A 55,924-nucleotide genomic window follows, 5' to 3' on the forward strand; every position below is an offset into this window, starting at 1 on the left:
GGGGTGGCGGGGTGGTCGTTGATCACCAGATCGGTCTGCGGGGTGCTCATGAACGCGGCGACGACGAGCGCGGGCTGGTCCTCGGGGACGGCGCGCAGCACGACCTCCAGGCCGGGCAGCACCCCGGAACCGGCGAACTGCCAGGCGGGCAGCCGCCAGCCCTGGTCCTTCCAGCCGGTGAGCCTGCCCTCCTTGAGGCGGTGCCGGATCCGGCTGTCGTCCACGCCCAGCGCCTTCGCCGCTTCCAGCACGCTCAGCGCGGAATCGGCGAGGACGGCGTGCGCCGCGACCGTGCGGGCGCGGAAGTCCGGCTCGTCCTCGCCCCGGGGGGAGAGGTCCAGGCCGACGTCGGTGAGCGCGGCACGCTGGTCCGCCGAGAAATAATGCGACGGATCGGGGTTCGGTGGGGTCAGCCTCCGCGCCGCGTCCTCGACGAGGTTCAGGAACTCGTTGGCGTCGACCTTCAGGCCCGCCTTGGCGAGAACGTTCTCGAGCGCTATCGACATAGCGCCTAGGGTAACGCGTCTGTGCGGGTTCGTGCGGTCTCATCTCGGTTTCGTGGGGGAATTCACCAGAGATGAACACAGAGTGCACGGAATCAAACACGCGCAGTAGGCAATGTCGCCACAGTCTGCCCGGATCGGGCGAGCTTGTCCAGGAGTTCGGCTTGACACGTGGTAAACAGGAACTTACCTTCCGAAAGGTAAACGATTTCTTCCCACCGCTTCGGAGAACCCGGCTGGTGTGGGGCCGGCTTGGGGGAACAAGGGGGTGGGGCGTTCCTGGGCGGCCGGTGCGAACCGGTCGCCCAGGCACGTCGTTCAGCGGGATCTCCGGGTGTCAGTCGCGCCGTGAACTCCGGCGGACGATCAGCTTCGCCTGAAGCGTGGTCGTCGTGGCCTTGCGCGTGCTGTCGCCGATCCGGGCGAGCAGCAGCTCCGCGGCGACCCTGCCCACCTCGTTCGCGGGCTGGGCGACCACCGTCAGCGGCGGGTCGATCAGCGTCGTCCACGGCGCGTCGTCGAACGACACGATCCCCACGTCCTGTCCCGATCGCAGACCGCGTGCGGCCAGTGCCTCCAGGACGCCGATCGTCATCGTGCTGTTGCCGACCAGCAGCGCGTCCGGCGGCTCGGGCTCGTCGAGCAGGCTGAGCGCGGCGAGCCTGCCGCCCTCGGCGCGGAATTCGGCCCGCCGGGTGAGCGCGTTCTCCTCCCCGACAGCGTCCGTGTAGCCGGCCAGCCGGTCTTCGGCCGTGCGCACCCCGGGCGGTCCGCTGACGCAGGCGACCCGCCGGTATCCGCCGTCGAGAAGATGCCGGGTGGCATCGCGGGCGGCGAGCCGGGTGTCGACCAGCACCTGGTCGCCGGTGTTCTTCAGCAGCGGCCGGTCGACGGCGACCACGGGGGTGCCGCGTTCGGTCAGCCGGTCGACGTTGGTGGCCCGGCCGGTGGGGGAGAGCACCACGCCGGCGACCCGTTCCTGGAGCGCGACGTCTATGTAGCGCCGTTCCTTCTCCTCGTTGTCGTCGGCGTTGCACAGCACCACCGAATAGCCGGCGGTCTGCGCGATGTCCTCCACACCGCGGGCGATCGCGGTGAAGAACGGGTTCTCGACGTCGGAGATGATGAGCGCGAGTACCGCGGTCTCCTGACGGCGCAGATTTCTCGCCAGCCCGTTCGGGTGATATCCCAATTCGGCCGCGGCGGCCTGCACCCGCGCCGCGAGCACCGGGTCCACAGTGGACTTCCCGTTGAGCGTTCTCGACACGGTCGCCGTCGAAACCCCGGCCTTCGCCGCCACGTCGTTGATGGTGGCCACCGTGACCTCCCCTTCCGCAGGTGTGTTGACACCCTCGCACGGGAAGAATAGCTTGACCGACAATCGTTACCATCCGCTGATCGCGCTACCCGCGCGCAAGAGTTCGGAGGTGTCGTGGGCGGACCGGGCCTGGTGCTCGGCATCGACATCGGCACCTCGAGTTCCAAAGGTGTCCTCGTCGATTCCCGGGGCACCGTGGTGGCACGGGAATCCCGGCCGCACGACACTTCCCGCCCGCGTCCCGGCTGGTTCGAACACGACGCGGAAACCGTGTGGTGGCAGGACTTCGTGGCACTGGCAAGGGAACTTTCGGCGGGTGCCGGGGATCATCCCATCATCGGAGTGTCGGTCAGCGGGATCGGGCCGGTGCTGTTGCCCGCCGACGCTTCCGGGAGACCCTTGCGCCCGGCGATCCTTTACGGCGTCGACACCCGTGCTTATGACGAAATCCGGGAATTGAATCGGGAATTCGGCGAAGAATCCATTGTGGAACGCGGCGGGAGCGCGCTCGGCTCACAGGCCGTCGGGCCGAAATGGCGCTGGCTGGCCAAGAACGAGCCGGACGTATTCGAGCGGGCGAAGCTCTTCCTGATGGCGAGTTCGTTCCTCGTGCTGCGACTGACCGGTGAATACGTCCTCGACCATCATTCGGCGAGCCAATGCGATCCGATGTACGACCTGCGCGAGGCCCGCTGGGCGCCGGACCGCGTCGCCGCGATCGCCCCCGGCGTCGAACTGCCGAGGCTCGCGTGGCCGACCGAGGTGGTCGGCTCCGTCACCGCCGAAGCGGCCGCGGAAACCGGCCTGCCGCAAGGGATTCCGGTCACGGCGGGGACGGTGGACGCCTGGGCCGAGGCGACCAGCGTCGGGGTCGTCGCGCCCGGCGACACCATGCTCATGTACGGCACCACGATGTTCCTGATCCAGATGCTCGCCGATCCCCGCCCCGGGCAGGGGCTGTGGACGACCCGCGGTGCCTTCCCCGACAGCTATTCGCTGGCCGCGGGGATGGCCACCTCCGGCGCGATCACCGAGTGGCTGAGGGATCTCGTCGGCGGCGAGTTCGGGGAACTGGCCGCGGCGGCGGCCGAGGTCCCGGCGGGCAGCCGCGGTCTGCTGATGCTGCCGTACTTCGCGGGAGAACGGACACCGGTGCCGGACCCGGACGCGAGGGGGATCGTCGCCGGGCTCACCACTTCCCATGATCGTGTCGATCTGTACCGCGCGGCGCTGGAAGGCACGGCGTACGGCGTGCGGCACAACCTCGAAGCCATGCGGGAGGCCGGTGGCGGCACCGGCCGGATCGTCGCCGTCGGAGGCGGGACACAGGGCGGGGTGTGGACGCGGATCGTCAGCGACGTCGCGCGGATCGACCAGGAGATCCCCGCGGAAACCATCGGTGCCGCGTTCGGAGACGCGGTTCTCGCCTCGGTCGCCCTGGGGAGCGAACCGGATATCGAAGCCTGGAACCCCGTCGCCGAGATCGTCCGCCCCGGCGCGGACGCCGATGTCTACGACGAGTTCTACCCGCATTACCGTGAGCTTTACCGGTCCACTGTGGACATCGCTCACTTCCTGGCGCGGAAGAACTCGCTCGCTTTCAGGCCGGAGAGCTCCCGGCAATCCCGGCTCAGGTGAGCCTGATCGGCGTAACCCGCCGATATCGCCAGCGAGGCGAGATCCGGCGCCGTTCCCGCGAGGCCGACGGCGCGCTGGAACCGGGTGATCCGAAGGTACGTCGCCGGGCCGTAGCCGACCGCGAGGGTGAACCGCCTCCGCAACTGCCGCTCGCCGGTGGTGAACCGCTTCAGCGCGGCGGAAACCCGGGGCGCCCCGCCGTCCAGCCTGGCGATGAGCTCCGAAACCTCCCGGTCGGCCCGTCCGGCTCCGCGCCGCTCGACGACGTCGGCCAGCGAAGCGGCACCTGAGAGCACGCGTTCGGCCAGCAGTTCGCCCTCCCGGCCCCACAGGTCGCCGAGCGGGACACGCTGATCGCGCAACTCGTCGGCGCCCAGGCCCAGGACGTCACCCGCTCTACCAGGGGCGAACCGCACGCCTTGTGCCCGTTCGCCGGTCTCCCAGGTCCAGGGCGCGGTGTCCGGCCCGGCGACGAAGACCTCGCCGCCGCTCTGCACCAGGTCCACGCAGCCGTCGGGCACGATCCGCTTCGGCGCCGTGCCCGTGTCCTCCCACAGGCAGCGCACCACGCCGGCCAGGCCGCCGGGCGCCTTCGTCTCCCGATACACGCTTGCCATGATGCCCCCGGCCTACGACAGAATCGGGCCGTGTCCGAAGCAGAGATCGATTCACTGGCCTGGATCCACGTCCGCGACCGCCGCCTGCTGTCGGTGCGGACCGAGGGAAAGGCCAAGTTCTACCTTCCCGGGGGCAAACGTGAGCCGGGAGAGGGCGACGTCGGCGGGCTGTGCCGGGAGATCGAAGAGGAGCTCGGCGTCGAGCTCGACCCGCGGAGCTTCCGGTTCTTCGCGGTGCTGAACGAGCAGGCCGACGGTTACGCGGACGGCCGCCGCGTCCGCATGACCTGCTACACCGCCGACCATCGCGGGGAGCCCGCGCCCGGCCGCGAGATCGCGGAGTCCGCCTGGCTGTCGTCGGCCGACGCGCACCTCTGCCCGCCGGCGGGACGGCGGGTGCTCGGGCTGCTCGCCGACGCGGGGCTCGTCGACTAGGCGGGCCACTCAAAGTGAGCTGTTCGGCTCACTGTGCTTACGCCGATCGCCCTATGACTAGGCACTCCCCGCTCACTGGGACACCCAAAAGGGTGAATATCGGGTTTCTTCCCGATAACGGCTAACGCGGAGTCACCTTCGTGCGAGAAGTAGACGACGCGCTCGACGGAAGCGCGCTCGGACGAGAGAAGACCTCTCCATGGGTGTTCCGACCGCGACCCCTCCGGCATCGGCGCCGGGGCAGGGTGCCCCCGGCAGGCTGAAGCCGCTGGGGACCGTCGTGGTCGTGCTGGGGGTGATGGCCGTCGCCGTCACCCTGACCAGTTACGTGCTGCCGAAGGCCTCGTCGCCGCCGGTGCAGAGCCCGCCCGTGCCGCAGGTCGAACAGGCCGTGGCCGCCGTGCGCACCGTGATCCACTCCGTCGTCTACGAACTGTCCGGCGCGAAGGGCGCCCAGAACGTCACCTACGTCGCGCAGGGTTCCGAACTCATGCAGAAGACCGAGGTGACGGCGCCGTGGAGCACCACCTTCGAACGCGAGAGCCAGGAAGGCCGCGACGAGTTCTACAGCCTTTCCGCGCAGGGGTCGGGCAGCGGCGCGCTGCGGTGCCGGATCCTCGTCGACGGTGAGGTCGTCAGCGACCGCACCGCCCCCGCCGCGGGCGCGCCGGTGACCTGCACGGCGTAGGCGCTACGGCAGGATCATCCGGGTGACGGATGGTGCGATCGCGTTCGGCCCGGTGCTCGCCGTGGTCTTGGCCGTGCTGGCGATCTTCGGCGCGGCGGTGGTGCAGTTCGGGCGGCTGGGGCAGGGCAAGGCGGTGCTGTTCGCGGCCGGGCGCGCCGTCGGGCAACTCGCCGCCGTGTCGCTGGTGATCGTCGGGATCCTGAAATCCGGCTGGCTGACCGGCGGTTTCGTGCTGCTGATGTTCACGATCGCGGCGGTCACCTCCGCGCGCCGGATCGGGGTGACGAAGGATCTGGCGTGGGTCGCGCTCGCCATCGCGTCCGGTGTGGTCCCGGTGCTGACGCTCGTGCTCGCGACCGGGGTGGTCCCGTGGCGGCCGATCGCGATCGTGCCGATCGCCGGGATCGTCATCGGCGGCGCGATGTCCGCGACCTCGCAGGCGGCGAGGCGGGCGCTGGACGAACTCGTGTCCCGGCACGGCGAATACGAAGCCGCGCTGGCACTGGGTTTCCTGCGTCGCCCGGCCGCGCTGGAGATCTGCCGTCCCTCGGCGGGGCACGCGCTGATCCCCGCCCTCGACCAGACCCGGACGGTCGGCCTGGTGACCTTGCCCGGCGCCTACGTCGGTGTCCTCCTCGGTGGCGCCGGGCCGGTGCAGGCCGGGGTGACCCAGGTGCTCGTGCTCATCGGGTTGCTGGCCGCCGAGGCGGTCGCGGTCCTGGTCGTCGTGCACCTGGTCGCGGCGGGCCGGATCAGCCGAGCGGCGACTGAAGATGCGCCGTGTCGTTGAACCGCCGCACCATCCAGTCTTCGCCCGACACCACCAGATGCGAGATCGACCCGTTGTCCGCGCCGAGGAACGCGAACCGGTTCTTCGCGGCGCTGGCCTGCGCGAAGACCTCGCCGATGACACCACCGTGGGTGAACACGGCGATCCTCCGGTCCGGGTTGGCCGCCGCGAGCCTGCCGATGGCCGCCCTGATCCGGCCGCCGAACGACTCCATCGTCTCCGCGCCGGGGATGACGTCCCAGCGCTGCTCGCGCCACAGCTGTTCGACGATCGGGTGGCCTTCGTGGGTGTAGCGCCGGAAAAGCCCGTTCTCCCAGTCGCCGAGGTGGATCTCCCTCAGGTCCGGCTCGACCTCCGGCGTGAGCCCGAGCTTCGCCGCCAACGGTGCCGCGGTCTGCGGCGTACGGCGCAGTGTCGTCACGTACAGCGCGGAGATCCGCTCGTCCGCGAGGCGGCGCCCCACCCGCTCGGCGTGGTCCCTGCCCTCCGGCGCGAGATCCGGATCGGCCTGCCCGTCGACGAGGTCGAACGGCGCGCTGCCCTTCGCCGGGGCTGATTCACCATGGCGGACAAGGAAGATCTCGGTCGCGCCGGGTGGGGGAGAGAACCGGTGCTGGCGGTATTCGACTTCCTGCTCAGGGGTACTCATGCTTCGGACCCTACCGAGCTAGCCCAGCTGTTTGTCCACGAAGCACCAGCGCCAGGTCTCGCCGGGTTCGTGGCTGCGCATCACCGGGTGCAGGGTGTCGTGGAAGTGCTCCGTCGCGTGCTTGCCCGGTGAGGAGTCGCAGCAGGCGACGTTCCCGCATTTGACGCATTCGCGCAGGTGTACCCAGGTCATCCCGTTCTCGACGCAGACTGCGCACTCGTCCGGGGAACTGGGTTCGACCGCGGGCCATTCCTTGGTCAGGTGTTTGCAGGATCCCGCCGTCGCGGCGGGGGTGCGCAGTTCCCGATCGGAGTCCGGCACGGTCTCCTCCTCCCTGTCCAGCATGGATTCCTCGATGTCGAGGCGTTCGAGGATCCGGCGCAGGACATCATCATCGGCCATCCCGGAGTCACGCGCCTCCAGGAACTTCTCCCGTTCGACTTCGAGCAGTCGCAGTCGCAGCCGCCGATACGCGTCACTCGGGGTTTCGCTCAGCGCGCTCTGCCTGCCGAGTTCCTCCCAAGCCGAGTCCGAGCGATGCTGGAGCCGGCTGCGCAGGCGTTCGACGATGTCGTCGGGGTCGTCGGGCGTCCGGATCTTCTCCAGCTCTTCGAGGGCGGCCCTGGTCATGTCGTGGAGCACGGCGGCTTCCTGCAGCGCGTCCTCGGCCGGGTCGGGTGGCGGCAGTTTCAGGCGGCGCACCAGCACCGGCAACGTGGTCCCGTGCAGCAGCAGCGTCCCCGCCACCACGACGAACGCGACCAGCACCAGCACGGCCCGCTGCGGGGTGTCCGCGGGCAGCACGAACGCCGCCGCGAGCGTGACGACGCCGCGCATCCCCGCCCACGCGATCACGGCCGAGTACCGCCACGGCCACGCGTGACGGCGGAACACCCGGCGCGCCAGCCCGATGCCCGCCATCCAGACGATCCGGGTGACGATGGTCGCGGCCAGCGTGGCGGCGCAGATCAGGACCAGTTCCAGCGCGGTCAGCCCGCTGTCGCCGACCTCGGTCATGATCCGGCGGACCTGCAGCCCGATCAGCAGGAAGACGATGTTCTCCAGCAGGAACTGGATGGTCTGCCAGTTCAGCCTGCTGGCCAGCCGGGATCGGCCCGAAAGCATGCTCGGCGCCTTGTGCCCGAGGATCAGCCCCGCGACGACCACGGAGATCACGCCGGAACCGTGGATCGCCTCGGCGGCGAGGTAGGCGACGAACGGGACCACCAGTGAAAGCGCGGTGTCGGTGACCGGATCCTCGAGCCGGGTCCGGATCAGCGCGGCGAGCGCGCCGACGGCGAACCCGATCACCAGTCCGCCGCCCGCGGCCAGCAGGAAATCCCCGCCGACCTGCAGCAGGCTCACCGAACCGGCGATGGCCGCGATGGCGGTCCGCAGCGCGACCAGCGCGGCCGCGTCGTTGAACAGGCTCTCGCCCTCCAGGAGCCGGGTCAGCTTGCGCGGCATCCCGACCTTGCGGGCGACGGCGGTGGCCGCGACCGCGTCCGGCGGCGCGACCACCGCGCCGATCGCGAGCCCGGCGGCCAGCGGCAGACCGGGGATCACCAGCCACGCCACGACCCCGACCACGGCCGTGGTGAAGATGACGAGCCCCACCGACAGCAGGAGGATCGGCCCGCGGTTGCGGCGGAAGTCGATGAGCGACGTGCGGATCGCGGTGGCGTACAACAGCGGGGGCAGCAGCCCCAGCAGCACGACCTCCGGATCCAGTTCGTATTCCGGGACGCCCGGCACGTACGAGGCGACGACCCCGACCGCGATCAGGCACAGGGGCGCCGACCAGTCGAGTTTCCGCGCCGCGGCGGTGACCAGGAGGACGGCCACCACCAGTGCCACCAGTTCTACCGCGATCTCCACGCCGCTCATCATCACCCGGGAGCCTCGGTGCGCGCGCACCGAGGCCGGGCTAGCGCTCCTCGAACCGCACCAGGTTGCCCGCCGGATCGCGGAAAGAGCAGTCGAAGGCGCCGTAGGACTGCTTCATCGGTTCCTGGACGACGTCCGCGCCCGCCGCCTGGATCCGGTCGAAGGTGCCGATCAGGTCCGGGGTGGAGAGCACGATGATCCCGTGGACGCCCTTGGCCATCAGTTCGGCGATCGTGGCGCGTTCCTCGTCGGTGATCTCCGGGCCGTCGGCCGGGGGATGGAGCACGAGCGACGTCCCCGGCTGCCCCGGCGGGCCGACCGTGGCCTGAAGCGGGCCTTGGTCTCGCACCTCGAAGCCCAGGATGTCGCGATAGAAGGAAAGCGAGGCCTCGAGATTGTCGGCAGGGAGGTACGACGCGTGAATCGAGAGGGTCATACGACTCAAGCTAGGTCGGCGCGTGGCGGTGTCGCTTCTCGATTCCTGATCGGTCGCATGACCTGTTTGACGACGCAGCCGGGCATGCCCCGGCCGTCTTCCGCCGCCTGTTTGCGGTACGCGCTCGGCGAGATGCCGACCAGTTCGGAGAAGCGCGTGCTGAACGTGCCCAGCGACGAGAAACCGACGTCGAAGCACACTTCGGTGACCGACATGTCCCCGCGCCGCAGCAGCATCATGGCCCGCTCGATCCGGCGGGTCATGAGGTAGCTGTACGGCGATTCGCCGTACGCGGCGCGGAACTCGCGGCTGAGGTGCCCGGCGGAGACGTGCACGCCACGCGCCAGCGCCTCGACGTCCAAGGGCTGCGCGTAGTCGCGATCGATCCGGTCGCGGACACGGCGCAGCATCGCGAGGTCCCGCAGGCGCGGGTCGGGTTTGCCGGTCACCCGGAAAGCGTAACCCACGCCCGGACGAGAGAGGCCCCCTTCGCCGGGTGGCGAAGGGGGCCTCGGGCGACTCCCGGTCTACAGGGTGATCTTGTCGATGTTGGGGCCGCCGTTCGCCGTGGTGGCGACCGCCTTGATCTTGTTCACTCCCGCCGCCAGTGTCACCTTGACGGTTCTGGTCGTCCAGTTCGGCCAGGCCCCGGTGCCGCCGAAGCCGACACCGGAAGCGCTGATCGAGCCGTTGACCGAGAAGTCGAGCGGCCTGCTCGCCGTCGTGCCGTTGGCGTACCGGACGACGACGTCGTAGGTGCCCGCGGCCGGCACGTTGACCGTCCATTCGACCGAGCTGCCCGCGACGTTGTCGTAGTTGACGAACCCGGTGCCGGTGAACCCGGCGTGGTTCGACTCCACCGCGCCCTGGACGATCGTGGCGTCCTCCGCCTGGTAGTCGACCGGGTTGGTCGGTCCGGATCCGTCGGCCGGAACGGTCTGCGTGCCGGTGTTCCAGCCCGAGACTCGCACCGAAGGCTTGGAGCCCTTGAGATCGACGGTGCGGTACTTCGCGGTCAGCGTGGTCGTTTCACCCGGCCACAGGCTCACCGCGTTGTCGTTCCACTCCACCGGGAGCACCGGCTTGCCCGCGGCGTCCACGACCTTCGAGTCGACGTAGAACGCCGGGAGCTTGCCGCTCGAGGTGTTCTTCAGCGTCACGGTGGTCGTGGTGGTGCCGTCGCCACCGGCGACCGACTTCGCCGTCGCGCTGACCGCGGACTGCCCGAGGTTCTTGAGCCCGGACAGATCGGCGTAACCCGACTGGGGCGTGTAGTACCAGTCGCTGCCGGCCCAGTTCAGCGTGTCGGCCTTGGTGGAGAGCCAGTACACGTTCCGGCTGACCTCCTTGCCGGACGAGTCGGTGAGCACCAGCTTCGCCAGGTAGGTCGTCGACAGCCCGCTCACCGCCGGGACGGTGACCGCGGTGGCCTTGGCGCCCAGCGCGCCGACGGACAGCCCGGTCTTGGTGTTGCTGTACTTCTCGGTGCCGTCGAGGTTGTACAGCTTCGTGGTCGCCGTCAGCCCGCTCGCCGCGTTCGGCGTCTGGTTGATCACCACGACCGACCGATTGTCGTGCGAGTACTGGATGTGCAGCGGCTCGTTGGCCTTCTTCGCCCCGTAGTAGGCGCCGTTCTGGTCCATGTAGGCGTCGAACAGCTGCCAATGCAGCGAAGTCCACGGGCTGTTGAGCATCCAGTAGATCAACCCGGTCGACGGATTGGTCGAATCGGTGTAGTTGCGCGAGTGCGACTCGAACTCCGCGCGGACGTTCTCGTACTGCGCGAGCTGCGCCTTCCGGACGAAGTCGGTCAGGTCGGCGGGCGCACCGTAGCGCTTGGTGAGCGCGTTGGCGAACAGCTTCAGGTTCGCGAACGTCGTCGACGAAGAACGGTGGTACTGGGGCGCCGACGGGTCCTTCCACATCGTTTCCAGTTCACCGTCCGACATCATCCGCTTCAACGTGTCCATCGTCGGGATGTCGACGCCCGCGCTGGTCTCGGAGTTGAAGCTCCACGCGCCGCCACGGTCCTTCTGCGACTTGTCGTACCAGTAGACGGGCGGGACGTAGTCGTACGGGCCGTTCATCTTCATGCCGGAAGCGCCCGTGATCGGGGACGGCCTCTTCGACGCCGAAGGGATCACCGGGAGGGTGAAGTCGGCGGCCTTCATCGCGTCGAGGTAGCCCTGCTCGATCCGCCGGTCCGGCGCGAAGTCGCTGCCGATGTGGAAGGAGATGACGCTCGGGTGGTCACGCAGGCGCTCGGCCTCGGAGAACATCGAAGCCTTGGCGATCGGGTAGTCCGACTCGACCCACGGCTCGCCCTTCTCCTCGCCGTTGACGTGTCCTTCCCATTTGTCGCAGCATTCCCAGCCGGGCATGGTGAGCACGCCGAGGTCGTCGGCGATGTCGAAGAACTCGTCCGGCTCGATGTGGCCTTCCAGCCGGACCGTGTTGAGCCCGAGGTTCAGCACGTACTTGAGCTTGTCGGCCGCCGCGGTCTCGTTCCAGCGCAGGAACAGGTCCGGCGTGTAGCCGCCACCCCTGATCAGCAGCGGTTTGCCGTTGACGCTGTACTGCCGCCCGCCGCTGGAGTTCAGCGGCGCCTTGACGTCGCGGACACCGAACTTCGACTTCGAGGCGTCCGACGGCGTGCCGCCGACGCTCGCGGTCAGGTCGAGTTCGTATCGGTGCTGGCCGCCCATTCCGGCGGGCCACCAGAGGTTCGGCTTGTCGAGGCCGACCACGCCGAAGGTGACCGTCTTGCGTTCCTTGGCGGCCAGGGAGACCGTCTGGGTGATCGGCTTGCCCGCGACCGTGCCGGCGACGGTGGCCTGCACCGCGTTCGCCGAGTCGTTGCGGACGTCGGCCTTCACCGTCAGGTCGGCGTGGTCCAGCGAGGAGTTCAGCTTCTGGACCACGTGGGCGCTGCGCAGCGCGACCGGGCCGCCGCGGCGGACGAGGACGTCCCGCACGATGCCCATGTTCTGGTCCGGCGGGGTCTGCGCCCAGTCGATCCAGCCCATCGAGAGGTCGTTGTCGGGGTCGTTGGGGTAGACCTTGAACGCGACGCTGTTGACGCCCTGGCGCACATGCGCGGTGATGTCCAGATCGTGGCGGGTGTAGGCGCCGTTGACCTGGTCCTTCGTCGCGATCCTGGTGCCGTTGACCCAGACGTCGGCCTTGGAGAGCACGCCGCTGAAGTCGAGGTACGTGCGCTTCGAGGTGTCGTCGACGTTCAGATCCGTGCGGTACCACCACGGCACCGAGAACTGCGCGGCCGGGACGTTCTTCATGTTCGTCGAGTAGAACGGGTCGGCGTACTTGCCGTTCTGCAGCAATCCGGCGTAGACCGTCGAACGCGACGACACCGGGTACCAGCCGGTGGTGGGGAAGCCCGGCTTCGACACCGCCGAATCGTCGCTGACCTGTGCCGAGGACTGGATCACGTAGCCGGGGATCGGGGTGGCGTTGCCCGCGGCGGCGCCGACGGACAGCGGCGCGGCCACTTCCGCGCCGGTGGCGGCGGGAGCGGTGGTCACCCCGCAGACTGCGGCGGCCAGCGCGGTGACGGTCATGGCCAGTAACGGGATCCGGGTTCTCTTCTGCCGAAAACTCACGAGCGCGCCTCCTTGGGCACACGGCGGCGGACCTTGGCGAAATCGTTAAGAAAGTTCCCTAACAATATTGGGGGAGATAGTAGCCGCCACTACCCGCGGAGAACAGACCCTTGCACCGGGTTCGTCAGCTGACGGGCGCCACGTAGCTCCACTGCCCGTCGACGCGGACGAAACGGCTGTGCTCGTGCATGCTGCCGGGCCGGCGATCCTGCCGGTAGTGGGCCCGGAACTCCACGGTGCCCTCGTTCTCCAGCAGTCCGCCGCCGATCTTGCCGAGGATCTCCAGGAACGTCCAGCGTTGCCCGGGATCGAGCTCGAGATCGGCGGGCCTGGTCTTCGGATGCCAGGTCTTCGTGAGGTACTCGGTGTCGCCGGCGGCGAACGCGCTGAATCGCGACCGCATCAGGAGTTCCGCGGTCGGCGCGGCCGCGGCTCCCCGGTGGAAGCGGCCGCAGCACGCGCCGTAGGGCTCGCCAAGGCCGCAGGGGCAACGGGACTCGTCGGTGATCACGCCGCCGATTGTGTCATCGCGCCGCCGCGGTGATTTCGAGGTCTCGTGCCTGCTTGAGCCAGCCGGTGAACAGGGCGGCGTCGATGTCCTCGACCGAGCGCAGCTTGACATGCGCCATCTCCCGCGCGCTCGCCTCCAGCCTGCCGGACTCGTCGTCGACGAGCTGTCCCTTCCACAGGGCGAAGGTGACGTACGACGAGTAGGCCTTCATCAGGCAGACGAGGTTCTTCCCGACGGCTTCGCCGGCGCTCCAGGTCGGGGAGGCGTGGTACATCGCCTCGATGGAGCCAGGCAGGGCGGCGTTGACGATCGGGCGCAACGCGGTGGCGACTTCGCGCAGGTTCTCGGGCAGGGCGGCGATGTAGTCGTCGACGTTCGCGAACTTGGCCATGACTCGTACTCCTTCGGTCGGTGTGGTGTACAGCCAACCGTCCGAAGGGTGAAATTGTCAAGACAAAAAAATTAGTCGGTGCGTTTGAATGTCTGACCTCGTGTTTCCAGCGCTTCGCGGATGATGCGGAGCGCTTTGGGGCCGACGCCGTGCAGGCTCGCTAGTTCGGCTTCGGTGGCGTGGGTGAAGTGCTCCAGCCGGGTGTAACCGGCAGCGGTGAAGGCCCGCGTCGCCGGGTTGCCGATGCCGGGCGGCAGGTCGGTCTGATCGTTCATGGGTCCTCTTCGGTCGTGTCCGGCTTGGTCGCCTCCATTGTGGACCGCTGGCGCGGGGTCAAGGTGCGGGGAACTCGGCGGCGACGTCGACGGCGGTCTCCAGCGTCGCGTCGCTCGGTCGTCCTGAGGCCGGGGCGGATTCGGCGATCACGACCAGCTTCTTGGCCAGCCGGGAGTCGTAGTTCTTGCCGGTGAAGCGGCTTCCCGGCGGTGCCTCGCCGAAGAGCACGACGTTGCCGGTGCCGTCCTTGTCGACAAGCCGTTTCAGGTCACTAGCTTCGCCCGCTCTCGGCATCTTCACCCACGCGACGGACACGGCGATGGTGTTCCCGGCGCCGTCGTCGACGGTGACCAGCATGCGGTCGAGATCCACGCAAGGATGCCGCAGGAAGAAGCGCTGGACTTCGCCGAAGGAATGCGGTCCGCAGTTGAGTTCCCGCTTGGCGGTCTTCTTCAGCTGCCGCCAGCCCAGGCGTTGCCAGGTTTCGGAATGGCGGCCCTTCTGCGCGGATTTCTTGCTGGAGCTTTTGCCTTTGAGGGCTTGGCTCGCGGCGGAATCCAGCGAGACGGCACTGCCTCCGCCAGCACTGACGCTTACGCCGCCGACCGCGACGACGCTCGCGGTGGCGGCTGCTGCGAGACCGCCACGACTCGTAAAGCGTCCCCTCGAGTCGCGCGGTGGCAAATCACTCATGCGATTCCGTCCCCTCCCAAGTCCGGAACGGCGATCTTGCTCCGGGTTTTGCGGGGGAATCGAGAACTCTTGCGCTAATACGCCCGAACGGCGCAATCGGTCTTCGGGTTTCCGCCGGTACCGAACAGTTTCAGGGGCGATAAAGGGTTCGTCGCGACCAGGTACGTGAAGGCCCCCTTCATGTACCTAGGCGCAAGGAAGGGGGCCTTCACGTACTTCAGATCCCATGGCGAGGGGCCCGTCGCCGGTGGGGCTGGCGGGCTCCTCGGGGTTCAGACGTGGTGGAGGGTGTTACGGCGAGGTTTTCGGAGCGGATCTCGGTATTGGGGTGGGATGAACTCCGGTAACCCATCGGCGGCCATGCGTACTTCCCAGTCGCCGTGGTGGATCAGGCGGTGGTGAAAACCGCACAGCAGCACGAGATTCCAGAGGTCGGTGGGTCCGCCGTCTGCCCAGTGATGAATGTGGTGGGCGTGGCAGTTCTTGGGTTTGCGGTGGCAGCCGGGGAAGGCGCAGCCCCCGTCGCGGATGTTCAACGCGCGTCGTTGGCCGGGGGTGACGAACCGCCGCAGTCGCCCCACGTCCAAGGGTTCACCCGCGGCGCTCATCACGACGGGCAGCATGAGGCAGTCGCAGGCGGCGAGGCGTGCTTCGCGGGCGGTCATCGTGCCGACGAAGTCCAGGCACGCGGTGCCGAGACCGGACTTGAGTTCGTCTAGGCCGATGGTGACGTTCACCAAGGTCCGGTAGCCGCTGGTGCCGGGCTGGTCCGGGCAGGCGATCGCCAGATCGAGGATGTCGACCCAGGCATCCCCCAGGCGTTCGCATTTCATCCGCAGATCGGCTTGGCCGAATTCATCGACCGGTCGCGGCTGGGCGTAGGCCTCCAGGGCGGCGGCGGTGCGGGCACCGGTCTCGTCATCGAGGAGCCCGGTGAGTTTCCAGAAGCCGTCTTTGCGGCGCTCCAGGGTGATTTCCCGGCGCGGCTCCTTGGGTTCCGGGTCTTTCGGTTCGTTCCCATCCGGGTCGAGCAAGGCGAGAAGGTTCGCTTCAGCGTCCGCGAGTTGCCGGGGACCGGCACTCGGGGCGAGATCGGCGAGGATCTTCTCGGCGTTGACGCGGTCTTCGGCGGGGAGCTTCTTCAAGATCTCCAGGATCTGGTCGATCCGCTCGTCCCCGACCAAGCCTTCGGCGGCGACCGCGGCAGTAGCCGGTGCGACAGCAGGAACTTCGGTGCCGTCCAAAGCACGCGTCGGGTTCAACGCGATCGCCCGGTTCACCACCGCACGCGCCTCACCGACCGACAACCCCGCGATATCGGCGAACCACTTATCCGTACGGCCATACCCGTACAAGTCCTTGACACCCCGAGACTCGATCTCCGCCAAAAACCGCCCCAAACCGGCAGTCGCCATCCGAATCACCTGCAAGGACTGCTGCACGCCATGCGCAAGCTCCAGCTTGCCAGCGCACCACAACTCCTGCGGCAACTCAGGAAGGAAAGTCTCGGACACCCCTCAAGAATACCGCAAATACCCGAACTCGTGTTCGTAATTTTAAGCAACAAACGAACCGCACAAACAACACTGAAGGGTGACTTCGCCTCATGCTGTGACCACGTAAAGAAAGGGGTTGCAATTAGTCGACTAAATGCGGCCCGCCACAAGGCGAGTAGTCGAGCCCTCGCGAAAGGTGATCGTTTAGCATCGGCACCATGACGACAGTGGAACTGACCCGCTTCAAGGTCCCGGCCGGCCGCGCGGACGAACTGCTCCAGGCCCGGCCCGCGATGCTCGCCGACTTCCGCGCCGACCGGGAAGGGTTCCTCGACGCCCAGCTGATCCGGGTCGACGACGAGACTTGGCTCGACGTCGTGTGGTGGCGTTCCTCGGAGGACTTCGCCGCGTCGCGGGAGAAGGGGGCGAACCTGCCGGGGATCAAGGCGTTCTTCGCGCCCATCACCGAGTTGGTTTCCGCCGAGGAGGGCACCACCGAGGACTACCGGGCATAGCCCACATTCCGGGACTGGAAATATCCTCGCTGCCGGCCCGTTGACCTGGGGGAACGAGCAAGGTCACGGAAGGGATCGGCGATGAGCACAAGCCTGGACACGTTCACGCGGGACTGGCAGGGCTGGAAGACCCAGCGCGAGCGCGATCTCGCCGATCCGCTCGGCTGGCTCGCCCTGGTCTCGCTCGATTGGCTCGAAGACAAGCCGCGCGCGTATGAGGGGCTGCCCGGCCTCTGGTGGCAGGACGCCGACGCGGCGTACCTCGATCCTCAGGGCGCGGAGCTCTCGCACGACGGCGAGCGGATCACCAGTGTCCGCCGCTTCGAGCTCGTCAACAGCGGTGCGACCACCCGGGTCGTCGCAGGCGACATCGAGATCGAGGTGGCGCGACGCGGCGGGTACCTGATCCGGACGCACGACCCCAAGGCGCCGGTGCTGAACGCTTTCCGCGGCGTCCCGGCGTACGAGCCCGACGCGGCCTGGGTGCTGTCCGGGACTTTCGAGCCCTTCGGCGAGCCACGGCCGACCACGGTCGGAGCGGTCGTCGAAGGGCTCAGCCACGTCTACGTCTCGCCGGGCATCGTGCGGTTCGAGTACGACGGCGTGGAGCACACGCTCACCGCGTTCAACGGCAAGAAGGACGGCCTGCTCATTCTCTTCACCGATGCCACGAGCGGCGTCACCACCTATGCGGCGAACCGGTCGCTCGCGGTGCCACCGCCCGCGGAGGACGGGTCGGTCGTCCTCGATTTCACCCGCGCGACGAACCTGCCCTGCGCGTTCACCGATTTCGCGACGTGCCCGTTGCCGCCGGCGGGCAACGACCTGCCGTTCGCGGTGGAAGCGGGGGAGAAGCTGCCCTACGAGCGGCAGGGCTGAACAGCCGCGAGCGCCGTCATCGCCTCCTGTTCGCGCCGGGCCAGCTCGGACAGGAGGGCGGACGCGTCGTTCAGCGTCCCGGCGTCGCCGGTTTCCCCTGCCTGTGCGAACAATTCCGCGACTTCTGTCCATAGTGGAGTGATTTCGCGGTACTTCTCATATGCGGTGTGGAGACCGGCGTCGTCGACGACTGCTGTGCTTTCTTCGAGGAAGTCACGGTAGATCCGGCGGAAGAGCGCCCCTCCGGTCCCCGCCCGCTCCATCAGGACGGCGGCCTGCGGAAGGTCGCGCGCCGGATCACTGCTGCGCTCCAGCCATTTCCGCACCTGTGCGGCGGCTTTGCCGATCCCGCGATATCCGAGGTTCGCGATGGGCGGGTTGAGGAACTCCGCCGCGTTCGCCCGGACGGCCGTGCGGATGGCGTCGGCGAGCGGAACGAGAGGCGTGTCCACGCCGATGGTGAACGAGCGGTTCTTCGCGGTCATCGGGCCCTTCTCCCCACGGGCGCGCTCCAGGCTCTCCAGCGAAGTCGATACGGCCCCACCCTGCTGTGCCGTATCGATGAGGAAGGCACTCTCGTCGTCGTAGCCGTACAAGGCGGCGAAGTGCCCTCCGAAGTGGACTTTCGAGGTGAAGTACTCCAGGTGGTACGAGTCGAGTTGCAGGCCGACCGGCACACCGGCGTCGATCTCCCCGGCCACGTTCCGCCACGCCGTGCGTGCCGACGCCGTTTCCTTGACCCGCAACGATAATCCGAGCCGGTCGGTCAGCTTCCGGGTGATCTCGACGGGCTTGCTGCGGCCTCCGAGGAACGGGAACGGCAGGTGCTTCCCGTCCCAGTAGATGAAGCCCAGGCCTTCGCCGAGCCCGAACAGCATCGGCTCGGACAGCTCGATCCCGGCATGCCGCAGGAGGACCTGGAGCGTGCTGGTCTCGCAGTGTTCGCCGCCCGCGGACGCGATTCCCTCGATGATCACGAGGTCACCGGCCAGGCGATTTCGGTGCGGTAGGCCTCGGGCGCGACTCCCGGCCCGGGCGCCACCAGATACAGCTCCTCTGCAGGGCCCGCCGGGAGGCGGTCGCGTTCGGCGATCCAGCGGCCGAGTGATCGGTACGCGGTCTCGACGTCTTCGTAGCCGCCTTCGTGGATCGTCGCCACGAGCAGCTCACCGGGAAGCTCGGCGGCGCTGATCTCGCCGTCTTCCCTTACCGGCCCGTCGACCGGGACGAACAGTTCGACGGTCAGCTCGTCGGGATCGCCGGTGAGGTAACGGGCCCCGGGCGGTCCTGACGGCGTGACGCCTTGCGCGCCGAGCGACGCGAACAGCCGGGCGTACGCGGGGCCGATCAGCTCGGCCAGCCCGCTCAGCGGGGTCCGGATAGACAGACGGGCGATCGGCTGCGGCGCGCGCACGCGTTCGTAGACATGCAGCCACCGCGTCGGTTCGGCGAGCACGGAGTCGAGTCCGTCGGTGATCGCCGCGAGTTCCGCGGCGCGCGCCGCCACCCGGTCGTGATGTCGTTTGATCGCGGCCTTCACCTCGTCCGGGTCGCCCGCGTCCAGGATCGCCGCGATCTCCGCGAGCGGAACCTCCAGCTCACGCAGCCGCCGGATCAGGCTCGCGCGGGCGAACTGTTCGAGCGAATACCGGCGGTACCCGGTGCCGGGGTCGACACTGGCGGGTACCAGCAGCCCGATCCGGTCGTAGTTCCGCAACGCGCGGACCGACAGCCTCGTGGCGTGCGCGAACACGCCGATCGGCATCAGGGTCGTCATGGGACCAGCCTGAACCCTCTCCCGGGGAGAGGGTCAAGCCGGTACCTCACTCCAGTGACAGCCGATCGAGATCCGGGGCGGACGCGTGGTCGTTGTGCAGTTCGATCGTGTTCGCCCCCGCCTTCAGCTCGACCGGCAACGACGTCGTGAGCCGGGTGTTGTTGCCGGCGCCGTCGACCTTCACCTCGATCGGCGTGCCGTCGTTGACCGTGACGAAGTACGAGCGAGGCCCGTTGACGGTGAAGTCGATGTGGAGGGTGTAGCGCCTGGTCTCGGGCACGGTGACGTCATCGAACCGCACGAACGAGCCCGGATCGCCGCCGATGTTGCGGACCTTCTGCCCGCCCGAGCACACCCCGCAGTTCGTGACGCCCGCGTCGCCGACGTCGTTCGCCGAGTCTTCGGCCTCCCGCATGAAGACGCGGTCCGCCGGTCGTGGGCTCACACGCACCGGTTCGCTCACCGTTTTCGCGCGGCCGAGCAGGTCGAACGACGCGGTGACCGGGATGTCGGCCGCGGTGACACCTTCGGGGGAGACCAGGGTCCAGGACGCTTCGAGCTCGTTCCCGACCCGCATCGACGCTGTGCTCGCCGGAGCGCCTTGCAAGGTCCAGCCCGCCGGGACTACGGGTGCGAGGCTGACCTGCTTGATCGTGTCGTCGGCGTCGAGCCGCAGCTTCGCGGTCACCTGAAGGGCATGCCGTCCCGGCGCGAGCCATTGGACGCCGCCCGGTTCGACGGTCAGCGTCGTTTTCGGCGTGTAGGACGCCGGTGGCAGGGGAGCGAGCGCGATCCGGTCGAGGCCTGGCCCCGAGGAGGCGTTGCTGAACACCTTGACGGTGTTGGCGCCGGCGTTCAGTTCGACGGGGATCGCCGTCGAGGTCACGACTCCCGGCGTTCCGGCGTCGATCGCGGTCTCGACAGGAGCGCCGCCGTTGACACTCACCGCCACCGACGTCGCGGGACCGCCCATGGTGTCGAGCTGGAGCCGGTGACTACCGGCTTCGGCGGCCGTCACGTTCGGATAGGTGACCGAGTTGCGCGGGCCACCACCGAGCCCGGTGATCTGGAACGATCCGGAGCAGGGCGAGCAAGGGCTGAGCCGGGCACGCCCGTCGTGGTCGTTCTGGAAGGACTCCGCCTCCAGCGGGACCTGAGCGCCCCGCGCCGAACTCGGGTAGCCGTACGCCACCTTGATCTCGTCGATCGCCAACTGCTTGTAGAAGGGTTTCGCCTGCGGTCCGGACCAGGTGTTCAGCACCTCGAGTTTGACGAACCGGGTCTGCCGTACGCCGAAATCGATGAACTGCACACCGCGGGCGCTCGGCATCGCGCCGGTGCGGACCGGTTTGCCCCAGTTGCGCCCGTCGTCGCTGACGTAGACGCGATAGTCCTTGATCCGCGACGAGTCCTCCGGCCTGCCGAACGACTCGCGCGCGTGTGTCGGCGACATCTCGCGCTGGTTCACCGCGAGGTAGGTGGCGGTCCGTCGCTTGCCGAGGTCCAAGGTCAGCGAGACCGGCTGCCTGCCATCGGCGTCCCAGTAGTTCTCGAAGTTCCCGTCGACCAGGTTCGACGCCGGATGCCCGGCGCGCGAGGACGAAGCGGTCGCCTTGATGGTGCGGGAGTCGAGAAAGTGCTGTTGTCCGGTCGTTTCCACCTTGAACACCGTGTCGTAGGTGTCCCAGTCCTTGATGTCCACAATGGTCAGATAGCCGCCGGATTGACTGAAGCGCAGCGGCTTGCCGGTGCGGAGATCGGAAACCGCGGTCACCTTGTATCCGTTGTCGCGCAAGCGGAGCAAGTCGGTGCGCGGCCGCGTGACCACGTGCAGATACTGCGTTCGGGCGCCTGGCTCGACAGTGATGACGCCGTGCGCGCCGTCGTTCCAGAACCCGGGCTGCATGCCGCCGTACAGGTACCCGCCGCCCTCCTTGCGCTGCAGGGCGGACTTGATCGGCGGCACCCAGCTCGCCATGAAGTTGTTGTACGCCTCCTGCCGCGGCGGGAACTTCCCGTTCACCATCGGGGTTTCGGCCATCAGCGACTTCATCGACGAACCCGCGTTGGCGATGTAGCGCCCGGTGGACAGCCGGAAGTCGACGGCCTGATCGGTGCCGTCGTACCACCAGCCGCCGTTGGTCGGCAGTTTGTAGTCGGCCTCGGTGAGCCTCGGCATCGGGGTGAAGGCGGCCTGCGGATAGTCGTACGGCGGTGTGATGCCGGTCTTCTGCTCGTTGCTGACGGTGTCCATGATCGGGGTGTCCTCGTTGTTGTTGCTCAGCAACCAGGACGGTCGTTTCTCGCGGATCTGTTCGTAGAGCCGGTTCTTCTCCCAGTAGTCGTTGTCGTTGTCGATCCAGAAGCCGGCGAGGTCCGCGTAGCGGTCCATGACCTCGTGGAAGAGGTCGTAGCTGTACTCACCGAAGCCGGGACGGGTGGTCAAGTCGACCTGCTTGCCCTTGTAGGCGGAGTACGCGGCGGAATCCAGTGACTCGACTCCGGTCTCCTTGTGCCACTGGGGATCGTCGGTCATGTAGAGGATCGTCCGGACGCCCTTCGCGTTGCCCGCCTTGACGAGCTCGCCGAGGAGGTCGCGGCGCGTGGAGCAACTACCCGGGATCGCCGACGGCCACGGGCGCGCGTAACCCAGCCTGCTGTGGAAGGTGGCGAGCACGATGTAGGAGGCGCCCAGCTTGCGGGCCTCGTCCACCCAGTAGTCCGCGCTCCAGCCGCCGTCGGTGACGGCGCGTTCCCAAGCGGCGCAATCGGTGTGGCGCGGTGCGGTGAACATGCCCCAATGGAGGAACAGGCCGGCGGTGGCTTCGCGCAGCCACTTCTGCCGGGGATGGTGTACCTCCGCGCTCGCCGTCGTCGTCGTGAGGAGGCCTGCCAGCAGGGCGAGAACTACGGCGAGCCAGGCGGTGCGATGCGCTCGAACTCTCATGACCATCCGCTCTCATCCCAGGCGTGGTTACCGAGAGATCCGATGATTGCGGCAGAAATGTCGGCGGTCAAGCCCCGATGACCGGGACATCGGTTAAGTCATCGGAGGTATTCGTGACCAGGCCCTCTCGTCTGCAGTACGAGAGGGCCAGGCGGTCGTGACTCAGATGGTGAAGCCCGGATGGGTCGCGAAGGCGTTGTCGATCACGAGGTTCCCGCGCTGGCGGGCTCGTTCGCGCAACGCCGACGTCGTGCGGGCGCCCTGGGCGTAGAACCACCACAGGTAGAGCGCGCCGTACATCCAGGCGCCCTCGTAGCCCCAGGTGGAGTCGGCGCCGCTCTTGCCGGCCCCGAACACCGAACCGGCCGGGAAGTTCGCGTTGTGCGGCTTCCCGCCCTGGTGGCGCGATTCGTGGATCAGCGTCTCGGCGCGGCCGGGAACGTCCTTGGAGTACCAGAAACCGAGGTACACCTCGATCCGGTCGTCGACGAACGCCCCGCTGAACGAGCGTGCGATGGCGCTGCCGTCACCGCAGAGCGAGCGGAGGTCGTCGCAGTTGTCGCGAACGTACCGGCGCGCCCAGTTCAGCATCGCCCCGGAATAGGCGTCGTTCTGGTAGTCCTGCGCCGAATAGGTCAGCAGGTAGCACGCGTTGAACGTCCGGGCCAGCGGTTTGTCGGTGTTGCACGCGTCTTCCCAGCCGAAGCCGTCGTCCCAGTAGTCCTTGTTGCCCGCGAAACCGTAGGTGTTCCAGAAATAGTCGATGTAGGTCTGGTTGCAGATCGAGGCGCCGTAGAAATTGTCCCCGGTCACGTTCTTGTCCGGCACGGTGTAGCTGCAAGTGGCCATCGGAGATCACCTGTCTGTAGAAGGAATGGGTTCGGTTCAGGAGCGCGGGGGCTCCGGCGGCGGCACGTCGTCGGTCCGTGAGTCCTTCACGTGCCGGCCGCCGACGGCCTGGGGGACACCCCGGACGTCGACCCGCCGGATGTTCAGCAGGCGCTCGTCCTCGGTGCCGCTGAGCTCATCGCGCACCCGCGCGGTGAGGTCGGTGTCCCCGGTCTCGGCGATGGCCTGGACGGCCGCTCGCCGTACCGTGAACACCTCGTGCCGGACCTGCCGCAGCAGCAACTCCTTAGCCGCACTGTCTCCGGCGGATGCCAAGCGCGCCAACGCTTCCACGGCGGTGGTGCGGATGATCACCTCTTCGCCGACGGTGCTGATCCCGTGCGCGGGGTCGTCGGAACGTTCCGGCGGGATCGGTTGGCGCAGCACATTTTCCAGTACGGAGACGGTGGCGGTGTGCCTCAGATCGGTGAGGAGCTGGACCAGGCCCCAACGCTCCAGATACTGCTCCTCGGACAAGGCGTCGTACTGCTCTCCGAGCGCCGGGACGACGTCGTCCGCGCGCTCGCGAAGCCGGTCGAGGCTCCGCTGGTAGTTTCGCTCGGCGTCCTCGCCGGACGCGGCCATGGTTTCGGCGGCCTGGGTGACCAGTTCGCCGATTTCGCCGTTCGAGAAGCTTCCGAGGCCCGAACTGCCCGGGCCCGCTTCGAGATTGTCGCCACCCGGGCCCAAGGACGGGGTGTCGGGATTGCGTGGCATGAGGTTCTCCTTCGCAGCTGCGGTGATGCTGACGGAAGGAAGGAACGCGGGCCGACGCGGCAGATACCGGATTTTCCGAAAATTCGCCCCTTGGGGCAAAACGTGATTTTCACCGCGGGAATCCGAAAAGGATTTTGCTCACCGAAAGCCCGGTGGCCGTCGAAAAGCCTTCACGGATTCCCGCTCGTGATCAATGGCGGACGTCGATGACGACGCGGTTCGGCGAAGTCAGGGTGAACACGGTGACCGGTGTCCTCGACCGGACACCGAGGCCGATGGACAAGGTTCCTTCGTAGTCGCCGGTGACCGCGACCGCCATGACGTTGCGCAGATTCCGGGTCCGGAATTTCTGCGGTCCGGGATAGGTCGGGTTCCCGGTGTCGTCGTGCGCGGCGGCCGGGCTCGCGGTGACCGCGATGAAGAATTCCCCGGTCAGCCAGACGATTTCGCCCGAACCATCGGCGATCAACTCGTCGACGAGGTCGTACCGGACGGCGGGAGCCTGGCCGGCGGTCAGGTCGAGCACGACCCGGTCGAAGCCGGGGTTCTGGCCGGTGCGGACCCCGGTCATGGCGGGGATCTGTGGCACCGCGGCGGAAACGGGTGTGACCGCGGCGACGGCCCCGGTCAAGATCAGGACGGTGGCGGCGAGCGCGCGTCGTAGGGTGATGGTCATGGCGATGACCTCCTGCCGGAGAGTTGTTTCCGGAAAGACGCCCCAGGTTCGGATCGGTTGTATTCTTCGCGCTATCGTTACTGATCGCCGAATTCGCGTCGAACGATCTCGAAGTCGGCGGGGAAATGGTTTTTAACGCGCTCCGTGAGCCAGGCCATGTACCGGAGATCGCTTTTCGCGGAAGCGATGAGATGGGTGAACCTCCGGTCGTCCTCTCGGTAGCAGTCGTGCTGCGAACCGAAAACGCACTGCACGTCCGTGGTGCCACCGCCCCAGCAGAGTGCGCCGAGAAGGTATTGCTCGACCACGAGGTTGTAATCCTCGAGCGGCGCGAGCCGTTGCCAGGCCGTCTCGTTCTCCGCCGACTCGACCATACGGATGGCGAGATCGGCGTAGCGGCGGAGGAAGGGAACCGCCGTGCCGCCGACGACCCCGGTGCACAGCGCGGCGTCCCCGGTGTAATCGCCGAATTCCTTCGGCAGGAAACCGCCGGTGCTCCGGATCGCCGCGGCGACGGCCGCCGGCCGGTAGTAGCCGGCATCGGAAGCCGGTGCGTGCTCCGGATTCTGCGCGACGACCTCGCCGTCGAGCCCTTCCGCCGGGAAGCCGGGCCAGAGGAACACGTCGTTGTCGATGTGCAGGAAGGGTTCGCGTTGCTCGCGGTACGCGTGCAACTTCCCGAGCGCCCACCAGGACGGATCTTGCCCGGCTAGTCCGTTCAGTGTCAGGGAGATGTCGTCGAAGGGCAGTCGCAGCCGGGCGACGAGCAGATCGTGTCCCCAGTCGTCGGTCACCAACGCCGTCGTGGGAAAGAGGCGGGACGCGAGCCGGAACGACAGGACCCAGGACAGTGCGTGGAAGAAGTCGCTGGGCCAGTGTCTTCCGTGCCCGCGCCGGTACGGGACGCTCCAGAACGACCAGACCGCCCGGCGGATCGGTCGCGCGACCCGGTCACCCGGACGGACCACGCGGACCGGCGGAGGACGCCAACCTGGCTCGCCGATCTCGCCGTATCCGCTGCGCCGGGGGATTCCGGGCGCGAGCAGCCGGCCGCCGATGGCGACCGCGGTGCAGGGGTCGTCTCCGTAGTACGACATCGCGCTGTGGTTCGGGTCGTGGTGGTGGAACGTTACGACGGCCATTTCTCGAACCCGCCGGATGTGGTGTACTAGTACACCTTGAGCGCGACGGCCGGCGAAAGCCTTCGCCGGTTCTGATCTTTCACGGTCAGGAGGAGTTTCTTGTCGTCAAGCGTGGGGGCGCCGAGCCGGCTCTCGGAGCATCGGGCGTTCGTCTGTCAGCCGGTGTTCCTGGAACGCCTGCTCGTGAACGTGGAAATGCGGCGTGGAAGGGCCTATCGCCGGTTGGCGGTGCGAACCGTCGTCGCCTGCGAGAACGACGTCGACGGCTACACGGCGGGGGTTCCCGTCAAAGCGATCTTGGGATGCCGCGTCGCGACCTCGGCGGACGCTGTGGATCTGCGCTTTCCGAAACCGCTGCGCAAAGGCGAGCGGCACGAGTTCGTCTCCCTCGTGTGCGATGACGATCTGGACGGCGAGAGACGGTGGATCAACATCGACGTCGACCATCACGGGATCGCGCCAGGTGTCGTCGACAACGAAGGCAAGGTCAAGGCGGGACTCAACGTCAGCGTCACGTTCGACGACCACGTTCCCGAAGCCTGCTGGTGGTACGCGGAACAAACCGAGTGCGAGCGCGTGATCCGGCCGCCGGACGGCGATCGGCGTCTGCTCGAAATCCGGCGTGGCGTCGTGGAGCACACGTTCGCGGGGCCTTGCCGGCCGCGTGAGCAGTACGGCATCGCTTTTCATTGAGGGGCCAGGGGAGTGAACATGGCCGATGACGTGGGCTTGGAGTCGCTGCTCGGCTACGCGCGAGAGGACCGGGTCGGGCTCTCGGTCGTGGTCGCCGTGGCGGGAGCGACGGTGGGCGAAGGCGCGACCTTCGCGGAGAGAACCGCGGCGCTGCTATCCGTGATGGGCGCCTTGATGGACCGAGGCGCGGTGCCCGGCGATCTGGTGGGCTCGGATCGCGAGTTCGTGGCGTGGCCGGGGTCGAAAGCCGAGGTTCTCTCGCGGCTGGCCTGCGAGGTCAAGGCGCTGGGGGAGCTTCCAGCACCAGGGGAGCTTTGCTGGATCCATGCTCCGGCCGCCACTGGGTGACGTTGCCCTGGCCCAGATGTAGCCTGACGTGCTACACGGCGCTACACTCATAGTCATGAAGGTGATCACGCAGCGCGAGTTTCGCAACAACTCCGCCGCCGTCATGGATGCGGTCGAGGCGGGGGAGACGTATCACGTCACCCGCAACGGCGTTGAGGTGGCAGAACTGCGGCCTCTTTCTCGTAGGCGCCGTCTGAGCGCGGAGGAACTGGTTCAGAGGCATCGGGGGCTGCCTCGGGTCGAGGCAGCCCAAATGCGACAGGAAGCCGACGAGTTCTTCGGCTCTGAGGACCGGGTGGATACCGACGATGTGTGGGAGCGGCGCCGTGGTTGAGCGACCTGAGGCGGGCGTGCTGGACACCTGTGCGTACATCGACCTCGGCCTGCTCGACCCCTCGGCGTTGCCTCGCGTGCCGGAGCTCACCGCGATCACGATGGCTGAATTGCATCAGGGCGTGGCGATGGCCAAAGATCCGGCCGCACGTGCGGCACGTACCGAGAAACTCGGCGCCGCGATCGTGGATTTCGCCCCTTTGCCGTTCGACGGCGACGCGGCCGCCCGATACGGGACGCTGGTGGCGCTGGTTCTCGCGGCGAATCGCGATCCGCGGCCTCGGCGGATGGACCTGATGATCGCCGCCATCGCGTCTTCACGGGACTTGCCGCTCTACACCCGCAATGAAGATGACTTCAAAGGGTTGGACAGTATGGTCGAGATCGTCGCCATCTGAATGTCGCCAGGGTTCTTCATGGAAGCCTCGGAAATGCGCCGAGTTTCGCTACTTCGGCAGATTCTCAGGTTATCCAGATTGTTCGCAGTGGTGGAGTCCGCACTTGACCGCAGCGTGCCTGCGCCGCACGCGCAGGCCCATTTGTGGACGTCGGCTCGTCGCCATGCAGTATAGGTGTAGAACGTGTTTCCGCTGTTCATGAGGACGTAGACATCATGAACCGTGTGGTGTTTGCTCGCGGAGTTTTCGTCCGATCCTCGGTGCACACAATTCGATAAGCTGTCATGAGTCGCACTTGGTTAGGCGCGAGTGGTGGGGTTGACCTCGCCGAAATGCCGAACGGGGCCACCTGCTGTGCAGGCAGCCCCGTTCGGGAACGTCGTCAGCTCACCAGCCGCGTTCGCGCCACTCCGCCAGGTGCGCCCGCTGCTCACCAAGAGTCGAGTCGTCCCCGTGTCCCGGATAGAACCATGTCTCATCCGGCAGTTCGTCAAAGATGCGGGACTCGACATCGTCCAACAACGACTTGAAGTCCTCCGGCGAACCGGTCTTGCCGACGCCGCCGGGGAACAGCGAGTCGCCGGTGAACAGGTGCGGGTGCCCGTTCGGGTCGCGGTACAGCAGTGCGATGGAGCCGGGGGTGTGGCCGCGCAGGTGGATCACGTCGAGGGTGACCTGTCCGACCTTGATCGTGTCGCCGTGTTCGACGAGGAAGTCCGGCGGGATCGGCAGCGGTTCGGCGTCCAGCGGGTGGGCGGCGGTGTTCGCGCCGTTCGCGCCGGCGACGGCGCCGAGGGCCTGCCAGTGATCTTGGTGCTGGTGGGTCGTCACGACGGTCTTCAGCGCGGGCCGGTCGGGGCCGTGGCCGATGAGGTCGGAGATCCGCTCGGGGTCGTTCGCGGCGTCGATCAGCAGCGCCTCGTTCTCGGCGCGGCAGACGAGGAGATACGCGTTGTTGTCCATCGGGCCGACCGACAGCTTCGTGATGGTGAGCGCGTCCAGGGTGCGACGGGCGGCGTCGCCGCCGGGGTCGACATGCCCGGTGTAGGTCTCGACGATGTTCACACCGCACACGGTAGTCGTTCGCCTGCAATCGGTTCCACCCGCACAGGCGGCGCACAGGTGCACGACGTAGGCTCGCGTCGCCCCGCCAGCCGAACCACAGGACGCTCGTGCCCGACGCTTCGCCGCGCGCCTCGCGCAAGATCAGCTGGGACGTCCTTCGCGTTGTCGCCGTCTTCGCGGTCATGCTCGGGCATGTCACCCATCAGGGGGCGCTTCTGCATCCCGAACTGGTGGGGTACCCCTTTCGGGTAACCGCTCAGTTCGGCGCGGCCATCCTTCTGGTGATTTCGGCCTTCTTCGTGTGCGCGAGCCTGCGTAAAGGACAGCCTGGGCGGTGGCTGTGGAACCGGGTCGCGCGGCTGGTGCCCGCGTACCTGGTGGCGGTGGCCGTCACCTATGTCGTCGCCCGGTACGCGACGATCCGGTTCAGCGGCCTGCCGTTCCCGCCCGGTCTGTCCGGATTCCTGTTCGGTGTCCCGCAGGGCCCGCCGTCCGATCCGTCGCCCTGGTACGTCCCCACCGGCGCCGATCTGCTCGCCAACCTGGGCATGGTCCAGGAATGGGGCTGGCGGTACGAGCTCTTCTACTACCTCGACGGCGCCTACTGGACGCTGCCGGTCCAGCTCGCCGCCTTCACCGCCGCCGCCCTGCTGTGGCCACGCCGGTGGCGCACCCACCGGCTCACCGTCGGGCTGCTCTGGGCGCTGATCCTGGTGCCGCTTTTCCTCCGGTTCGTCGTGTTCGACCCGGTTTCCACGCCGAAGCTCGTGGAGACCTTCTACTACGGCCTCGGCCTGCATCGCGTGCACGTCTTCGCCATCGGGATCGCGATCTGGCTGTGGTCGAAACGACGTCTAGCGCACTGGCGCGTCGCGTTGTTCCTGCTCGCCGCCTGCGCCGCGCAGGACCTGCAGGTCTTCCCGTTCCACCAGGCCCTGCCGAACGATCCCGAGCGCTGGCCGTCGGCCATCGGGTTCGCGATCATGCTGCTGCTGGTGTGCCTGGCCGCGCGCGGACCGGACTGGCGGTTGCCCGGTCTCGCCAGGGTCGCCCCGGCTGTCACCTGGCTCGCGGGCATCTCGTATGGTCTTTATCTGGTGCACCAGGAACTCGGTTACATCCTGGCCCGTGCCCTGCTGAACGCCGGTGTCCCCGGCTGGCTGCGGCTCCCCCTCGTGCTGGCCGCGGCCGTGTTCGGGGGCTGGGCGATCACAGCCGGCGTGGAACGGCCGGTCCACCGGTGGCTCACCGCTCGCCGGGATCGACGCGAAAAGCCGGGAAAACCGCAGGTCAAAGACTCGGAACCAGTTTCTGTCGGTGGTGCCTCGTAGCATGGAAGCGGCCGCCCGTGCAGCTATCGACCGGGACGGCGACCGCAGCTGAGAATGAAACCTGAAGGGACCCTGGCGTGGCTGATCGCCTCGTTGTTCGCGGCGCCCGCGAGCACAACCTCCGCGGTGTGGATCTCGACCTGCCCCGCGACAGCCTGATCGTGTTCACCGGTCTGTCCGGGTCCGGGAAGTCGAGCCTCGCCTTCGACACCATCTTCGCCGAAGGGCAGCGCCGCTACGTCGAGTCGCTGTCGGCGTACGCGCGCCAGTTCCTCGGCCAGATGGACAAGCCGGACGTCGACTTCATCGAGGGCCTTTCGCCCGCGGTGTCGATCGACCAGAAGTCCACCTCGCGCAACCCGCGTTCGACCGTCGGCACCATCACCGAGGTCTACGACTACCTGCGCCTGCTCTACGCCCGCGCCGGCAAGGCGCACTGCCCGCAGTGCGGCGAGGCGATCAGCAAGCAGACCCCGCAGCAGATCGTCGACCAGGTGCTGGCGATGGAGGAGGGCACCCGCTTCCAGGTGCTCGCGCCCGTCGTCCGCGGCCGCAAGGGCGAGTACCTCGACCTCTTCGAGAACCTGCAGCAGCAGGGCTACGCGCGGGTCGTGGTCGACGGGACGATCCACCCGCTCACCGACCCGCCGAAGCTGAAGAAGCAGGAAAAGCACCAGATCGCCGTCATCATCGACAGGCTTTCGGTGAAGACGAGCTCGCGGCAGCGGCTCACCGACTCCGTCGAGACGGCGCTCCGGCTGGCCGACGGCCTGATCGAGCTGGAGTTCGTCGACCTGCCGGAGAACGACCCGCATCGCGTGCGCGGTTTCTCCGAGAACCTGGCCTGCCCGAACGGTCACCCGCTCGCGATCGAGGACCTCGAGCCGCGGTCGTTCTCCTTCAACGCCCCGTACGGTGCCTGCCCGGACTGCACCGGTATCGGCGTCCGCAAGGAGGTCGACCCGGAGCTCGTGGTCCCGGACGACGAGCTGTCCCTCGGCGAGGGTGCCATCGCGCCGTGGGCGGGCGGCCAGAGCGCGGACTACTTCATCCGCCTGCTCGAGTCGCTTTCGGAGACCATCGGCTTCCGGATGGACACGCCGTGGCGCAAGCTGCCGGCGAAGGTGCAGAAGGCCGTTCTGCACGGCGTCGACGAGCAGGTCCACGTCCGCTACAAGAACCGCTACGGCCGCCAGCGTTCGTACTACGCGAGCTTCGAGGGCGTCATCCCGTTCCTCGAGCGGCGCCAGGAGCAGACCGAGTCCGAGTACATGCGCGAGCGGTACGAGGGCTACATGCGCGAGGTGCCGTGCCCGGCCTGTCAGGGCACGCGGCTCAAGCCGGAGATCCTCGCCGTCACCCTCGAGCACAAGACGCAGGGTGACCGGTCGATCGCCGAGGTCTGCGCCCTCTCGATCGCGGAGGCGTCGCAGTTCCTCGACGAGCTGGAGCTCGGCAAGCGCGAGCAGGTGATCGCCGGAGCGGTGCTCAAGGAGATCCAGGCGCGGCTGCGCTTCCTCCTCGACGTCGGCCTCAACTACCTCTCGCTCGACCGCGCTTCCGGGACGCTGTCCGGTGGCGAGGCGCAGCGCATCCGGCTCGCCACGCAGATCGGCTCCGGTCTGGTCGGCGTGCTGTACGTGCTGGACGAGCCGTCGATCGGGCTGCACCAGCGCGACAACCACCGCTTGATCGAGACGCTGGTCCGCCTGCGGGATCTCGGCAACACGCTGATCGTCGTAGAGCACGACGAGGACACCATCCGCTCCAGCGACTGGGTGGTCGACATCGGCCCCGGCGCCGGTGAGCACGGTGGCCACATCGTCCACAGTGGACCGTACAAGAAGATCCTGCGGAACAAGGAATCGATCACCGGCGCGTACCTGTCGGGCCGCACCAAGATCGAGGTCCCGGCGATCCGGCGCCCGATCGACAAGAAGCGTCAGCTGACCGTCGTCGGCGCGCGCGAGCACAACCTGCGCGGTCTCGACGTGTCGTTCCCGCTCGGCTGTCTCGTGTCGGTCACCGGTGTCTCGGGTTCCGGGAAGTCCACGCTGGTCAACGACATCCTCGCGACCGTGCTGGCGAACAAGCTCAACGGCGCCCGCCAGGTCCCGGGCCGCCACACCCGGGTGAACGGGCTGGCCAACGTGGACAAGCTGGTCCGCGTCGACCAGTCGCCGATCGGCCGCACCCCGCGGTCCAACCCGGCGACGTACACCGGCGTGTGGGACCACGTGCGCAAGCTGTTCGCCGCGACCACCGAGGCGAAGGTGCGGGGCTACCAGCAGGGCCGGTTCTCGTTCAACGTCAAGGGCGGCCGGTGCGAGGCCTGCGCCGGTGACGGCACGATCAAGATCGAGATGAACTTCCTGCCGGACGTCTACGTCCCGTGCGAGGTCTGCAAGGGCGACCGGTACAACCGCGAGACCCTCGAGGTGCACTACAAGGGCAAGACCGTCTCCGACGTGCTGAACATGCCGATCGAGGAGGCGGCCGAGTTCTTCGAGCCGATCAAGGCGATCCACCGGCACCTCGCGACCCTCGTCGACGTCGGCCTCGGCTACGTCCGGCTCGGGCAGCCCGCGCCGACGCTGTCGGGCGGTGAGGCGCAGCGCGTCAAGCTCGCCAGCGAACTGCAGAAGCGGTCCACCGGCAAGACGGTCTACATCCTCGACGAGCCGACCACGGGTCTGCACTTCGAGGACATCAGCAAGCTGATCGGCGTGATCAACGGGCTGGTGGACAAGGGAAACACGGTGATCGTCATCGAGCACAACCTCGACGTCATCAAGACCTCGGACTGGATCATCGACATGGGACCCGAGGGTGGTTCCGGCGGTGGCACCGTGATCGCGGAGGGCACGCCGGAGCACGTCGCTTCGGTGGAGGAGAGCTACACCGGACAGTTCTTGAAGACCGTTCTCGCGTGAGGTCTCGTGAGTGGTGAGGACGGTTCTAACCGTCTTTACCACTCACGAGGTCCAGCACCGGAGAAGCGGGCCCGTAGTAGAAGGCGCGCAGCCGGTACGAGGCGCCTTCTTCACCCGGCATCGTGGCGAGCCCGGCTGACGTCGTCCCCGGATCGGACACCTCGATCGGCACGAATTCGGCGGCGCCGGGTTTCTTGATCTCCACCAGGAAACCGTCTTCGTCGCTGGAGCGATCGGTCCAGCTGAACCGCACCATCTCCTCCGGCGCGGGTTCGGCCCGGAACGAGGCCGGAGCGGCCGAGCGATCGCCCGTTCGCAGGGACACAGCGGGCCCGGCCGCGGCCGGCGTGGCAGACCCGGAAACCGTGACGGCGTCCGAAACAGTGCCGTAGAAGGGCCGGATCCGGTAGTAGAACCGGGTTTCCGGCATCAGATCCGGGTGCCGGTAGGTCGTCTGCCGCGGCGGCAAGAACTGCAGGATCGTGTATTCGCCGTGCGGATCGGTGGTGTACTCGACGATCCGTCCCGCCGCGGCCGGATCGTCGTCGGGCCAGCGCAGGTCGACGTTCACCGGATCCGTCAGCGTCGCGGTGAAACCGGGTTCCTCACCGCAACCCGACACGAAGGCGACCGCCAGCAGAACGGCCACGAGTTTCCTTGGCACGCCGAGACCCTCCCGGGGATCAGGCGGCGGCGGAATCCGGAGGCGTCAGCATACGAGCGCGTCCGGTGATCGACAAGACCCCGGTTGAACCGCGTCCCCGTGCCGTCCGTGTGGGAGGCAAGAGGAGGCGGCCATGGAGAACCGAGGAGAGGCCGGTGCCGATGCACAGTTCGATCGCGGCGCGCGCCGAACGATCCACTCTGCCCCTGCGGGTTGCAGTACTGTCCTCGCCGACCCAGAAGACCGTCGGGAGGACGCGAGTGGCGATCGGAGGCTGGCGGCCCAAAAAGGCCAAAGGCGAGGACTTGGTCCGGCACTTGTACGCCGAACACGGGCGAAGCCTGCTGGCGTACGCGACGAGGCTGACCGGGGACCGCGCGGCCGCGGAGGACGTCGTGCAGGAGACCCTGGTCCGGGCCTGGAAGCACGCCGAAGACCTGGAGAACGACGCGAAGGGATCGGTGCGGGGCTGGCTGCTCACGGTGGCTCGCAACATCATCACCGACCGCGCGCGGGCCAGGGCGGCGAGGCCGCCGGAAGTGGCCGAGCCGGAGGAAGGCGTGCCCACCCCGGCGGTGGAGCGGGACCACGCGCAGAGCGTCGTGGACTCGATGGCCGTGCTCGGGGCGATGGACGGCCTCTCCACGGAACATCGTGAGGTGCTGGTGGAGATCTACTACCGGGGCCGGACGGTGGCCGAAGCGGCGAGATCCCTTGGCGTCGCCCCGGGTACCGTTAAGTCGAGATCTTATTACGCGTTAAGGGCGCTCAGAGCCGTGATGGCGGGACCAGGGAAGGAGGTGGCGCGATGAGCGCGGTCGGACATGACCAGGGCCAGCTCGCCGCCTACGTCCTCGGTGGGCTCACCCCGGCGGAAGCGGCCACGTTCGAGACGCATCTGGCGAACTGCCCCACCTGCCGTCGTGAGGTGCGCGAGCTGTCGGAGCTGCGGTATCACCTCGACGAGGTGCCGCCGGAGGCGTTCCTCGAAGGACCTCCCGACGGGGGAGATCTGCTGCTGCAGCGCACGCTGCGTCAGGTTCGCGAAGAAGAAGGCACCCAGGAGCGCAAGCCGCGGCGGCTCCTGGCCGTGGCCGGGGCGGCCGTGCTGGTCGTCGTGGCGCTGGGCGCGGGCGTGCTGGTCGGACGGCAGACGTCTCCCGAACCGTCGACGGTGGCGCTGCCGGTGCCGGCGGTGGCGGCCCCGGTGCCCGGCACCCGCGATCTCGCGGCCACCGACCGGGAAACGGGCACCCAGCTGGCGGTCCGGGTCGTCCCGGCGGCGGGCTGGGTCCGGCTCCACGCCAAGGCGACCGGTGTCCGCGAAGGCGAGAAGTGCACGCTCGTCGTGGTGACCAAGAGCGGAGAGCGGGTCAACGCGGGCAGCTGGCTCGTTTCGGAGAAGGGCCAGCGCGAGGGCACCGGGATCGACGGTTCGGCACTGGTGGCCCCGGACGACGTGGCTTCGGTCGACGTCGTGACCATGGACGGCCGGAACCTGGTGTCGGCGCGGGTATGACGGATTCGCTCGCGGGTCGCGGAGGCGGTTGGTACCGCTTCCGCGACACGTGGCTGCTTCCGGCCTCGCCCAAGGCGGTTTTCGACGCCGTCGTCGACCTGGCCGCGTATCCGCTGTGGTGGCGCGACGTCCGATCGGTCAGCCAGATCGACGAGGACACCGCCGAACTCGTCTGCCGGTCCAGGCTGCCGTACGCGCTGACCGTGCGGATGCACCGGGACCGGCAGGACGAGCGCGAGGGCCGGGTTCGGGTCCTGCTCAGCGGCGATCTCGAAGGGACACTGGCCGGCGCGCTGATGGCGGTGGGCGAGGGCACCAGACTGGAGATCACGCAGGAGGTCGAGGCGCGGAAACCGTTGCTGCGCAAGCTCGATCGGATCGCGCGGCCGGTGTTCCGGATCAACCACGCGCTCATGATGCGGCGGGGGCAAAACGGATTGCGGGGCTATCTGGGGGCGGCCGCGGGTTAGGCTGCCGCCATGCGTGTCGCCACCGTGCAACCGGTCACCGTCCCCGCGGATCTGTCCGCGAACATCGCCGAACACGCGAGGCTCCTCCGGATCGCGGAGGCCGATCTCTGTGTCTTCCCCGAACTTTCCTTGACCGGCTTGGAGTTCGAGGCGTTCGCCGCCGATCCGGCACTCTGGCTGTCCCCGGCCGATCCTCGCCTCGAACCGCTCCGGGAGGCGTGCCGGGCCAGTGGTGTCCATGCCGTCATCGGCCTTCCTCTCGTGGAGGACGGACGGCGGTTCATCGGCTCGCTCGTCCTCGGTCCGGCTGGGGAAACCGTTGCCACCTATGCGAAACGCAATCTTCACAACAGCGAGGAAGAGCTGTTCGAGCCGGGCACGAGGCAGGTGATCATCGAGGTCGGTGGCAGGCGTCTCGGCCTCGCGATCTGCCTCGACGCGGCGAATCCGGACCACGCGCGGGAGCTTGCCGAGGCGGGCGCCGAGGTTTATGTCCTCAGCGCGCTCTTCAGCGAGGGCCAGGAACAGCGGCTGCTCGACCAGGTCGGCGTCGCGGCCGGGTATGGGATGTGGGTCGTGCTTTCCCAGTATTCCGGCAAGACCGGCGGGATGGCCGCGTTCGGTGGCAGCGGGGTCTGGAAACCCGGAGGCGCCGCCGAGGTACGCCTCGGCGGCGAGGTCTCCGAATGGGGTTACGCGACGATCGATTCCTGAGCCTTCTGGTCACGCAGGGCCACGGCCGCGACGAAGACGGCGAGAGCGAGCAGCCCGGCGCTCAGCGCGTATGCCGTCCGGTAGCCGCTGGTGAGCGCCTCGGGCATCGCGGTGCCCTCGGCCAGGAGCGAGCCGGTGCGGGACGCGGCGGCGGTCGCGAGCACGGCGGTCCCGATGGCCGCACCGATCTGCTGCGTGGTGTTGATCAGTCCCGAAGCGACCCCGGTGTCGGCGGAGGTGACGCCGGACATCGCCTGTCCCATCAGCGCCGGCATCGCCGCGCCGAACCCGATGCCCATCAGGACGAGCGAGGGCAGGACGTCCGTCGCGTAGCTCCCGTCCGCCTCGACGGTGGCGAGGAAGCCGAGCGCCAGCGCGACCAGGGAAAGCCCGGTGACGAGCACCGTTCGCGCCCCGAAGCGGTGGTTCAGCCGCTCGGCGAAGACCAGCGACATCACCGCGATCGAGAGCGGGGCGGGCAGGAACGCGAACCCGGTGCTCAGCGCGTCGAGCTGGAGCACGCGTTGCAGGTAGAGCGCGGTGATGAACTGGAAGCCGAACAGCCCGGCGACCATCAGGACCATCACCGTGTTCGCCCCGGACACCGCGCGGAGGCGGAAGATCCGCAGCGGCAGCAGCGGTTGACGGGCTTTCGCCTGCCGGAGCACGAATCCGGTGAGGAGAAGCAGTGACACCGCGAGCAGCCCGAGCGTGCGGGCGTCGGCCCAGGTGTACTCCTCGGCCTTGACGATCGTGTAGACCAGGAGCATCAGCCCGCCGGTGACCAGTCCGGCGCCGGTGACGTCGGTGCCGCCGCGCAGCCCGGAGCCGCGGTCGTCGGCGAGCAGGCGAACGGCCAGCACCAGCGCGATCGCGCCGATCGGCAGGTTCACGAAGAACGTCCAGTGCCAGTCGAGCAGCTGGGTGAGCGTTCCGCCCGCGATCAGCCCGATCGACGACCCGGCGGCCTGGGTGAAGCTGTAGACACCGATGGCCTTCGCTCGTGCCCGCGGTTCCGGGTAGAGCGTGGTGATCATGCCGAGCACGACGGCCGACGCCAGCGCGCCGCCCGCGCCCTGAAGGAAGCGGAACCCGATGAGCTGCGCCTGATCCTGGGCGATCCCGCAGAGCAGGGAGGCGAGGGTGAACAGGCCGAGCCCGGCGAGGAAGACCCGTTTCCGCCCGAGCAGGTCGCCCAGTCTGCCGGACAACAGGAGCAGCCCGGCGAACGCGATCAGGTAGGCGTTGACCACCCAGGCGAGGGTGGACGGTGTGAAGCCGAGATCGTTCTGGATCGCGGGCAGCGCGACGGCGACGATCGAGCCGTCGAGGACGACCATCAGCGAGACGGCGCAGAGGACGGCGAGGGCGAGGGCGCGTTGAGGCATGAAGAATCCACTTCGGAAGATTTCCCCAGGTGATGCCTTGGTGCATCACTTGTAACAGCGCCCATCTTGTGTGACTCTGTTCCTCGCCGGAAGGAGGCACTTTCATGTCCCAGGGGAACACCGATGTGACCGCGCAGGCCAGGGTGGTCGATCCGGAGAAACTCGAGGTGTGCACCGTGCTCGAGGTGATCAACCGGATCAGCGGCAAGTGGGCGATCGGCATCCTGCTGGAGGCCACGCGCGGTCCGGTGCGGTTCACCGAACTCGAGCGGTCGGTCGAGGGGATCAGCAGGCGGATGCTCACGCTGACGTTGCGGAACCTCGAACGCGACGGCCTGCTCGTGCGCACCGTGTACCCGACGGTGCCGCCGAAGGTGGAGTACGAGGCCACGCCGATGGCGAAAGAACTCTATGCGTCGCTGAGCGGCTTGCTGAGCTGGGCCGAACGCCACCGCGACTCGATCGCCGAGTCCCGCGTCGTCTACGACGAGAAGGTCAGCGCCTGACGTCCGCCGTGTGCACGGCGCGCTGGACGTGCGAGCACAGCAGGCCGAAGTACATCTTGTGGAACGGCAGATCCGTGCTGTTCTTCGCGGACCAGCTTTCCCAGAGGCCGCCCGGCCGCAGATAGCGTGACGTGTACGCGGTCGTGAGGTCGGCGTCGATGTGGTGCAGGGCCGCGAGCGCCCATTCCTGGTCGTAGCGCAGATCCGGCCGCGCGAGGTAATGGTCCAGATAGGACACGAGGATCTCGGCGTCGGCGATGGTGCCGAACCGGGCCAGCGCGAAACAGTAGCCCTGCCCGGCGAAGACCAGGTCGCTTTCCAGGAGCAGCTCGCGGAGGCGTCCGCGCCACGCGGTGCGCCGGTCGACGCCGATGAGCCACGCCGCGGTGATCCGCGGCCGCCAGTCCGCCGCGAGCAACTCTTCGAGTTCGTCGTCGGTGATGCTCCGCGCGTCCTCGACGAGGTCGCGCAGGAACGTCTCGCCTTCGGGACCGCTCATCATCCCGGCGAAGTTGCCGTGCAGCAGCTTCGAATACCGCGCGATCACGTAACGGTCGATGGCGTCCGGCATGCGTTCAGTCTGCCGGAACGAAGAAACCGCGGTGCGAGGACGGGGGACCCTCGCACCGCGGTTTCGTTCGTGCCGGGCGCTACGCGTGCGCCACGGTCTTCTCCCTGTCGCCGCCGGGATCCTTGGAAGTGTCGGGATGGTCGTCGATCAGGGTGGCTTCGTCGAACGGGGCCTGTCCGCTGAAGACCTGGCCGGCCCGTTCGCGGTCGAACTCCTTGGTCCACGTGCCGACCAGGACGGTGGCGACGGCGTTGCCCGCGAAGTTGGTCAGCGCGCGGGCTTCGGACATGAACCGGTCGATGCCGAGGATGAAGCCGACGCCGTCGACCAGTTCCGGCCGGTGCGACTGGAGACCGCCCGCGAGCGTCGCGATTCCGGCACCGCTGACTCCCGCCGCGCCCTTCGACGCGATGATCATGAACAGCAGCAAGGAGATCTGCTCGCCGAGCGACAGCGGCTGGTCCTGCGCGGTCGCGATGAACAGCGTCGCCATGGTCAGGTAGATGGCCGTGCCGTCGAGGTTGAACGAGTACCCGGTGGGCACGGTGATGCCGACGACCGGCTTGCTGACCCCGAGGTGCTCCATCTTCGCGATCAGGCGCGGAAGGGCCGACTCGGACGACGAAGTGGACACGATCAGCAGGAACTCGCGGCCGAGGTAGCGGAACAGGGTGAAGATGTTGATCCGCGCGCCGATCCACAGCACCGAACCGAGCACGCCGAACACGAACACCAGGCAGGTCAGGTAGAAGCCGATCATGATGACGGCGAGGCTGCGCAGCGCGCCCCAGCCGGTTTCCCCGACCACCGCGGCGATCGCGCCGAACGCGCCCACCGGGGCCGCCCACATGATCATCGCGAGGATCCGGAACACGAGCCGCTGGATGTGCTCGATACCGCGGCGGATCGGTTCGCCCTTCCTGCCCAGCTTCTGGACGGCGAATCCGGCGAGCAGCGCGACCAGCAGTGTCTGCAGCACCTGGCCTTCGGTGAACGCCGAAACCATCGTCTTCGGGATGATGCCGAGCAGGAAGTCGACGGTGCCTTCGCCGCCCTCGGCCTGAGTGTGGGCCTTCGCGGCGGCGGCCGGGTCGAGGTGCAGGCCCTCGCCCGGGTGCAGGAGGTTGCCGACGACGAGGCCGATCGCGAGCGCGAACGTCGACATCATCAGGAAGTAGCCGAGCGACAACAGCCCGACCTTGCCGACCTTCGCGGCCTTCGCCACCGAGCCGATACCGAGGACGATGGTGCAGAAGATGATGGGGGAGATCATCATCTTGATCAGGTTGACGAACCCGGTGCCGAGCGGCTTGAGTTCCTTGGCCAGACCCGGCGCGGCGAACCCGACGACGACGCCGAGGACCACCGCCGCGATCACGGCCAGGTACAGGTAGTGCATCTTGTCGCGACGTCGTGGCGCCGCTTCCGGCGTTGTAGGCACCGTTGCCTCCAGCTCAGGGGGTGTCCGTGGGATTGCCGGTCACTATCACCCGGCCAGGTGAGCTGGGTCACGGTTGTGTTCATTGAGTTCGCGCGAGCGGTTTCCGGGGAATTCCGGCCGGGCGCGCCGAGCGGCCCCCTGGGCGGTGTGCTGGTATGAGCGGGTGCCCTCGACGACGCGGATCCGGACCAGACGCGGCAGTCTCGCCCGCCAGCTGCTGATTCTCCAGCTCGTGGTGCTTTTCGTCCTCGTCGCGGCGGGGGTCGCCTTCGCCTATCTCGATTCCGTCCGGGCCACCGAAGACCGGGCGGAGGACAAGGTGATCGCGGTCGCCGAAGCGGTGGCGGACGCGCCGGGGGTGCTGGCCGCACTGTCCACATCGGAGCCCACTGCGACGCTGCAGCCGTTCGCGCAACGTGTCCGCGCGGACACGGAAGTGGATTTCGTGACCATCATGGACAAGAACGGGATCCGCTACACGCATCCGAATCCGGAGCTGATCGGGCAGCCGTTCATCGGCAACATCGGCGAGGCGCAACGCGGCGGCAGGGTGCTCGAGACCTACGCCGGCTCGCTCGGGCCGTCCGAACGCGTCGTGGTGCCGGTGCACGGTGCCGCCGGACAGGTCGTCGCGCTCGTGTCGGTCGGCATCACCGTGGAAGCGATCGACGCCGAGCTGCGGGAACGGTTGTGGCCGCTGATCGGGGTCGCGGCGGCGGTGCTGATGGTCGGCGGGATCGGCAGTTATCTGGTCAGCGCCCGGCTCCGGCGCCAGACCAGGGGGATCGCGCCCGAGGAACTGAGCAACCTGTTCGAGTACCACGAAGCCGTCCTGCATTCCGTGCGCGAGGGCCTGCTGCTCGTCGGCGGCGACGGACGAGTGGTGCTGTGCAACGACGGAGCCCGTGCGCTGCTGGGTGTCACCGACGATCCGGTCGGCCGCGAACTGTCCGCATTGGACATTCCCGAAGACCTCGTCGAAGCGTTCACCTCGGGGGAGGAGCGCACCGACGAACTCCACCTCACCGAAGCCAGGGTGCTCGTCGTCAGCACGTCGCCGGTGCGCTCGCGCGGAAAGGCGATGGGCACCGTGGTGATCCTGCGCGACCACACGGAACTCCAGGCGCTGACCGGGGAACTGACCACCGTGCGCGGTCTGGCCGAGGCGCTGCGGTCGCAGGCGCACGAGGCGGCGAACCGGCTCCACACCGTCGTTTCGCTGGTCGAGATCGGCCGCCCCGAACAGGCCGTCGAGTTCGCGACCGAAGAACTCGCGCTGGCGCAGGAACTCACCGACCGCGTGGTCGGCGCCGTCGCCGAACCGGTGCTCGCGGCGCTGCTGCTCGGCAAGGCGGCGGAGGCGAGCGAACGCGGCGTCGAGTTCACGATCACGCCGGACACCGTCATGGAGGACGCGGACACCGGCGTCCCGCCACGCGACCTGGTGACCATCCTCGGCAACCTGATCGACAACGGCATCGACGCGGCTGCCGGGAACGCCGGCGACGGTGGGCGGCCCGGCGTCGAGGTCACCGTGCGGTCCGACGCCGAGGGCCTGCTGCTGCGGGTCGCCGACACCGGTCCCGGCGTGGACGACGTCGAGGACGTCTTCCGGCGCGGCTGGTCCACCAAACCCGAGGACGGGCACGGGCTCGGTTTGGCGCTGGTGGGTCAGGCGGTGCGGCGGCACGGTGGGACGATCGACGTCGGCCGCGCCGAGGGCGCGGTGTTCACCGTGTGTTTGCCGCCGAAGGAGTCCGCGCGATGATCAAGGTGCTGGTCGTCGAGGACGAACCGGTGGCCGCCGACGCGCACCGGGTGTACGTCGAGCGGATGCCCGGCTTCACCGTGTCCGGCGTCGTCCACTCGGGCGGCGACGCCCTGCGGTTCTGCGAACGCGAACCGGTCGACCTGGTGCTGCTGGACTTCTACCTGCCGGACACGCACGGTCTCGCCGTCTGCCGGTCGCTGCGCGCGGCCGGGCTCCCGATCGACGTCATCGCGGTGACCTCGGCGCGGGATCTGGCGCTGGTGAAGGCCGCCGTGTCGGTCGGCGTGGTGCAGTACCTGCTGAAACCGTTCACTTTCGCCTCGCTGCGGGAGAAACTCGAGCGCTACGCCGAGTTCCACGGCGCTTCGGGCGAGGTCACCGGGCAGGCCGAGATCGACCGCGCGCTCGGCAGCCTGCGCACCACCGAGCGGCAAGCCCTGCCGAAGGGGATGAGCTCGCAGACCCTGGAGGCGATCACCGAAGTCCTCGCCTCGGCCGCGGACGGCCTCTCCGCCGGGGCGGCCGCGACCGCGATCGGCGCCTCCCGCGTCACCGCGCGCCGCTACCTCGAGTACCTCGCCGACAACGGCCTCGCCCAGCGCGAGCCCCGCTACGGCCAGGTCGGCCGCCCCGAGGTCTGGTACAAACCGAAAACCGTATAACGGCCTATACGTCGGCTCGACGGCTACCTTGGGCATCGTGAAGATCGGCGAACTCGCGCGGAAGACCGGGGTCAGCGTCCGTTCGCTGCGCTATTACGAGGAAGAGGGCTTGATCAACCCTGGCCGGGAAGGCAACGGCTACCGCGATTTCTGCGAAGGCTCGGTCGAGGCGGTCCTGCAGATCCGCGGGATGCTCGACGCGGGTCTGCCGGTCAGGCTGATCCGCGAAGTCCTCCCGTACCTCGACGGGCCAGGGGAAGTCCGGCCGAAGGAGCCCTGTGAGTACATGATCGGCGAGGTCGCGCGGCAGCGGGAAGTGCTCGACCGCCGGATCGCGCTCATGACCCGCAATCGCGACGCCCTCGACGCGTACCTCCACGACTTGACCCTCACGCAAAGGTGAGGGTTTTAGCGTGCGGACATGACTTCGATGCGCGCGCTGCGACAGAACTCCTCGAACGGTCCCGAAGACCTTCACTTGATCACCGACGTCCCCGTTCCGGCGCCGGGACCAGGTGAGATCCTGCTGAAGGTCACCGCCGCGGGGGTCAACTTCGCCGACGTCATGCAGACGCGCGGCACGTACGAAAACGGTCCGGAAGCCCCGTATGTCGCCGGGTTCGAGGCCGCCGGGGTGGTCGTCGCCGTGGGGGAGGGGGTGACCGCGCCCGCCATCGGCGACCACGTCGTCGGGACCGGCGGCGGGGCCTTCGCCGAATACATGGTCATGTCCGCGGCCGGCGCGGTCCCGGTGCCCGAGGGTTGGTCGGACGACCAGGCGATCGGGCTGATCCTGAACTGGGTCACGGCGCTCGCCGCGCTCAAGCCGCTGGGCAGGCTGGCCGCCGGTGAGACCGTGCTGGTGCAGGCGGCGGCCGGTGGGGTCGGCCAGGCCGCGGTCCGGCTGGCCAAGCACTACGGGGCGACCGTCATCGGCGCCGCCTCTCCGGACAAGCACGAGTCGGTGCGGGCGTTGGGCGCCGACCGCGTCGTCGGTTACGGCGAGGAGACGGGGGAGGTGGACCTCGTGCTCGAATCGGTCGGCGGGGCCACGTTCACCGCCGGTCTCGCCGCCGCCAAGCGGGTCACCGGACGCGTCGTGGTCTACGGCGTCGCCGGAGGCGAGGTCGCGATCACGAACCGGGACTTGAACTTCCGGCATCAGATCCACGTGATCGGACTGCATCTCGGCGTTCTGATCGAGCACGCGCCCGCGATCTTCGCGGAGCTGATGGACGAACTGCGCGCCCTCATCGCCGCCGGTGTCTGCGTGCCGGGAAAACCGACGGTGTACGACCTCGCGGACGGGCCGAAGGCGCTCGCGGACCTCGAAGCGCGGGCGACTTCGGGCAAGCTCGCGCTGCGGCCCTGAACGAGGGTGACCGGACATAGTCGTATGCGAACACGTGCATGTCAATAGGGCGAAAGTGTTGGTAAATCACCAGCTGCCGGAAGCGACGAAAGTTGGTGCCGAGCCGCGGCCGGGGCTCCTAAATTCACGAACCATTCCGTTGTCCTCACAAGGAGTGGGTCCATGGCAAGGAAGTTCTTCGTCTCCGCGTCCGTGAGCTTGGCGCTGCTGGCCGTCCCGGTCACCGCGGGCCAGGCCACGGCGGCGGTCCAGCCTGCTCAGCAGACCGTGGCGGCGACCACGGTCTACTACGACGCCTCGGGAGCCCCCAGCTTCCGCGCCGCCATCCAGGCGGGCGTGGCCAACTGGAACAACTCGGTGTCCAACGTGAAGCTTCAGGAGAGCTCGTCGGGCGCCACCCTGCGCTACACCGAAGGCAACGACCCCTCGGGTTCGTACGCCGAGACCGACGGCCACGGCCGCGGCACCATCTTCATCGACTACACGCAGGCGCGGGAGTACGACCAGACGCGGATCGCCGCGCACGAGACCGGCCACGCGCTCGGCCTGCCGGACAACTACCAGGGTCCGTGCTCCGAACTGATGTCCGGCGGCGGCCCCGGCCCGTCCTGCACCAACGCGAAGCCGAACGCCCAGGAGGTCTCCCGGGTGAACTCGCTGTGGGCCAACGGGCTCGTCGCGGCGGGTGCCATGCAGCGCATCTACAACTGACGCCTCTGGTCCCTCGTGAGTGGTAAGGACGGTTCTAACCGTCCTTACCACTCACGAGAATTCGTAGGCGCCCGCGTCCACAGCCGCGCCGGAGTACACGGGATTGCCGTCGACGTCGCGGTCGTCGTACTTCGTGGTGCCGAGGTCGATCGCCGGGCTTCCCGCCTGAAGGATCAGGTTCGTGGCCGACGTGAACTTCGGATCCGCGACCTTGTCCGTCGCGCCGGGGGTGAACTGCCGGAGCCCGCCGAAGTAGACGTTGTGGTCGGTCGCGGTGAAGGTCGTGTCCGCGTAGCCGACCTTGTACGCAGCATGGACGACGTTCTGCGTCATCGTCAGCATCTGGTTCGTGCAGCCGCCGTAGCAGACGAAACCCTCCGCCTCGGCGTTCGGGAGCCGGAGCGAGTTGTTGCGGAACACCGTGCCGAGCACCGGCCCATTGCCGTCCTCCGCGCCGCGCGTGATGATCCCGCCGCGCGTCTTGGCGCCGAAGATCGCGTTGTATTCGAAGACGTTGCCGGTCGAGACGCCGTCGGGGTCCTTCGCGTCCGTGCCGAGTTCGGTGAAGGTCTCGTTGTCCTCGGAGATGTTGTGGTGGATGACGTTGCGGGAGCCGTAGAAGATCTCGACCGCGGCGCCGTCGAGGCCGCCGAAGTCGTCGGCCTTCGCGATCGAGCCGCTGATCCGGTTCCAGCCGATGTCGGAGTCGTTGCCCTGGACCAGCACGGCGAACGCGCCGGAGTCGTCGTTGCCGCCCGGCGTCACGACGGTCATGTGGTTGTTGTCGACCAGGTCGTTCTGCGTGACCTCGGTGCCGTCGGCCGACGGCGCGATGTACACGCCCGCGCCGGCGCCGGTGATCAGGTTCGACAGCACCTTGTCGCGGTCGCCGGACACCTTCACCCCGGCCCACGAGCAGCGTCCGGCGTCGGCCGCGACGCCGACCTGGAGGTCCTTCACCACGATGTCGTTGCCGGAGAGGTCGACACACGCTTCGGCGTTGCCCTTGACGATCGGCCGCGCGCCGGTGCCGTAGGCGCCGATCGTCACCCCCGAACTCTTGACGGTGAGGCCGCCCGACCAGGCACCGCCGCGACGCAGCAGGACGGTGTCACCCGCGGCGAACGTGGTGCCGGAAACCTTCGCCAGGGATTTCCACGGGGTCTGCTGCGAAGTGCCGCTCGCGGTGTCACTGCCGGAGACCTGGTCGACGTAGTAGGTCTTCGAGGCGGCCTCGGCCGTCGTGAATCCGGTGCACACGAGGGCGGCGAGCACGGTCACGGAAAGCAGTTTCCAGGACATTCCGCGGACCGTAATCACCTGGCGCACAAGGGTCGTACAAAGACCGCGGTGGCTTTAGCATGATCCGATGCGCCGGGCGTCGAGGATTCTCGTAGCGGCCGCGCTGCTGTTCAGCGCCGTGGTGGCGAGCAGCGGGATCGCGTCCGCGCCGCCACCGGACGCTCCCGTCGCCGGGCTGAACGAGCTCTGGAACGGCTACGGCGATCAAGGCGGCCACTGGACCGGCGGGGATCGCACGGTGTCGGTCCCGCTGCCCGACGGCCGGACCGCATGGCTGTTCTCGGACACATTCCTCGGCACGGTGAACCCGGACCACAGCCGCCCCTCGGACAGCCCGATCGCCCGCAACACCCTGGTCGTCCAACGGGCGGACGGCACGCTGGGGGAGACACTGCACGGCGGCACCGCGGACGAGCCGGAGGCGCTGATCGGGCTCGCGGGTTCCGGCGAGCACTACTGGGTCGGCGACGGAGTCGTCCAAGGCGACGTCCTGCGGGTGCTCTACAACCGGTACCGGACGACAGGATCCGGTGGCCTCGACTTCCGGAGCACCGGGACCTCGCTGGCCACGTTCCGGTTGCCCGAGCTGACGCCGTCCGAGTTGCTGGTGATCCCGGTGGGCGACAAGGTCGCGTGGGGATCGGAGCTGCTCGAAGACGGCGGCCACACCTACGTCTACGGTGCCGAACAAGGACATCTCCGGCTCGCCAGGGTGCCCGCTGGGGGCCTTCGCGGACCTTGGCAGTTCTGGACCGGCGCCGGTTGGTCGTCCCGTGAAGAGGACTCCGCCCGGATGCTCGCGGGGGTCGGAACGGCGTTCTCCGTGACCCGCGTCGGCGGCGAATACGTGCTGATCACCATGGACACGAGCCCCGGCTTCAGCCCGGTGATGCTCGCCTACACCGCCGCTTCGCCGACCGGCCCGTTCCGGGATCCCGTCGTTCTCCATCGGGCGGCCGAAGCCAGCGACCGGCGCATCGTCTACGACGCGACAGCGCATCCTCAGCTGAGCCGTCCCGGGAAGCTCACGGTGTCGTACAACGTGAACAGCCTGGATCACGCCGACAACATCGCGGACGCGCGGATCTACCGGCCGCGGTTCGTCGAGGTCGCCTGGCCGCCTGCCCTACGCTTCATCGAGTGATCGAGATACTCGACGACCTCGACGTCCTCGCCCGGCCGGATGTCGATCCGCGCGACCTGAGTCTCGCCGGCGCCCGCTACGGGTCGAAAGCCGCCGACGCCGTCGCCCGCGACAGCGTCATCGAGGTCACGCTCTCGTCGATCGTCCACCGCTCGATCGGCGGAAGCGGCCGGGCCACGGAGTACTACGGCGCGGACGGTGAGCCCCTCTCGCGTGAAGAGGTCGTCGGGAACGCCGTCGAAACCGAGGGCATCGTTCACTTTTCCGGCAAATTCAGCTACCGGATCATCGGCGGAACGGTCTCCGGGTTCGCCTTCTACGGTGCCGAGCGTGGTCTTCTCGCCCGCTTCGGGTATCTGCGGTCTCGTGACGAGTTCCTCGGCGTGTTCGGAACGCCCGATCTCGTCGAGGAGAGCTTCGATACCGGCGAGCTGATGGGATACCGGCATCGCTACCGGATTGCCGGGAAGCAGGTTTTCTGGGACAGCTGGGACGATCGCGTGAGCTGGCTGAACATCGGCGACTTCGACTCTCGCTGATCACTCGAGCGCGCGGGCTTCCGGCGCTTCGATGGTCAGGGGGACCGACGTGTCACCGGTGAGCTGGTTCAGCCGGGTCATGGTCCGGTCCAGTTGCTCCGCCAGCCGCGGGATCGTGCTCGACGGGAGATAGGCCTCGGCCCCGGCGTCGAGGAGACGGCGCACCGGGCCGTCGTACTTGACGCCGAGCTCGGCGTCCTCGATCTCCGTGATCACGATCCGCGCCTTCGGGTACAGCGCGCGGAAGTTGCCGATCAACTGCGGGCTGCCCGGCGGAACCAGCAGAACGTCGACGGTCGGGGGAGCCGAGCGCAGGTCCAGGACCAGATAGCCGGGGCCGAGCCGCTCGGACAACGAGTCCCGCGCCGACGCGGACAGCTTCATGGCAGTGGCCACCACCGTGATGTCGCCGGAATCCGGCGATGGGACGGGTTTTTCGCGGACCGCGGCGGAAATCGTTGCGATGGTCTCGCCGTTCCGGGTGATGAGCACGTCCTCACCAGGGCGGAGGGTGTCGATGAGCGCTACGAGCTCTTCAGGAAGCTGGGTGGCGTCGACCCACCGTGCGGACTGATCACTCATCACCCCATGATGGCCTGATCCCTTGCACTTGGCGCAAGGCAGGCCGCGGTTGATCTTCAGGCCCGTCCGTGAAGGCCTCCTTGAGGGACCCAGAGTCCCTCAAGGAGGCCTTCACGGACTCGGCAATCATCACGACACGCGTTTACCGCTGCCGGGGCCGCCCCGGAACCCCGGGCCGCGTCTGCCAGGGGTGCGGCCCGTCGAGCGGCCGGTACTCGACGCCCAGCGCGTCCAGCCGCGGCAGGTGGTGGTCCCGCAACCGCGGCAGGAACTCCGCGTAGTCCCGCCCGTCCGGATCGCTCCACGCCACCTCGGCGAAGGCGCACAGGCGCGGGAAAGCGACGTAGTCCACCCTCCGCACGGTGTCGAGATGCTCCGACCACACCTGCGCCTGCGCGCCGAGAATCGACTTCCCCTCGGGGAAATCGGCGGGCACCGGCTCGTAGCCGTAGAAGCTCTCCAGCGTGCTCAGGTAGCCGACGGGGATCGGTTCGTCGGGGTGGTCGGACTGCCGGTGATCCAGGTACACGTGCTCCTCGGGGCACATGACGACGTCGTGCCCGGCGGTCGCGGCGCGGGCGCCGGCGGCTTCGCTCTGCCACGAGCCGATGACCATCGGCGGGAGGTCGCCCGCTTCGAGTACTTCGTCCCAGCCGAGTGGGCGACGGCCCCGCTCGACCAGGTGCTGTGCGATCTCGCGGACGAACCGGCCGTGCTCCTCGGTCGCGCCGGGCACCTCGTCACCGCCGAGCGCGATGACCTCGGACGGGAAGATCTCCAGCACGTGGTCGAAGACGCGCTTGAATAAGTCCACAGTGGACTTCTCGGTGTTCAGCAGTGACGTGCTGATGCCCCAGCTCGTCCACACTTCCCATGGTTCGGCGGTTTCCGGGCCGAGCTCGGGGTAGGCGGCGATCGCGGCCCGCGCGTGCCCGGGGATGTCGACCTCCGGGACCACCGTCACCGCACGCGCGGCGGCGTACGCGACGATCTCGCGGAGATCGTCGGCCGAGTAGAATCCGCCGTGCGGCCGCCCGTCCCGTTCCGGGCCGTCGTGCCGTCCGACCATGGACGACTTCCGCCAGCCACCCACCTCGGTCAGCCTGGGGAACTCGGGGATCTCGATCCGCCAGCCCTGGTCGTCGGTCAGGTGCAGGTTGAGCACGTTGAGCTTGTGCGCGGCGATCAGGTCGACGAACCGCAGCACCTCGGCCTTGGTCCGGAAGTTCCTTGCCACGTCCAGTAGACAGCCGCGCCAGCCGAACCTCGGGTGGTCGGTGACCACGCCGCACGGAATCGTCTGCTGTCCACTGTGGATCGACGCGGCCCGGAACGCGTCCGGCCCGATCAGCTGGCGGAGCGTCTGGCGGCCGTAGAACTCGCCCGCCGCGTCGGCCGCGTACAGCGTCACGCCGGACGGATCGATCTCCAGCCGATAACCCTCGGCGGGCAACAGCTCGTCGCCGCGCACGTCCACTTCGGATGGTACCGGGCAGTGTCCCGGCAGGGGTTCCACCGAGACGGGACGGGGGAGCAGAGTTTCGAAGCCAGGCATGTCAGCCCTTCACCGCGCCGCCCATGACGGACACGAGTCGTCGTTGCACGAGAATGAAGAACACCAGCACCGGGATGGTCATCAACGTCGAACCCGCCATCACCGCGCCCCAGTCGGTGTCCTCCGGTTTGAAGAACACCAGGATCGCCAGCGGGAGCGTCTGGTTCTCGGTGTTGGAGATGATGAACGTCTTCGCGAACAGGAAGTCGTTCCAGGCGTGGATGAACGCCAGCACGCTGATCGCCACCAGCCCGGGCGCCACCAGCGGGAAGAGGATCTGCCAGGTGAACCGCATCCGGCTCGCCCCGTCGATCTTCGAGGCCTCTTCCAGTTCCTGTGGCACCGCGGCGACGAAGCCGCGCAGCATCCAGATCGCGAACGGCAGGCTGAACGCCAGGTGCACCAGGATCAGCGAGCCGAGGTGGTTGGTGCCGAACGCCGGCGCGACGTCGCCGACCGACCGCATCAGGAAGAACAGCGGGATGGTCAGGGCTTCGACCGGGACCATCTGCGCCACCAGCACCATCACCAGCAGCACGGTCCGGCCCTTGAAGTTGAACCGCGTCAGCGCCACCGCCGAAAGGAACGACAGCAGCAGCGACAACGCCACCACCACGACGGCCACGATCACGCTGTTCAGGAAGAACATCGCGAAGCCTTCGCCGGTGAGTACCCGTTCGAAGTGTTCGAGCGTCGGCGTGAGCGTCCACGGCCGGGGGTTCTCCGCCTGGATCTGCCCGGTGGGTTTGAAGGCCGAGAGCACCATCCAGTACACCGGGAACGCGACCATCCCCGCGATCACCACGCAGATGATCTCGGCGATCAGTCTCCCAGGGCGCTTCACCCGGCGGTTCTTCGGCGCCGTCGTCACACCCATCCCGCGCTCCGGCGTTGCGACCGGACGTACAGCCCGGTGATGGACAGCAGCAGCAAGGTCATCACGACTCCGAGCGCCGCGCCGAGACCGTATTCCTGTCCGGCGAAGGCCTGTTGATAGGCGAAGACGTTGAGCACGAGGTTGCGCCCGGCCACGCCGCCGCCGTTGGTCATCACGTAGATCTGCGTGAAGATCTTGAAGTCCCAGATGATCGACTGGATGGTGGCGATGGTCAGCAGCGGCCGCACCATCGGCAGCGTGATCGACCACGTGGTGCGCCACGTCGACGCGCCGTCGAGGTACGCGGCCTCGATGACCTCCTCGGGTACTCCCTTGAGCCCGGCGTACATCGTCACCATGACGAACGGGAACGAGCACCAGATGACCTCGGCGGCCACCAGCCCGAACGTGCTGTAGGTGTCGAACGTCCAGGAATGGTTCGCCATCCCGGTGAACCCGATGCCCGAGAGCACCTCGTTCACCAGGCCGAAGTCCGCGTCGAACAGGAACAACCAGACGTACGAGCCCGCCATCGCCGGCGTCGCCCACGCGGCGAGCGCCGCCAGGAACAGCGGGACGCGCGCCCACGCACGGACCCGGGTCGCCAGCACGGCGAGCCCCGTCCCGAGTGCGAGGCTGCCGACGACGCAGACCGCGGTGAAGCCGAGGGTCTTGGCCAGCACCTCCCAGAACTGGAGGTTCTCCAGCAGTTCGACGTAGTTGCCGAAGCCGAGGAACACCAGCGGGGCGTTGCCGACCGCCTGCGGCTGGCCGTAGTCGTAGAACGAGATCAGGACGAGCTGGTAGATCGGGTACACCAGCATCGCCAGCAGCAGGATGCCACCGGGCGCCAGGTAGAGCAGGGCCGCCCGCCCGTCCCGGCGACGGCGGGGTGACCGCCGTGCCGGGACGGCCGGAGCCGTGGTGCGAGGGATGTCCTTTGTGACCACTTAGCCGAACGCCTTGTTCATCTCGGCGGCCGCGGCGGTCAGCGCCGTCGCGGGGTCCTTGCCGCCGGTCGCGATCTGCTGGATCGCGGTGGGCAGGACGTTCTGCGCGTCGATCTTCGACCACGCCGCGGTGGCGGGGACGAACTTCGTGCCCGCGGTGAGCGTGTCGACGAACGGCTTGACCGACGGGTCGCTCGCGGCGAGCTTCTGCTGGACGCTGCCGAGCGTGGGCAGGTTGCCCATGGCGACGTACATCTTCTCCTGGTACTTCGCGCCACCGAGCAGCTGCGTGAACTCGACCGCGAGGCTCTTGCGCTTGGTCGCGTTGAACACGCCGAGCAGGTTGCCGCCCGCGAACGCCGGGGCGATCTTGCCCGCCTCGGTGCCCGGGATCGGGATGATCGCGTACTTGCCCTTCACCTGGCCCGCCTCGACGGCCTTGCGGTTGAAGTCACCACCGATCGACATCCCGGCCTTGCCGCCGGCGAACGCCGTGATGCTCTGCGTACCGGTGAGGTTGGCGCACTGCTCGGGCGGACAGATGTCCGCCTTCAGCAGGTTCGCGTACGCCGCGACCCCGGCCTTGGCCTGCTCGGAGTCCACAGTGGACTTCCACTTGTCGCCGTCCTGCTTGGCGATCTCGCCGCCGTGCGCCCACAGGAACGGCAGCATCGCGTAGGTGTACTTGCCGCCGACGGAGATGCCGTACAACTCCGGCTTCCTGGCACGGATCGTCTTCGCGGTCTCGGTCAGTTCCGCCAGCGTCGTCGGCGGCTTGAGGCCGAGTTCGGCGAAGAGGTCCGTGCGGTAGTACAACGCACGGATACCGGTGAACCAAGGAAGCCCGTAGGTCTTGCCGCCGGACTTCGCGGTCTCCAGCACCGCGGGCAGGATGTCGGCGCCTTCCTTCCACGACGACAGGTCGCCGGTCAGGTCGGCCAGCGCACCGGTGGCGGCGTAGCTGGACACGTCGGTGTTGCCGAACTCGGCGACGTCCGGCGCGCTCGCCGGATCGTTGAAGGCGCCGGAGAACTTGTCCGCACGGCCCTCCACCGGAACCCACTGGACGTCGACCTCGACGCCCGAATGCGCCGCCTTGAACTCGGTGATCGCCTCCTTGACCGCCGCCTCCTTGGGCGCGCGGTTGGCCTCGTCGAACAGCCAGACCCGGATCGTGCCGGTCTTCTCGTCACCGCCGCTCGCGGCTGGGGTGTTCTGGGCCGGCGCGCAGCCTGCCACGAGGCCGACGGCCGCGAGGCCCGCGATGAGGACGCGAGTTCTCATGGGATTTTCTCCTTAGGCGAAAAAGACGGAATTGACCTGGGGGAGCGCCAGTTTCCCGGCGACGGCCCCCGGAAGACCGGTACCGGGATCGCGCGGCAGCCAGCTGAGCGTGCCGGACTTGTCGCTCGAGACGTAGAACCAGCGCTCGGTCGGATCGAGGGTGAAGTGACGCGGGTACACCCCGCCGACGGGCGCGTTGTGCAGCAGCTTCAAGGACTTCCCGTCCTCGCCGACACCGAACGACGCGATCGTGTCGGAGCCGCGCACGGAGGCGTAGACGAACTTCCCGTCCTTGGACGTGGTGATCTCACCCGGGTACTGCTCGCCGGGGGTGCCCGCGGGAACGGCCGGGACGACCTGTCCGGCGGTGAGTTTCCCGGTGGCCGGGTTCCACGCCGCGACGGTGACCTCGGCACGCAGCTCGCCGAGGATGTACGCGTACTTGCCGTTCGGGTGGAACGCCAGATGCCGGGGACCGGCACCGGACGGAAGCTTCAGCTGCTGGTTCAGCTTGAGCTTCCCGGTGGCGACGTCGAGTTTGTAGACGTAGACCGAATCCGCGCCGAGATCGACGGCGAGCACCCACTTGCCGGTGGGGTCGTTGACCACCTGGTGCGCGTGCGCCTGACGCTCGGCGCCCTTGTGCTGGGCGACATCGACGACGTCGCCGAGTTTCCCGCCCGCGAGGATCGGGAGGACGACGACACTGCCGCTGCTGTAGTTCGCGGCCAGCACGTACTTCTGGCTCGAGTGGACGCTCAGATGTGTCGGGTGCTGGCCCTTGGCCGACTTTTTGTTGAGCAGCTTGGGTTTCGCCGGATCGGCCAGGCTGAACGAGGAGATCTGACCGTTCTCGTCCTCGTTGGTCACGTAGAGCGTTTTGCGGTCGGCGCTGATGTCGAACCAGGAAGCGTTGCTGACTCCCGGGATCGTCCGGTCGACGACGAGCGCGTTGGTCGCCGCGTCCCGGTGAGCGACATCGAGCCCGTGCCCGGAACTGGTGTAGCTGCTGACGTAGATGGCTCCGGTTCCCTTCGGTCCGCAGGATTGTTCGGAAGCGCTCGCGAGGTGGGAACCGAGAACGGTGGTGAGCCCAGCCGCTCCGACGGCGCCGAGGAAGGTGCGTCGATCCAGTCCGGTCATCGTGATCTCTCCCAGTCGTCAGGTGGTTTAAACCACTGCCATGAGCAATGCTGCCACGCCGAAACCGGAAACGGAAAGAACGGTTTCCAAGACGGTCCAGGTTTTCAGGGTCTGCGGCACGGTCATGTTGAAGTACCGCGAGATGATCCAGAAACCGCCGTCGTTCACGTGCGAGGCGATGATCGAACCCGCCGAAATCGCGACGACCAGCAGCGCGAGCTGCATCTGCGAATAGCCCAGCGTCGCCACCGTCGGTGCGACGATGCCGCTCGTGGTCACGATCGCGACGGTCGCCGAGCCCTGCGCGATCCGCATCCCGCAACTGATCACGTACGCGGCAAGGATGACCGGGAGACCGGCGTTGTCCAGCGAACCCGCGACGGCCTTGCCGATCCCCGTGGCGGACAGCACGGCGCCGAAGAACGCGCCCGCACCGACCACCAGCAGGATCATCGCGACCGGGCGGAGCGATTTCGCCGAAAGCTCGCTCAGATCCTTGCCGGTCAGGCCGCGGCGCAGGCCGAGCAACCAGGACGCGAGCAGGACCGAGATCGTCAGCGCGACCGCCGGGGTGCCGATGAACGCGGCGACACCGGCGGACGCCGAGTTCTTGGGAAGCCAGATGCTGCCGAAGGTCCCGGCGAGGATCAGCACCAGCGGGACGGCGATGATCCCCAGCACCAGGCCGAGCGACGGCGGGTTCTCCTCTTTTTCGCCTTCTTCCTCCGCGACCAGGAATTCCGCGGGAACCGGCACGTCGACGCGTTTGCCGATCCACGTCGAGTACGCGACGCCGCCGACGAGGAACGCCGGGATACCGCAGACCAGGCCCATCAGGATGATCCAGCCGAGTTCCACGTGCAGCAGGCCGGCCGCGGCGACCGGGCCGGGGTGCGGCGGGAGGAACGCGTGCGTGATCGAAAGCCCGGCGAGCAGCGGCAGCGCGTACAGCACGAGCGAACGGCCGCCCTGTTTGGCGGCCACGTAGACCAGCGGCGCCAGCACGAAGATGCCGATGTCGAAGAAGACCGGGATACCGAAGACGAAACCCGCGAGACCCATCGCCAACGGGGCCCGCTTCTCACCGATGGCGCGCAGCAGCGCGCCCGTGAGCACCCTCGCTCCGCCGGAACGCTCCAAAATGGACCCGAGGATGGTGCCGAGTCCGATGATCGCGGCGATATGGCCGAGGATCCCGCCGAAACCCTTTTCCAGCAGGGAATCCGACGCCTTCTGCGCGGAGCCGACGATCTGGCCGACCGGCAGGCCCGCGGCCAGCGCGGTCAGCAGGCCGACCACGATCAGCGCGATGAAGGGCTCGAGTTTGACTTTGATGATGAGGAACAACAACACCGCGATCGAGACGGCGGCGAGGGTCAGGAGCCCTCCCGTCGTGTGTTGGAGCCAGTCGATCATCGGGCACTCCCGGGGTTCCGCAGTGAATGGCCGGCGAGGGCGCCGGTCGGTTGACCATCGTCGATGGCGGCGACACCGTTGACGAAGACATAGGGGATACCGGCGGCCTGCTGCCGCGGCTCGTCGAACGTGGCGGTGTCGGCGACGGTTTCCGGGTCGAACAGCACGAGGTCCGCCGCGTACCCGGCGCGGACGAGACCCCGGTCGGTCAGCCGCAGGCGGTCCGCCGCGCGGCCGGTGAGGTGGGCGACGCATTCGGCGAGGTCGAGGACGCCGAGTTCGCGGACGTAGCGCGCGAGGTACCGCGGGAACGTGCCCCAGGCGCGGGGATGCGGCCGCGCGCCGACGAGCAGCCCGTCGCTGCCGCCGGTGTGCGTGCGGTGGCGCATGATCGCCTGGACGTTCTCCTCGTGCCCGACGTGCATCAGGCACGAGGTGCCGAGCTTTTCCGAGAGCAGGACGTCGAAGTACAGCTCCGCGGCCGGTTTCCCGGCACGCTCCGCCGACACGGCGACGGAATGCCCGACGAGGTGGGCGTTCTCGTCCCGGCGGACACCGTTGATCTCGATGGCCTCCCAGTCGATCGGCACCCCGTGGGCGCCGTCGGACCCGGTCTCCTCGATCTCGGCGCGGATCCGCTCGCGGGTGTCCACATCGGACAGCCGGGCCAGTGTGGCGTCGAGCCCGCCTTCGGTCGCCCAGCTCGGCAGCAACGCGGAAAGATACGTGGCGCCGGGAAGATAGGGGTAGGTG

58 protein-coding genes (2 of these 58 only partly in view) are annotated in these 55,924 nt (G+C 68.1%); 24 read left to right on the plus strand and 34 right to left on the minus strand.

Annotation, left to right across the window (positions count from 1 at the left end; genetic code table 11):
* Together DMH01_RS34535 and DMH01_RS34540 are read right to left on the minus strand one after the other, a co-directional pair.
* On the minus strand, positions 1–506 hold the 5' portion of the coding sequence (locus DMH01_RS34535; RefSeq protein WP_125682289.1) for a DNA-binding protein. It extends 76 nt beyond the left edge of the window; only the first 506 of its 582 coding nucleotides appear in the window; its start codon is at positions 504–506; its stop codon lies beyond the left edge, outside the window.
* Between the two features lie 334 nt (positions 507–840).
* Positions 841–1,821, minus strand: a complete 981-nt coding sequence (locus DMH01_RS34540; protein ID WP_125682291.1) for a LacI family DNA-binding transcriptional regulator — start codon at positions 1,819–1,821, stop codon at positions 841–843.
* 114 nt (positions 1,822–1,935) lie between these two features.
* On the opposite strand from DMH01_RS34540, the gene DMH01_RS34545 reads away from it, so the two are divergent.
* Positions 1,936–3,459 carry an FGGY-family carbohydrate kinase gene (locus DMH01_RS34545; protein ID WP_125682293.1) on the plus strand — a complete coding sequence of 508 codons (1,524 nt, stop codon included), beginning with the start codon at positions 1,936–1,938 and terminating at the stop codon, positions 3,457–3,459.
* Here DMH01_RS34545 and DMH01_RS34550 read toward each other — a convergent pair.
* Positions 3,390–4,067 carry a helix-turn-helix domain-containing protein gene (locus tag DMH01_RS34550; RefSeq protein WP_125682296.1) on the minus strand — a complete coding sequence of 226 codons (678 nt, stop codon included), beginning with the start codon at positions 4,065–4,067 and terminating at the stop codon, positions 3,390–3,392. The genes DMH01_RS34545 and DMH01_RS34550 overlap by 70 nt on opposite strands.
* A 39-nt stretch (positions 4,068–4,106) precedes the next feature.
* Between DMH01_RS34550 and DMH01_RS34555 the strand changes: the two genes are divergently transcribed.
* The 3 genes from DMH01_RS34555 (at position 4,107) to DMH01_RS34565 (ending at position 5,989) form a co-directional block, all read left to right on the plus strand.
* Entirely contained in the window at positions 4,107–4,511 is a 405-nt protein-coding gene (locus tag DMH01_RS34555) for an NUDIX domain-containing protein (protein WP_125682298.1), read from the plus strand.
* Positions 4,512–4,710: 199 nt separating this feature from the next.
* Positions 4,711–5,199 (plus strand): MmpS family transport accessory protein, encoded by a 489-nt coding sequence (locus tag DMH01_RS34560; RefSeq protein ID WP_125682300.1) that lies wholly within the window; start codon positions 4,711–4,713, stop codon positions 5,197–5,199.
* Between the two features lie 22 nt (positions 5,200–5,221).
* Positions 5,222–5,989, plus strand: coding sequence for an ABC transporter permease (locus DMH01_RS34565; protein ID WP_125682302.1), 768 nt, complete (start codon positions 5,222–5,224; stop codon positions 5,987–5,989).
* On the opposite strand, the gene DMH01_RS34570 is transcribed toward DMH01_RS34565, so the two are convergent.
* The 10 genes from DMH01_RS34570 to DMH01_RS34615 all read right to left on the minus strand — a co-directional run bounded on the left by DMH01_RS34570 (position 5,952) and on the right by DMH01_RS34615 (position 15,966).
* Positions 5,952–6,638 (minus strand): histidine phosphatase family protein, encoded by a 687-nt coding sequence (locus tag DMH01_RS34570; protein ID WP_125682304.1) that lies wholly within the window; start codon positions 6,636–6,638, stop codon positions 5,952–5,954. The genes DMH01_RS34565 and DMH01_RS34570 overlap by 38 nt on opposite strands.
* Positions 6,639–6,656: 18 nt before the next feature.
* The gene (locus DMH01_RS34575; protein WP_199745743.1) at positions 6,657–8,525 is read right to left on the minus strand and encodes a Na+/H+ antiporter; all 1,869 of its coding nucleotides are present in this window, start codon (positions 8,523–8,525) and stop codon (positions 6,657–6,659) included.
* A gap of 40 nt (positions 8,526–8,565) precedes the next feature.
* Positions 8,566–8,961, minus strand: a complete 396-nt coding sequence (locus DMH01_RS34580) for a VOC family protein (RefSeq protein ID WP_125682306.1) — start codon at positions 8,959–8,961, stop codon at positions 8,566–8,568.
* A 5-nt stretch (positions 8,962–8,966) separates the two neighbouring features.
* A complete protein-coding gene (locus DMH01_RS34585; protein ID WP_199745744.1) occupies positions 8,967–9,371 on the minus strand; it encodes a helix-turn-helix transcriptional regulator in 405 nt (134 codons plus the stop codon).
* Positions 9,372–9,488: 117 nt separating this feature from the next.
* The gene (locus DMH01_RS34590) at positions 9,489–12,581 is read right to left on the minus strand and encodes a CBM35 domain-containing protein (protein WP_125682310.1); all 3,093 of its coding nucleotides are present in this window, start codon (positions 12,579–12,581) and stop codon (positions 9,489–9,491) included.
* Positions 12,582–12,705: 124 nt separating this feature from the next.
* Positions 12,706–13,092: a YchJ family protein gene (locus DMH01_RS34595; protein WP_125682311.1), complete on the minus strand. Its 387-nt coding sequence runs from the start codon at positions 13,090–13,092 to the stop codon at positions 12,706–12,708.
* A gap of 13 nt (positions 13,093–13,105) precedes the next feature.
* A complete protein-coding gene (locus DMH01_RS34600; protein ID WP_034324829.1) occupies positions 13,106–13,483 on the minus strand; it encodes a DUF1801 domain-containing protein in 378 nt (125 codons plus the stop codon).
* Positions 13,484–13,554: 71 nt separating this feature from the next.
* Positions 13,555–13,758: a DNA-binding protein gene (locus DMH01_RS34605; protein WP_125682313.1), complete on the minus strand. Its 204-nt coding sequence runs from the start codon at positions 13,756–13,758 to the stop codon at positions 13,555–13,557.
* 58 nt (positions 13,759–13,816) lie between these two features.
* Positions 13,817–14,452 carry a hypothetical protein gene (locus DMH01_RS34610; RefSeq protein ID WP_233621771.1) on the minus strand — a complete coding sequence of 212 codons (636 nt, stop codon included), beginning with the start codon at positions 14,450–14,452 and terminating at the stop codon, positions 13,817–13,819.
* A gap of 272 nt (positions 14,453–14,724) precedes the next feature.
* Positions 14,725–15,966 carry an HNH endonuclease signature motif containing protein gene (locus tag DMH01_RS34615; RefSeq protein WP_125682315.1) on the minus strand — a complete coding sequence of 414 codons (1,242 nt, stop codon included), beginning with the start codon at positions 15,964–15,966 and terminating at the stop codon, positions 14,725–14,727.
* Between the two features lie 200 nt (positions 15,967–16,166).
* Here DMH01_RS34615 and DMH01_RS34620 point away from each other — a divergent pair, with 200 nt between their 5' ends.
* Positions 16,167–16,463: an antibiotic biosynthesis monooxygenase gene (locus DMH01_RS34620; RefSeq protein ID WP_125682317.1), complete on the plus strand. Its 297-nt coding sequence runs from the start codon at positions 16,167–16,169 to the stop codon at positions 16,461–16,463.
* 81 nt (positions 16,464–16,544) lie between these two features.
* The gene (locus tag DMH01_RS34625) at positions 16,545–17,342 is read left to right on the plus strand and encodes a DUF1684 domain-containing protein (RefSeq protein ID WP_199745734.1); all 798 of its coding nucleotides are present in this window, start codon (positions 16,545–16,547) and stop codon (positions 17,340–17,342) included.
* On the opposite strand, the gene DMH01_RS34630 is transcribed toward DMH01_RS34625, so the two are convergent.
* The 7 genes from DMH01_RS34630 to DMH01_RS34660 all read right to left on the minus strand — a co-directional run bounded on the left by DMH01_RS34630 (position 17,324) and on the right by DMH01_RS34660 (position 25,489).
* Positions 17,324–18,319 (minus strand): BtrH N-terminal domain-containing protein, encoded by a 996-nt coding sequence (locus DMH01_RS34630; protein WP_125682319.1) that lies wholly within the window; start codon positions 18,317–18,319, stop codon positions 17,324–17,326. The genes DMH01_RS34625 and DMH01_RS34630 overlap by 19 nt on opposite strands.
* Positions 18,316–19,119, minus strand: coding sequence for a MerR family transcriptional regulator (locus tag DMH01_RS34635; protein ID WP_125682321.1), 804 nt, complete (start codon positions 19,117–19,119; stop codon positions 18,316–18,318). The genes DMH01_RS34630 and DMH01_RS34635 overlap by 4 nt, the downstream gene beginning before the upstream one ends.
* 46 nt (positions 19,120–19,165) lie before the next feature.
* On the minus strand, positions 19,166–22,072 hold the full coding sequence (locus tag DMH01_RS34640) for a discoidin domain-containing protein (RefSeq protein WP_125682323.1): 2,907 nt from the start codon (positions 22,070–22,072) through the stop codon (positions 19,166–19,168).
* A gap of 156 nt (positions 22,073–22,228) precedes the next feature.
* Positions 22,229–22,915: a hypothetical protein gene (locus DMH01_RS34645; protein WP_125682325.1), complete on the minus strand. Its 687-nt coding sequence runs from the start codon at positions 22,913–22,915 to the stop codon at positions 22,229–22,231.
* A gap of 36 nt (positions 22,916–22,951) precedes the next feature.
* Positions 22,952–23,671 carry a HEAT repeat domain-containing protein gene (locus tag DMH01_RS34650; protein WP_125682327.1) on the minus strand — a complete coding sequence of 240 codons (720 nt, stop codon included), beginning with the start codon at positions 23,669–23,671 and terminating at the stop codon, positions 22,952–22,954.
* A 190-nt stretch (positions 23,672–23,861) separates the two neighbouring features.
* Entirely contained in the window at positions 23,862–24,347 is a 486-nt protein-coding gene (locus tag DMH01_RS34655; RefSeq protein WP_125682329.1) for a hypothetical protein, read from the minus strand.
* A gap of 77 nt (positions 24,348–24,424) precedes the next feature.
* Positions 24,425–25,489, minus strand: a complete 1,065-nt coding sequence (locus DMH01_RS34660) for a DUF6734 family protein (RefSeq protein ID WP_233621772.1) — start codon at positions 25,487–25,489, stop codon at positions 24,425–24,427.
* Between the two features lie 111 nt (positions 25,490–25,600).
* On the opposite strand from DMH01_RS34660, the gene DMH01_RS34665 reads away from it, so the two are divergent.
* Genes DMH01_RS34665 through DMH01_RS34680 form a run of 4 tightly spaced genes read left to right on the plus strand, consistent with a single transcriptional unit; the run spans position 25,601 to position 27,261 of the window.
* Positions 25,601–26,182 (plus strand): hypothetical protein, encoded by a 582-nt coding sequence (locus DMH01_RS34665; RefSeq protein WP_233621773.1) that lies wholly within the window; start codon positions 25,601–25,603, stop codon positions 26,180–26,182.
* 18 nt (positions 26,183–26,200) lie between these two features.
* Positions 26,201–26,530 carry a hypothetical protein gene (locus tag DMH01_RS34670; protein ID WP_125682331.1) on the plus strand — a complete coding sequence of 110 codons (330 nt, stop codon included), beginning with the start codon at positions 26,201–26,203 and terminating at the stop codon, positions 26,528–26,530.
* 55 nt (positions 26,531–26,585) lie between these two features.
* Entirely contained in the window at positions 26,586–26,864 is a 279-nt protein-coding gene (locus DMH01_RS34675) for a type II toxin-antitoxin system Phd/YefM family antitoxin (protein ID WP_125682333.1), read from the plus strand.
* Positions 26,857–27,261 (plus strand): type II toxin-antitoxin system VapC family toxin, encoded by a 405-nt coding sequence (locus DMH01_RS34680; protein WP_233621774.1) that lies wholly within the window; start codon positions 26,857–26,859, stop codon positions 27,259–27,261. The genes DMH01_RS34675 and DMH01_RS34680 overlap by 8 nt, the downstream gene beginning before the upstream one ends.
* A 387-nt stretch (positions 27,262–27,648) precedes the next feature.
* Here the strand turns inward: DMH01_RS34680 and DMH01_RS34685 are convergent, their stop codons facing one another.
* Complete coding sequence (locus DMH01_RS34685; protein WP_125682335.1) at positions 27,649–28,326, minus strand: MBL fold metallo-hydrolase; 678 nt, start codon at positions 28,324–28,326, stop codon at positions 27,649–27,651.
* Positions 28,327–28,433: 107 nt separating this feature from the next.
* Here DMH01_RS34685 and DMH01_RS34690 point away from each other — a divergent pair, with 107 nt between their 5' ends.
* Positions 28,434–29,657 carry an acyltransferase gene (locus tag DMH01_RS34690; RefSeq protein WP_125682337.1) on the plus strand — a complete coding sequence of 408 codons (1,224 nt, stop codon included), beginning with the start codon at positions 28,434–28,436 and terminating at the stop codon, positions 29,655–29,657.
* A 77-nt stretch (positions 29,658–29,734) separates the two neighbouring features.
* Complete coding sequence (uvrA, locus tag DMH01_RS34695; RefSeq protein WP_125682340.1) at positions 29,735–32,590, plus strand: excinuclease ABC subunit UvrA; 2,856 nt, start codon at positions 29,735–29,737, stop codon at positions 32,588–32,590.
* Positions 32,591–32,615: 25 nt separating this feature from the next.
* Here the strand turns inward: uvrA and DMH01_RS34700 are convergent, their stop codons facing one another.
* Positions 32,616–33,239 (minus strand): fibronectin type III domain-containing protein, encoded by a 624-nt coding sequence (locus DMH01_RS34700; RefSeq protein WP_233621775.1) that lies wholly within the window; start codon positions 33,237–33,239, stop codon positions 32,616–32,618.
* A gap of 275 nt (positions 33,240–33,514) precedes the next feature.
* Between DMH01_RS34700 and DMH01_RS34705 the strand changes: the two genes are divergently transcribed.
* Genes DMH01_RS34705 through DMH01_RS34720 form a run of 4 tightly spaced genes read left to right on the plus strand, consistent with a single transcriptional unit; the run spans position 33,515 to position 35,957 of the window.
* Positions 33,515–34,066: a sigma-70 family RNA polymerase sigma factor gene (locus DMH01_RS34705; RefSeq protein WP_199745745.1), complete on the plus strand. Its 552-nt coding sequence runs from the start codon at positions 33,515–33,517 to the stop codon at positions 34,064–34,066.
* Positions 34,063–34,773 (plus strand): anti-sigma factor, encoded by a 711-nt coding sequence (locus DMH01_RS34710; protein ID WP_125682343.1) that lies wholly within the window; start codon positions 34,063–34,065, stop codon positions 34,771–34,773. Before DMH01_RS34705 ends, DMH01_RS34710 begins: the two co-directional genes overlap by 4 nt.
* Positions 34,770–35,243, plus strand: a complete 474-nt coding sequence (locus DMH01_RS34715; protein ID WP_125682345.1) for an SRPBCC family protein — start codon at positions 34,770–34,772, stop codon at positions 35,241–35,243. Before DMH01_RS34710 ends, DMH01_RS34715 begins: the two co-directional genes overlap by 4 nt.
* 9 nt (positions 35,244–35,252) lie before the next feature.
* Positions 35,253–35,957, plus strand: a complete 705-nt coding sequence (locus tag DMH01_RS34720; protein ID WP_233621776.1) for a carbon-nitrogen hydrolase family protein — start codon at positions 35,253–35,255, stop codon at positions 35,955–35,957.
* On the opposite strand, the gene DMH01_RS34725 is transcribed toward DMH01_RS34720, so the two are convergent.
* The gene (locus tag DMH01_RS34725; protein WP_125682347.1) at positions 35,936–37,345 is read right to left on the minus strand and encodes an MFS transporter; all 1,410 of its coding nucleotides are present in this window, start codon (positions 37,343–37,345) and stop codon (positions 35,936–35,938) included. The two genes, DMH01_RS34720 and DMH01_RS34725, sit on opposite strands and share 22 nt — an antisense overlap.
* A gap of 104 nt (positions 37,346–37,449) precedes the next feature.
* Between DMH01_RS34725 and DMH01_RS34730 the strand changes: the two genes are divergently transcribed.
* Positions 37,450–37,851: a helix-turn-helix domain-containing protein gene (locus tag DMH01_RS34730; protein ID WP_125682348.1), complete on the plus strand. Its 402-nt coding sequence runs from the start codon at positions 37,450–37,452 to the stop codon at positions 37,849–37,851.
* On the opposite strand, the gene DMH01_RS34735 is transcribed toward DMH01_RS34730, so the two are convergent.
* On the minus strand, positions 37,841–38,422 hold the full coding sequence (locus tag DMH01_RS34735) for a DUF6000 family protein (RefSeq protein WP_125682350.1): 582 nt from the start codon (positions 38,420–38,422) through the stop codon (positions 37,841–37,843). The genes DMH01_RS34730 and DMH01_RS34735 overlap by 11 nt on opposite strands.
* A 79-nt stretch (positions 38,423–38,501) precedes the next feature.
* Positions 38,502–39,821, minus strand: a complete 1,320-nt coding sequence (locus tag DMH01_RS34740) for a cation:dicarboxylate symporter family transporter (protein ID WP_125682511.1) — start codon at positions 39,819–39,821, stop codon at positions 38,502–38,504.
* A 205-nt stretch (positions 39,822–40,026) separates the two neighbouring features.
* Between DMH01_RS34740 and DMH01_RS34745 the strand changes: the two genes are divergently transcribed.
* The 5 genes from DMH01_RS34745 to DMH01_RS34765 all read left to right on the plus strand — a co-directional run bounded on the left by DMH01_RS34745 (position 40,027) and on the right by DMH01_RS34765 (position 44,379).
* Complete coding sequence (locus DMH01_RS34745; RefSeq protein WP_125682352.1) at positions 40,027–41,631, plus strand: sensor histidine kinase; 1,605 nt, start codon at positions 40,027–40,029, stop codon at positions 41,629–41,631.
* On the plus strand, positions 41,628–42,296 hold the full coding sequence (locus DMH01_RS34750) for a response regulator (protein WP_125682354.1): 669 nt from the start codon (positions 41,628–41,630) through the stop codon (positions 42,294–42,296). The genes DMH01_RS34745 and DMH01_RS34750 overlap by 4 nt, the downstream gene beginning before the upstream one ends.
* A gap of 37 nt (positions 42,297–42,333) precedes the next feature.
* Positions 42,334–42,699 (plus strand): MerR family transcriptional regulator, encoded by a 366-nt coding sequence (locus DMH01_RS34755; protein WP_125682355.1) that lies wholly within the window; start codon positions 42,334–42,336, stop codon positions 42,697–42,699.
* Positions 42,700–42,717: 18 nt separating this feature from the next.
* Positions 42,718–43,668 carry a zinc-binding dehydrogenase gene (locus DMH01_RS34760; protein ID WP_125682357.1) on the plus strand — a complete coding sequence of 317 codons (951 nt, stop codon included), beginning with the start codon at positions 42,718–42,720 and terminating at the stop codon, positions 43,666–43,668.
* 162 nt (positions 43,669–43,830) lie between these two features.
* On the plus strand, positions 43,831–44,379 hold the full coding sequence (locus DMH01_RS34765; RefSeq protein ID WP_125682359.1) for a snapalysin family zinc-dependent metalloprotease: 549 nt from the start codon (positions 43,831–43,833) through the stop codon (positions 44,377–44,379).
* A gap of 51 nt (positions 44,380–44,430) precedes the next feature.
* On the opposite strand, the gene DMH01_RS34770 is transcribed toward DMH01_RS34765, so the two are convergent.
* Entirely contained in the window at positions 44,431–45,681 is a 1,251-nt protein-coding gene (locus tag DMH01_RS34770; RefSeq protein ID WP_125682361.1) for a choice-of-anchor Q domain-containing protein, read from the minus strand.
* 67 nt (positions 45,682–45,748) lie between these two features.
* On the opposite strand from DMH01_RS34770, the gene DMH01_RS34775 reads away from it, so the two are divergent.
* Entirely contained in the window at positions 45,749–46,825 is a 1,077-nt protein-coding gene (locus DMH01_RS34775; RefSeq protein ID WP_125682363.1) for a DUF5005 domain-containing protein, read from the plus strand.
* Positions 46,822–47,364 carry a hypothetical protein gene (locus DMH01_RS34780; RefSeq protein WP_125682364.1) on the plus strand — a complete coding sequence of 181 codons (543 nt, stop codon included), beginning with the start codon at positions 46,822–46,824 and terminating at the stop codon, positions 47,362–47,364. Before DMH01_RS34775 ends, DMH01_RS34780 begins: the two co-directional genes overlap by 4 nt.
* Here DMH01_RS34780 and DMH01_RS34785 read toward each other — a convergent pair whose 3' ends face one another.
* From DMH01_RS34785 to DMH01_RS34820, 8 genes are all read right to left on the minus strand, one after another.
* Positions 47,365–47,946, minus strand: a complete 582-nt coding sequence (locus DMH01_RS34785) for a hypothetical protein (protein WP_125682366.1) — start codon at positions 47,944–47,946, stop codon at positions 47,365–47,367.
* A gap of 142 nt (positions 47,947–48,088) precedes the next feature.
* Entirely contained in the window at positions 48,089–49,501 is a 1,413-nt protein-coding gene (locus DMH01_RS34790; protein WP_125682368.1) for a beta-N-acetylhexosaminidase, read from the minus strand.
* A gap of 1 nt (position 49,502) precedes the next feature.
* Positions 49,503–50,378 (minus strand): carbohydrate ABC transporter permease, encoded by an 876-nt coding sequence (locus DMH01_RS34795; protein ID WP_125682370.1) that lies wholly within the window; start codon positions 50,376–50,378, stop codon positions 49,503–49,505.
* Positions 50,369–51,328, minus strand: a complete 960-nt coding sequence (locus DMH01_RS34800) for a carbohydrate ABC transporter permease (protein ID WP_125682372.1) — start codon at positions 51,326–51,328, stop codon at positions 50,369–50,371. The genes DMH01_RS34795 and DMH01_RS34800 overlap by 10 nt, the downstream gene beginning before the upstream one ends.
* Positions 51,329–52,612: an extracellular solute-binding protein gene (locus tag DMH01_RS34805; RefSeq protein WP_125682374.1), complete on the minus strand. Its 1,284-nt coding sequence runs from the start codon at positions 52,610–52,612 to the stop codon at positions 51,329–51,331. It abuts the gene before it with no gap.
* A 12-nt stretch (positions 52,613–52,624) separates the two neighbouring features.
* A complete protein-coding gene (locus DMH01_RS34810; protein WP_125682375.1) occupies positions 52,625–53,755 on the minus strand; it encodes a lactonase family protein in 1,131 nt (376 codons plus the stop codon).
* 27 nt (positions 53,756–53,782) lie between these two features.
* On the minus strand, positions 53,783–55,171 hold the full coding sequence (locus tag DMH01_RS34815) for a GntP family permease (protein WP_125682377.1): 1,389 nt from the start codon (positions 55,169–55,171) through the stop codon (positions 53,783–53,785).
* A protein-coding gene (locus tag DMH01_RS34820) for an amidohydrolase family protein (RefSeq protein WP_125682379.1) crosses the window boundary here: on the minus strand, positions 55,168–55,924 show its 3' portion. It continues 839 nt past the right edge of the window; only the last 757 of its 1,596 coding nucleotides appear in the window; the start codon falls outside the window, past its right edge; its stop codon occupies positions 55,168–55,170. The genes DMH01_RS34815 and DMH01_RS34820 overlap by 4 nt, the downstream gene beginning before the upstream one ends.

Source organism: Amycolatopsis sp. WAC 04182 (genome assembly GCF_003947465.1).
Lineage (GTDB): Bacteria > Actinomycetota > Actinomycetes > Mycobacteriales > Pseudonocardiaceae > Amycolatopsis.

Excerpts from the sequence above, each read along its gene's own strand:
- DMH01_RS34730 (WP_125682348.1), top strand. The coding sequence starts at position 37,450 with ATGTCCCAGGGGAACACCGATGTGACCGCGCAGGCCAGGGTGGTCGAT.
- DMH01_RS34560 (WP_125682300.1), top strand. The coding sequence starts at position 4,711 with ATGGGTGTTCCGACCGCGACCCCTCCGGCATCGGCGCCGGGGCAGGGT.
- DMH01_RS34795 (WP_125682370.1), bottom strand. The coding sequence starts at position 50,378 with ATGGGTGTGACGACGGCGCCGAAGAACCGCCGGGTGAAGCGCCCTGGG.
- DMH01_RS34775 (WP_125682363.1), top strand. The coding sequence starts at position 45,749 with ATGCGCCGGGCGTCGAGGATTCTCGTAGCGGCCGCGCTGCTGTTCAGC.
- DMH01_RS34815 (WP_125682377.1), bottom strand. The coding sequence starts at position 55,171 with ATGATCGACTGGCTCCAACACACGACGGGAGGGCTCCTGACCCTCGCC.
- DMH01_RS34570 (WP_125682304.1), bottom strand. The coding sequence starts at position 6,638 with ATGAGTACCCCTGAGCAGGAAGTCGAATACCGCCAGCACCGGTTCTCT.
- DMH01_RS34610 (WP_233621771.1), bottom strand. The coding sequence starts at position 14,452 with ATGAGTGATTTGCCACCGCGCGACTCGAGGGGACGCTTTACGAGTCGT.
- DMH01_RS34650 (WP_125682327.1), bottom strand. The coding sequence starts at position 23,671 with ATGCCACGCAATCCCGACACCCCGTCCTTGGGCCCGGGTGGCGACAAT.
- DMH01_RS34710 (WP_125682343.1), top strand. The coding sequence starts at position 34,063 with ATGAGCGCGGTCGGACATGACCAGGGCCAGCTCGCCGCCTACGTCCTC.
- DMH01_RS34770 (WP_125682361.1), bottom strand. The coding sequence starts at position 45,681 with ATGTCCTGGAAACTGCTTTCCGTGACCGTGCTCGCCGCCCTCGTGTGC.
- DMH01_RS34810 (WP_125682375.1), bottom strand. The coding sequence starts at position 53,755 with ATGACCGGACTGGATCGACGCACCTTCCTCGGCGCCGTCGGAGCGGCT.
- DMH01_RS34625 (WP_199745734.1), top strand. The coding sequence starts at position 16,545 with ATGAGCACAAGCCTGGACACGTTCACGCGGGACTGGCAGGGCTGGAAG.
- DMH01_RS34720 (WP_233621776.1), top strand. The coding sequence starts at position 35,253 with ATGCGTGTCGCCACCGTGCAACCGGTCACCGTCCCCGCGGATCTGTCC.
- DMH01_RS34640 (WP_125682323.1), bottom strand. The coding sequence starts at position 22,072 with ATGGTCATGAGAGTTCGAGCGCATCGCACCGCCTGGCTCGCCGTAGTT.
- DMH01_RS34605 (WP_125682313.1), bottom strand. The coding sequence starts at position 13,758 with ATGAACGATCAGACCGACCTGCCGCCCGGCATCGGCAACCCGGCGACG.
- DMH01_RS34655 (WP_125682329.1), bottom strand. The coding sequence starts at position 24,347 with ATGACCATCACCCTACGACGCGCGCTCGCCGCCACCGTCCTGATCTTG.
- DMH01_RS34600 (WP_034324829.1), bottom strand. The coding sequence starts at position 13,483 with ATGGCCAAGTTCGCGAACGTCGACGACTACATCGCCGCCCTGCCCGAG.
- DMH01_RS34635 (WP_125682321.1), bottom strand. The coding sequence starts at position 19,119 with ATGACGACCCTGATGCCGATCGGCGTGTTCGCGCACGCCACGAGGCTG.
- DMH01_RS34620 (WP_125682317.1), top strand. The coding sequence starts at position 16,167 with ATGACGACAGTGGAACTGACCCGCTTCAAGGTCCCGGCCGGCCGCGCG.
- DMH01_RS34575 (WP_199745743.1), bottom strand. The coding sequence starts at position 8,525 with ATGAGCGGCGTGGAGATCGCGGTAGAACTGGTGGCACTGGTGGTGGCC.
- DMH01_RS34765 (WP_125682359.1), top strand. The coding sequence starts at position 43,831 with ATGGCAAGGAAGTTCTTCGTCTCCGCGTCCGTGAGCTTGGCGCTGCTG.
- DMH01_RS34580 (WP_125682306.1), bottom strand. The coding sequence starts at position 8,961 with ATGACCCTCTCGATTCACGCGTCGTACCTCCCTGCCGACAATCTCGAG.
- DMH01_RS34715 (WP_125682345.1), top strand. The coding sequence starts at position 34,770 with ATGACGGATTCGCTCGCGGGTCGCGGAGGCGGTTGGTACCGCTTCCGC.
- DMH01_RS34760 (WP_125682357.1), top strand. The coding sequence starts at position 42,718 with ATGACTTCGATGCGCGCGCTGCGACAGAACTCCTCGAACGGTCCCGAA.
- DMH01_RS34585 (WP_199745744.1), bottom strand. The coding sequence starts at position 9,371 with ATGCTGCGCCGTGTCCGCGACCGGATCGATCGCGACTACGCGCAGCCC.
- DMH01_RS34740 (WP_125682511.1), bottom strand. The coding sequence starts at position 39,821 with ATGCACTACCTGTACCTGGCCGTGATCGCGGCGGTGGTCCTCGGCGTC.
- DMH01_RS34725 (WP_125682347.1), bottom strand. The coding sequence starts at position 37,345 with ATGCCTCAACGCGCCCTCGCCCTCGCCGTCCTCTGCGCCGTCTCGCTG.
- DMH01_RS34790 (WP_125682368.1), bottom strand. The coding sequence starts at position 49,501 with ATGCCTGGCTTCGAAACTCTGCTCCCCCGTCCCGTCTCGGTGGAACCC.
- DMH01_RS34660 (WP_233621772.1), bottom strand. The coding sequence starts at position 25,489 with ATGGCCGTCGTAACGTTCCACCACCACGACCCGAACCACAGCGCGATG.
- DMH01_RS34785 (WP_125682366.1), bottom strand. The coding sequence starts at position 47,946 with ATGAGTGATCAGTCCGCACGGTGGGTCGACGCCACCCAGCTTCCTGAA.
- DMH01_RS34645 (WP_125682325.1), bottom strand. The coding sequence starts at position 22,915 with ATGGCCACTTGCAGCTACACCGTGCCGGACAAGAACGTGACCGGGGAC.
- DMH01_RS34750 (WP_125682354.1), top strand. The coding sequence starts at position 41,628 with ATGATCAAGGTGCTGGTCGTCGAGGACGAACCGGTGGCCGCCGACGCG.
- DMH01_RS34675 (WP_125682333.1), top strand. The coding sequence starts at position 26,586 with ATGAAGGTGATCACGCAGCGCGAGTTTCGCAACAACTCCGCCGCCGTC.
- DMH01_RS34670 (WP_125682331.1), top strand. The coding sequence starts at position 26,201 with ATGGCCGATGACGTGGGCTTGGAGTCGCTGCTCGGCTACGCGCGAGAG.
- DMH01_RS34735 (WP_125682350.1), bottom strand. The coding sequence starts at position 38,422 with ATGCCGGACGCCATCGACCGTTACGTGATCGCGCGGTATTCGAAGCTG.
- DMH01_RS34805 (WP_125682374.1), bottom strand. The coding sequence starts at position 52,612 with ATGAGAACTCGCGTCCTCATCGCGGGCCTCGCGGCCGTCGGCCTCGTG.